Raw genomic sequence first — 47505 nt, 5'->3', positions numbered from 1 at the left:
CCCGTCGGCGCAGGTGGCCGCGGTGCAGGCTGGCGATGTCGATTTCTTCCCGCTGTTTTCCTCGCCCGAAAGCCTCGAGCAGTTCAAGTCCAACCCCGAGCTCGTCGTGATGGAAGGGGCGTCCGAGGCGGAGGTTCTGCTCGGCATCAACAACCGTCGCAAGCCGCTCGACAACGTGCTGGTTCGGCGGGCTCTGGCCAAGGCGATCGATCGCAAAGCCGTGGTGGATGGAGCCGAGTTCGGGTACGGCAAGCCGATTGGCTCGCATTTCTCGACCAACCACCCAGCCTACATCGATACCACTGAAGTGAACGCCTACGATCCCGAGGCTGCGAAGGCGCTGCTTGCCGAAGCAGGCTATCCGGAAGGTTTCGAGGTCACCATCAAGGTTCCGCCGCAGGGGCCATTTGTGCGCAGCGCCGAGATCGTCGCCGCCTATTTCGAGCAGGTCGGTGTCAAGCTGAACATTGAGAAGCTGCAATGGCCGCAATGGCTGGAGCAGGTGTTCCGCAACCATAGCTTCGACCTATCGATAGTGGATCATGATGCGCCGATGGACTTCGACGTCCATGCCAACAAGGACTATTTCTACGGCTACGACAGCCAGAACTATCGGGACGCCCTGACGGCGGTGAAGGCCGCGACGACGCCGGACGCCGAAACGCAGAGCCTTCAGGCGATCCAGAAACTCTTCGCGGAGGAGGTTCCGGTTATTCCGCTCTACCAGACCCGCAACATCTCGGTTGCTCGCAAGGGCCTGAATGGACTGTGGAAGAACATGCCGGTCTTCATGGCCAACATGACCGACGTGCACTGGGAGAATTGAGGCGCAACGCCTTCAACGTGATCACATAGGGCGGACATACCGCTGGAAAGGGCAAGCAGGGCGCCACCGGTGGCCCTGCTGCCCGAGCTTGTTAGCAGAGGAAAGTCGGGAATGAACAGTGAAGCAAAGGCGCTCGATACGTCGATGGCCGATCAGGACCTTTACGGCTACGGCCCCAATCCGCCGCATGCCAAATGGCCCAACGGGGCGCGTGTGGCGGTGTCGCTGGTTCTCAACATCGAGGAGGGGTCCGAATTCGCCATTTCTAAGGGCGATACGCATAACGAGCGCGTCTACGACATGACGCAGGAGCCGCTCGACATTCCCGATCCTGCCATGGAGTCCCACTTCGCCTACGGTGCCCGCGCTGGGTACTGGCGCGTTCTGCGCGTTCTCGACAAGTATGGCGTTACCTGCACGCTGAACCTGTGTGGGCAGGCGCTGGAAAAGACTCCCTGGGTCGGAGAGGACGGCCTCAAGCGCGGGTTCGAGATCGGCTGCCACGGCTATCGCTGGGACACGCCCGCCGGAAAGAATGAGGACGAGGAACGGAGTTGGATCCAGCAGTCGGTGGAAAGCATTCGCCGCGTTACCGGCGTGCGGCCTGTCGGCTGGCATTCGCGCGCTCCCTACACGCTGGCGACGCGCCGGCTGCTCATCGAGGAAGGTGGCTTCATCTATGACAGCGACCTTTACGACGACGACCTGCCGCGCATCCTGAATGTCGGCGACCGTCGCCATGTTGTAGTGCCTTACAGCCTCGACACCAACGACATGCGCTGTCAGCGCCCGGAATCGCCATTCGTGCGCGCCAAGGATTTCGCCGACTACGTCAATGACGGGTTCGACTGGTTGTGGGAGGAGGGCGAGACCTCGCCCAAGATGATGACAATCGGCCTGCACACCCGCATCATCGGCCGCCCGGCGCGCATAAATGGGCTTGAGGCCGTGCTGCGCCACATGACCGAAAAGGGCAAGGTATGGTTCGCGACGCGCGAGCAGATCGCGCGCCATTGGCTTCACCTGTCGAAGGCTTGATGCCCTTCGCCAGAACGACCGCATAACGACCTAAAGAGAGAATGCCGAACATGCGCCTGTTGGTTGTCCAGTCCAACACCTCGGAGTTCATGACCGACCTCATAGTCGAGGAAGCTCGGCGCGCCGCTTCCCCGGATACGGAAATCAAGGCCGTAACGGTTGGTTTCGGCGCGCGCGGCATCGAATGCCGAACAGAAGTTGCCATCGCTGCGCACGCAACGGTGGTGGCCTTCGCCGAAAATGCGGAGGGCATCGACGCTGGTCTGATCTCCTGCTTCTCCGACCCTGGCCTCGCAGCGGCTAGGGAACTGATGCCGTTTCCGGTCGTCGGCATCGCCGAGGCATCGATGCTTACCGCCTGCATGCTGGGCGGACGATTTTCAATCGTCACGCTTGGCGCTCGCATGGCCCAGCCGCTGCGCGAGCTTGCCATGCAATACGGTCTCGGTTCGCGGCTCGCAAGCGTGCGCACCATTGAGCGGCGTGTCGTTGACGCGGGTTCGGACCCCGGCAGCCTCGCCGACGAAGTGACCGCCCTTTCGAACGCCGCGATCGAGCAGGACGGCGCGGAAGTGATCATCCTTGGCGGTGGTGCCGTTGCCGGGCTCAGCCGTAAACTGGTCGACCGCATCAATGCACCGCTACTTGATGGGGTGACCTGTGCGGTACGCATGGCAGAAGCCCTGCATGGCATAGGCGCTTCGAAAGCGAGGGCGGGCAGCTACAGGGCGCCGGCTGCAAAGGAAATGGTTGGCGTGAGCCCCGTCCTGGCAGGGTTGTTCAGCGAAAAGCGATAAAGCCGGTCCACTATTCTCGATTGGATGCGCGGCCGATGAACTCGACCAGGTCGGGATCCAGGCCCTTCGGCCGCTCGATCGGTTGCGCAACGAAACTGCCGCTGCTGGGTTTTGGAAACGCCAGCCGCGCCAGCGTGATGGCGTGCAGCACGGCGCACGAAATGCCGTCGATCAGCGGAACCGGAATCTGCTCCTGAAGCTTGTGCGCGACGCCCGCCATGGTTCCGCCGGTGACAATGACGGAATCAGCACCATGCTCCGATGCCAGCGATTTCGCCGCTGCAACCGTCAGGACGGCAATACGGGCCGGATCAGCAAAATCGGCGACTGTCATGTCGATGACCTTGAGCGCCGCCATGCGATCGGTGAGGCCATGCGAAGCGACCACTTCGCGGAACACCGGTTCCGCACGCCGGTCGAAGACGATCATCCCGAACTTGCCGCCCATCATGCAGGCGGTCAGCAGCGCGGCCTCTGTCATGCCGACAACAGGGATCGGTGAAATCTCGCGCAACGCGCCAAGCCCCGTATCCGTCGAGACCGCGATAACGACGGCGTCGCAACCCTTGTGATGCTTTGCAAGAGCAACCATCATTGCGTGCGCTGCCAGAACGTTGTCGGCGCGTGTCAGGATCAGCCCGGCGCCGAAATCGGCGGTCACGGGAACGATCTCCACACCCGGTCCTGCAATCCGCCTTGCCTCGGCTGCCCCTTTCTCGGTCGTTGCCGGCGAGGTGTTTCCGTTGATAAGCAGAATGCGCATTCTGTTTCACCCATGCCGGCGGACGGATGCCCGGTTCATTTCAGACCGCAATCGCCGTTTTTGCTGCGGCCTGTCGGTCGCTTCTCGTTTCTTCAAAGAAATGGCAAGCGACCGAATGGCCGCTTTCCACAACGCGCAGGCTGGGCTGTTCGACGCGGCAGCGCTCCTTGGCGAAGCCGCAGCGCCCGGCAAATGTACAGCCGGTCTGCGCCGCCGTTTGGGTCTTGAGCGCAGTCGGCGCCTGCCGTGCAATATGTCGGTTTTTCACGCCAACATGAGGAACGGCATCGACCAGCGACTGCGTGTACGGGTGCAGGGGATCGCTGAACAATTGCGAAGTCGGCCCCTGTTCGACGATCCGTCCCAGATAGATCACGGCAGCGTCTTGGCAAGCGTAGTCCACTACAGCAAGGTTGTGGCTGATGAATACGAACGTGATGCCGAATTGATCCTCGAGATCGCGCAGCAGGTTGAGCACCTGAGCCTGCACCGAAACGTCAAGCGCCGACACGGGTTCATCTGCCACGATCAGCGAAGGACGGGTGATCAGTGCGCGCGCTATCGCCACGCGCTGGCGCTGCCCTCCGGAGAATTCATGAGGATATTTTTCCATGTCGGCGGGCCGCAATCCGACCGAGGTCAGAGTCTCCGCGACCTTTTCCTTGCGCTCCTGCTTGCTTGCCGAACTGCCGACGGCAAATAGCGGCTCGGCCACGATGCGCTCGACATGATGGCGCGGATTCAATGAGCCGAACGGATCCTGGAACACCATCTGGAAGTCGGATCTCATTTCCCGCAACTCAGCCGGCGAAATAGCGATGATGTCCTTTCCCTTGACCTTTACAGATCCGGCCGAAGGCTTGTCCAGCCCCATGATGATGCGGGCGAGCGTGGACTTACCGCACCCGGATTCGCCAACAATGCCGAAGCTGCGCTGCGGCTCGACCGTCAGGTTGATGCCATTCAGCGCATAGACCGTGCTCGCAGGGCGAAACAGGGATTCGCGTGGTAGCTGGAAACGCCGTTCCAGATTGCGTATTTCGATGATGGGCTGGGTCATTGAGTAGTCTCCATGACGCGCCCGGCTCTTATGCAGGCGGCAACATGCGCGTCATCGACCGATACGAAGGGTGGGGGAGCCTCAAGGCAGTCAGCGTAGACCAGATCGCATCGCCCGGCGAAGATGCAGGCCTTCATCTCGCTGCCCATTTCGGGCATCGTGCCGGGAATCGTCTTCAGCCGCTCGCTTCGCGGCATGCCAAAGCGCGGGATCGCTTCGATGAGCCGGCTGGTATAGGGGTGAGCGGGCTTGGCGAAGACCTGGTCGGCGTGGCCGCGTTCCACGACACTGCCGCCATACATGACCAGCATTTCGTCCACCATCTCGCCGATCACGCCGAGGTCGTGGGAGATGATGATCAGCGCCATGCGGGTTTCGCTGACGAGTTCGCGCAATAGGTCGAGAATCTGGCGCTGAACGGTAACGTCCAATGCTGTTGTCGGCTCGTCGGCAACCAGCACATTGGGCGAACAGGACAGGGCGATGGCGATCATGACCCGCTGGCGTTGCCCACCCGAAAGCTGGTGCGGATAGACGTCGAGGCGGCGCGCGGCATCGGGAATCCCGACGCGGTCGAGCAGCCTTATGGTTTCCTCACGGGCGGCAGTGCGCGTCATTGCCTTGTGCAGGACAAGCGGCTCGGCAACCTGTCGCCCTATGGTCTGGACCGGATTGAGCGACGTCATGGGCTCCTGGAAAATCATCGCAACCTTGTTGCCTCGGACCGAGCACATCTCCTGTTCGCTAAGCGCGAGCAGTTCCTGGCCGGCCAGATTGATCGAGCCGCTGGCGCGGATGGCGCCGGGCAAGAGACCCATCAGCGCCAGCGCAGTCATGGATTTGCCGGAGCCGGATTCGCCCACGACACCCAGCGAACGGCCGGCATCAAGTTCGAAACTGACATCCTTGACGATGGAAATGTCCCGCGTTGCGCCGGCAATGGTGATGTTGAGGTTTTTGACCTGAAGCATTGTGGCTCTCCCTTGCCGACTATCGTGCACGTGCAAGTTTCGGGTCGAGAACGTCGCGCAGCCCGTCGCCGATCAGATTGAGCCCCATCACCGACAGTGCGATGGCAAGGCCGGGGAAGATCGCCAGATGCGGCGCGAGGCCGACGAAGGTCTGGGCGTTGTTCAGCATCTTGCCCCAGCTTGGTTCGGGCGGCTGTGTGCCAAGGCCGAGAAAGGAGAGGGCGGCTTCGGCAAGAATGGCGACGGCAAACAGGATCGTCGCCTGGACGATCAGCGCCCCGCTGATGTTTGGCAAGACATGTTCGATGGTGATGCGCAGCCGGCCCTTGCCACAGGTCTGCGCGGCCATGACATATTCCCGCGCCCAGGCCGCATTGGCCGCGCCGCGCGTGATGCGGGCGAAGATCGGAATGTTGAACAGGCCGATCGCCAAAATCGAGTTGACCGTGCCGGGACCGAGGATCGCCGTCAACAGCACTGCGGTGATGATGATCGGAAAGGCGATGGAAAAGTCGCTCATGCGCATGATGAGCTCTTCCACCCAGCCGCGATAGGTGGAGGCGAGCGCGCCCAGCGCCACGCCGACGAGCAGGCCGACGCTGACGGCGAGGAAGCCGACAATGATGGAAATCTGCGACCCGCTCATCAGCATGGAAAGCACGTCGCGCCCGAGATGGTCGGTGCCGAGCCAGTGCTTGGCGGATGGGCCTTTTAGCTTGTTGGCGATGTCGATGGCCGTTGGCGACCAGGGTGTCCAGAACAGGCTGAGGACGGCAACCGACAGCAACAGCAAGGTGAGCACGCCGCCGATCATGAGGCTGCGGTGCATGCTGGCGTTCTTGAGAAACGTGCTCATTGTCAGTGCCCCTGATGCTTGAGACGCGGGTCGATGACCGCATAGAGAAGGTCGACCACCAGATTTATGAAGACCACCAGCGCCACCAGCAGCATGATGAGGTTTTTCACCACCATCAGGTCGAGCTGGGTGAGAGACTGGAAAACGAGACGGCCAAGGCCGGGAATGTTGAACACCTGCTCGATAACGATGGTGCCAACAAGCAGGCTGGAGAGTTCCAGTCCGCAGATCGTGATGATCGGGATCATCGCATTGCGCAACACGTGCTTGACCAGCGTCGATTTGCGGCTGAGACCCTTGGCGCGCGCCGTCCTGACGAAGTCTTCGCGCAGGACATCGAGCACGGCAGAGCGCGAGATGCGGGCGAAGATGGCGGCCTCGACGATTGCAAGCGAGAACGCCGGCAGGATCAGCGCCTTGATTGCCGGCCAGAAGCCGGCGTCCCAGCCGGGGAAGCCGCCTGCCGGGAACCAGCCAAGATAGATTGAAAAGACAAGAACCAGCAGGATGGCGAACCAGAAATTCGGTATGGCGATGCCAAGCTGGCCGAAGATCATCACGCCATAGTCGCGCGGGGTCTTGTGGTTGGCGGCTGCATAGAGGCCGACCGGCACGCCGATTAGCACGCTGATCAAGGCGGCAAGCAGCGCCAGCGGCAGCGTTACCCCCAATCGGGTCATGATCAGGTCGCTGACCGGCATGACATAGGTGAAACTCTCGCCCATGTCGCCGACGACGAGTCCGCCGATCCAGGTGAAGTAACGCTCTACAACCGGGCGATCGACGCCGAGCTTCTTTTGTAGCGCCTCCAGCGCATCAGGAGGCGCATCGATGCCCAGCATGATCTGGGCCGGGTCGCCCGGAAGCAGTTCGAGCGCGGCAAAGATGACCGCCGAGGCGATGGCCAGCGTTGCCAGGAAAGTCGCAATTCGGCGTAGCAGGAATGCGATCATCTCCGTTACCTCTCAGGTGCCCGTGGGCCTGCGCATCGCAGAGAGCGGGCGCAAGTCGTTATAGCGGTATGGTTCGGCAGCCGCGTTGCACTCGTAGTGGCTGTAGAAGGCCTTGACGTGGTCGAACACCTGGCGCGCCACGTCCTTGAATTCGAGTTCGCCGGCGGTGAGGGGCTGGCGCGCGTTTTGCGCCAACTCCTTGAGGATTTCCGTCCGGTCGAGCCGGGTGGATTGCCCATTTCGCCAGATCGCTTCGCCTGCGACCACGACCGTATCGACGGAGCGCGTCGTCGCGCGCTTCAAGATCGCATCGACCAGCGGCACCTCGTCATCGAGGTAAGGATAGGCGATGCTGTCCCAGTCGAGCAGCACACAGTCTGCCGCCTTGCCGGGCTCAAGCGTGCCGATCCGGTCACCGAAAGGCGTGGTTGCCGCACCGTGTTCGGTCGCCATGCGAAGGACTTCGCCCGAGGTTGGCGGCACATCGTCCATGCCCGGCGTGCGGTGGATGTTCAGCACCATGCGCATTTCCTGCAGCATGTCGCGGTCGTCGTTGATGCCAGCTTCGTCGATCCCGACGCAAACCGGAATACTGTGCCGAGCGAAGTGATTGACGGGGGCGATGCCGCTACGGATTCGCAGGTTCGAGCTGACATTGTTGCAGATCCGGCAGCCTGTGCCGGCAACGCGCTCGATGTCGGATTCACTCAGCCACACGGCGTGCCCGAGCGTGAGGCGTGGCCCGAGCAGCCCGAGCGCCTCGATATGCTCTACGGCAGACCTGCCCGTGCGCTTTAGCGCATATTCGCGTTGGTACTTGGTCTCCAGCAGATGCAGGTGCATCGGCACGCCGTAGGCTTCGGAGACCTCGTTGGTCCTCGCCAGCACTTCGTCGCTCATCCAATGCAGGTTCGCAGGTGAAAGCTGGATCTTCAGCCTGTCGTCCGATGCGTACTTCTCGTGGAGCGCCTTGAAGAGCGTAAAGTTGTCTTCCAGCGAAATCGCGTTGCCTGCCGTGAACTGGACCAACTTCTCACCCAACGGCTTTGGCAGACTGGCGGCGAAAAGGGCATCGTCCTGATGGAGAAGCCGGTTCTGATCCATGATGACATACGAATAAGAAGCGCGCATGCCGATGTCGCGATAGGCGCGCAGCACCTCGTTGGCCACATTGTAGATATTCTCGACCGGGCCAGGCACGCCGTATTGGATATGCTGGACGGTGGTGATGCCCGAACCGATCATCTCGAAGGCCGAATAAAGCGTGTCGAGGTAGGGATCGATCGTGCGCTTGGCCATCAGTTTGGCTATCCACAGCTCGAGCGCGACATCGGGTGCTCCGTGCTGGGTCGGCGTGACACCCATATGATGGTGCCCGTTGACGAACCCCGGCACGATGACGTGCCGGTCGGAGCCGATAGTTTCGTCAGGCCGGTGACGGGCCAGGAGGTTGGCCTTCTTGCCGACTTCGACAATCTTGCCGTCGCGCTGGAAAATGGCGCCGTCCGCCACAACAACCGGCTCGTCGCGCCCTTCGACGCGACAGACGACGTATTTCCCTGAAATCAGGCTCGATGTCATAAGCTGCGGCACTCCATGCACGGTCTGAAAGACAGGCGACTGCAGGATACGCTTTCCTGCGGTCGCCGCCGGTGATCTTAGTCTGCCCAGTACACTTCAGTCATGTCAGCCTTGAAGGTTGGCATGCTCTTCCACAGGCCCGTGAGGCCCTTGCGTGCGATGGAAATGTTGCGCGCCTGGTAGAGGAAGAGGGCAGGGACATCCTTGGCGAGGAAGTCTTGCGTCTTGTGGAAGGCGGCCGTCTGCTGCTCTTCGGTAGGCGCCGCCTTGATCTCCTGCCAGATCGCCTGGAATTCCGGGCTGTCGTAGCCGAAGAAGAAGTTGGGGTTGGCGTAGACGTCGAAGTCCATAGGCGACACATGATCGACGATGGAGATGTCATAGCTGTGGTTCTGGAACACTTGCTCCAGCCATTGCGGCCACTGGACCTTCTCGATCTTCAGCGTGACCCCGACCTGTTCGAAATAGGCGGCGACGATCTCGGCGCTGCGCACGAACGGTCCCTGCGGCGGAACCTTGATGGTGGTTTCGAACCCGTCCGGGTAACCCGCTTCCGCAAGCAGGGCCTTCGCAGCCTCCGGGTCGTAGGCGTTTACCTCGGTGGTGTCTATGTAAGCCGGATGGTTGGTCGAAAAATGCGAGCCAATCGGCTTGCCATAGCCGAACTCGGCTCCGTCAACCACTGCCTTGCGATCAATAGCCTTGGCGAGCGCCCGCCGCACCAGTACGTTGTCGAATGGCTTGCGGCGGCTATTCAGCCCCATGATGACCTCGAATTCCGAGGCGCCATCCATCACGACGAGATCGGGGTTGGACTTGAACTGCTCGAGGCTTTCGGGCGAGGAAAACAGCGGGAAGAAATCGACATCGCCAGCCTGCACCGCGGCCACCTGCGCCGACGGNTCGGGGTTGGACTTGAACTGCTCGAGGCTTTCGGGCGAGGAAAACAGCGGGAAGAAATCGACATCGCCAGCCTGCACCGCGGCCACCTGCGCCGACGGGTCTTCCACCAGCTTGAACACGACCGTATTGAGCTTCACCCGAGCAGGCTCGCGATAAAGTTCGTTGCGCGTCAGCGTGACGGCAGCGCCACGGTCCCAGGTTTTGAGCTTGAACGGACCGGTGCCGACCGGATTGGCAGCATTGCCCGCCGCCGTCTCTTGCGCGACGATGGCCGACACGCCCCAGGCGAGTTTCTGCAAGAGCAGCGAATTCGGCTCCGACAAATACAGCACCACCGTGTGCGCATCGGGCGTCTCGATCTTTTCCATCAAGGCGAAATACGCCTTTTCTGGATTGGTGCTGTCAGCACCGCCATTGCGCTCGAAGGTCCATTTGACGTCGGCGGCGTCGAAGTCGCTGCCGTCGGAGAACTTTGCGCCCTCGACCAGCTTGAACGTGTAGGTCTTACCGTCNATTGCGCTCGAAGGTCCATTTGACGTCGGCGGCGTCGAAGTCGCTGCCGTCGGAGAACTTTGCGCCCTCGACCAGCTTGAACGTGTAGGTCTTACCGTCGGGCGAGATTTCCCAACTCTTCGCAAGGCCGGGTGACAGCGAGCCGTCCTCGTTGAAGCGCGTCAGCCCTTCGAAAACGTTCCCGAGTGTAACGAGGCTGATGATAGTGCCTTGGCGGATCGTCGGGTCCAGGCCCGGAATGTCCTCGCGCACGCCGATGGTGACGCTGTCGCGGGCTCCAGCCAGCGCAGGCGCTGGCGCAGCCAGCATGGTTGCGGTCAGGAGCGCGCCGGCTGCCGAAAGAAGCAGTCTGCGCGAGACAAGCGGGATCGCCCCGAACTTCAATTTCATGAGAATTCCTCCATTGTGCGGGCCCCTCTGGGCGCGCGAGCTTCCGACTGCTCGGGAGGTGCATTCTTGGATTATTTGAACTTATTGCACCTCTACAACTGCATGGTATTTGCAGTTATCTTAGTGTCAACGAATACATTGACACCAAAGCAATTTCGTACTGGTGCCGAGCTTGGCCGTTGCTGGAGAGGTAGGCTGGACGCAGATACTATGCGCCAAAATACCTATTTTCCAGTTACATATAGCCGATGGACTGCAGGTCCATATGCGGCCTGGGCCGTGATCCCAGGAGCCCGACCAGCCTGTCCAGCCCTACCGCGATGTCGGGCAATGAATGTGCAGCACCAAGGCAGAGCCTAACCGCATGTGGCGCGTGGTCCCGCTTCACGGAGAACGCATCCGCCGTGATCACCCGCACGCCTTCGCGCAAAGCCAAAGCCGAAAATGAATCCATGCGCCACGGTTCAGGCAGTTGCAGCCATAGATGGTAGCAGGGGATAGAGGATCGATGGAAATGCGGACCGAGGATTTGGGACGCTAGGTCCTGGCGCTCGCGCGCCTGCTGGCGATGCCAGGCGATCATCTTGTCCGCATGGTCGTTGACGATCCAACTGGTTGCGACCGCGGCCATGAACGGAGCCGACATCCAGTTGCTCATTGTCACGATTTCCTGGATGGATCGGCTCAATTTTGGCGGCACCGCCAGGAAGCCGATGCGCAGGCCGGGCGCCATGCTTTTCGAGGCGCTTGTGAGATAAATCGTCCGCTCGGGGATGATCGCAGCGAAGGGCAGGGGTCTGTGCTCTGCCAGGAACCCGTACACATCGTCTTCGATGATGTAGAGCCCATAGTGCTCGACGATCTCCGCGATCTCGTGCATCCGCCCTTCGGTCATGGTGATCGTCGTTGGGTTTTGCAGCACCGGCATGCAGTAAAGCGCTTTGGGTCTTCTTGTTTCACAAAGTTCGCGCAGGGTCGTCGGATCGATGCCCTCCTTGTCCATCGGCAGGGCGCTAAGATTGATGCCGAACTGGTGCGCGATCGCCCTTGCGCCCGGATAGGTGAGCGCTTCGGTGGCAATCGACTCGCCGTGACCGGCAAGCGCCATTATGGCGAGCATCAATCCGTGCTGGCCGCCATTGCAGATGATGACATTGTCGGGGTGCGCGCGCACCCCGATGCGGCCGAGCCACTGCGCGGCGATTGCCCGGTGCGACAGTATGCCGGCGCTCGGCTGGTAAGTCAGCAGCGAATCCAGCGAACCTGAACGGGTCATTTCCTTCAGCGTCGCCCGCAGTATCTCCTCGGCCTCGCCAATCGCCGACAGGTTGAGTCCAAGGTCGATCACTTCCGGCTGCGGCTTGTCGGGAACCGTCAGTCGGGTGATGTTGTCGCGATCGTTGCCGAAATCGTTGATGAAGGTGCCACGCCCGACCTCTCCGACGACAAGGCCGCGCTCGGCTGCTTCCGCATAGGCCCTGGCCACCGTGCCGACAGTGACGTTGATCCTGTAGGCAAGGTCACGTTGCGCCGGCAGGCGGTCGCTTGGCTTCAGTCGACCTTCAGCGATGTCCCGCTCAAGGGCCTCGCAAATCGCTAGGTATATGGGGCCGTTGCCCCTCTTGATCTCTGGAAACCACATGTTCCCCACCACTTTGACACCGTGTCAATGAATTAATTGACACCATTGTTGTGAAAACTCTACGCTCAAGAGCACCGAAGCACAAGAGAGGTTGTTTGGTTTGAATGTATTTAATTGAACCAGATCGTGCGAATCAATATTGATCTAATACTGCAGATCTTAAGGGGGCGTAGTGGTATTCATAGCGCTCTGGCGAGTGAACCACTCTCCGCATAGCTGTATTTAGGTCTATAAGGCCGGGCTTTGATCGATGTGTGAAAGGGGGGCTTTGCTTGCTGTGGGCGATCTCGCCTATCCATTGCCGAAGAAGCTGAGCGGTTCCGTACGCCATTTGGAAATTGGCGAGAGTGGCCCGGCATCGGCCATTCGGAAAAACTGAGAAGGAACTGAGGGATGACTTATCCGCGTGACATGGTTGGGTATGGCCGCACGCCTCCGCAGGCAAACTGGCCGAACGGGGCGAAGCTGGCGCTTCAATTCATCGTGGCCTTCGAGGAAGGCTCGGAGAATTGCGTTCTTCACGGCGATGCCCATTCGGAAAACTTCATCTCCGACATCATGGGCGCGCCGCAACTGTTCGGTGTGCGCAACATGAACATGGAGTCACTCTATGAATACGGCACGCGCGTCGCCTTCTGGCGTATCTTCGACGAGTTCAAGGCGCGCGGCATCAACACCACCGTGCTCGCTAATGGCCTGGCGCTGGAACACTATCCGGAAGCCGGCAAGATCATGCACTCGCTGGGCCACGAGATCGCCAGCCATGGCTGGAAGTGGGTCGACCACCAGTGGATGGGCGAGGACACCGAGCGGGCACACATGAAGCTCGCTATAGATACCATCGAGCGCGTCACCGGCGAGCGGCCGGTTGGTTGGTACACGGGCCGTTGCAGCCCGAATACGCTGAAGTTGGTGGTGGAGGAGGGCGGCTTCCTCTACGACGCCGACACCTATGCCGATGATGTTCCCTACTGGGAAAAGGTGGGCGGCAAGAACCACCTGCGCATCCCTTATACGCTCGAAGCCAACGACATGCGTTTCGTCGCCACTGCCGGCTTCAACTCGGGCGACCAGTATTTCGCCTATCTGAAGGACACCTTCGACGTGCTCTATCGCGAGAGCGACCGCACACCGCGCATGATGTCGGCAGGGTTGCACCTGCGCATCGTCGGGCGCCCCGGTCGCTGGGCCTCCTTCCTGCGCTTCCTCGACTACGTGCAGAAGCACGAGGGCGTCTGGATCTGCCGTCGCGACGAAATCGCTCGCCACTGGCACAAGCACCACGCTCCTCAAGACTGAGAAGCAGGCATCCGGGAGACGGTTGATGGTATCCTACATGGATGAGGCTGATGCGGGTAAACGCATCCTCGCGCGCTGCGACGAGCTTGGCCGCATCAGCGAGCCGGGCGAGGGCGTTACGCGCCTCTATCTCACGCCCCAGCATCGCGCCGCGGCGGAAACGCTCGTGCGCTGGATGTGCGAGGCGGGCATGGATGCCCACATCGACGAAGTCGGCAACGTAGTCGGCCGCTATCATGCGCAAGCAGGCGGCGGGCCATACCTGATCACCGGTTCGCATATGGACAGCGTGATCAACGCCGGCCGCTACGATGGACCGCTCGGCGTGATTACCTCGCTCGATTGCGTCGCAGCGCTCAATGCGCGCGGCAAGCGTCTGCCGTTCGGCATTGAGGTCGTCGCATTCGGCGATGAGGAGGGCACCCGTTTCCGAACGACGCTGGCCGGCAGCCGGGCCATCACCGGCCAGTATGGCGATGACCTGCTCAATGCAAAGGACGACGCCGGCCTCACCTTGCGCGATGCGCTTTCGGCGTTCGGCCTCGATCCAGCACGCATCTCCGAAGCGGCTCGCAAACCGGGTGACGTCATCGGCTATGTCGAACTGCACATCGAGCAAGGCCCCGTGCTTCAGGCGAAGGACCTGCCCGTCGGGGTGGTAACGGCGATCAGCGGCCAGACCCGCGCCATGGTCCAAGTCAAGGGTGCGGCCAATCACGCCGGTACAGTGCCTATGGGTATGCGACAGGACCCGTTGCTTGCGGCAAGTGAAATCGCGTTGGCAGTCGAACGTATCGCATCCTCCCACGACAACACCGTCGGTACGGTCGGCTTCATCAAGGCAGAGCCTGGATTGATCAACGTCATTCCAGGCGCTGTCTCCTTCTCCATCGACCTTCGCTCCCAAGAGGACGAGGTGCGCAAGGCAGCCTTTGCCGAGGTGGAAAAGGCAGCGCGAGAGATCGCGGCAAAGCGCGGCGTGACCGCCACCGTCGAGGTCATTCTCGATCTGAAGTCCTGTCCTTGCGCGCCGGATTTCATCAGCACGTTGCAGGCGGCGGTGGAAAGCGCGGGCAGCGAACCAATTCTCCTGCCAAGTGGCGCCGGCCATGACGGCATGGCGATGAGTCAGTTGACCGGTATCGGCATGATCTTCGTGCGTTGCAAGGACGGCATCAGCCATTCGCCGGAAGAATCCGTGACCCCCGGCGACGTTGCCGCCGGCGCCTCGACACTCCTCCACTTCATCGAAAATTTTCAAGGGAACTGATAATGACTTCCAGCCCAGTTGCTTCACCTTCGGTCAACGAAGCTGAGAGCCGTCTCATCGAATTCATTGCCGCGCATCGCGACGACCAGGTCCGAATGCTGGCCGAACTGGTGAAGGTCGCATCCGACAACCCGCCGGGCGACTGCCAGCCGCACGCCGATCGCGCCGCCGAACTCTACGAAGCGCTTGGCTTCGAGGTCGAGCGCCACAAGGTGCCGCAGGACCTGGTGGAAAAGGTCGGCATGATCAGTGCCAGCAATCTGATCGTGCGTCACCGCTTCGGCCCGGGTCCGACGATTGCGCTGAACGCGCATGGCGACGTGGTTGCGCCCGGCGAGGGTTGGACGGTCGATCCGTATGGCGCGGTCATCAAGGATGGCTGGATGTATGGTCGCGGCGTGGCCACCTCTAAGTCCGACTTCGTCAGCTATGCCTATGCCCTGCTTGCCTTGATGTCGCTCGGCGAGAGGCTCAACGGAACCGTCGAAATCCACCTGACCTATGACGAGGAGGTCGGCGGTGATATCGGCCCGCTCCTTCTGTTGCAGCAAGATTTAACCAAGCCGGACTATGTCATCTGCGCCGGCCTGTCCTACGGCGTGGTGACGGCCCACAACGGCTGCCTGCATCTCGATGTCGAGGTGCGAGGCAGGTCTGCGCACGCGGCTCGCCCGGAAACGGGCGTGGACGCGCTGGAAGCCACGACCCATATCCTGAACCGGCTCTATTCGCTGCGCGCCGGCTTCGCCAGCCAGAAATCCTCGGTCAGTGGCATCACCATTCCTTCCATGGTCGTCGGGTTAATTTCCGGCGGCATCAACACCAACGTCGTACCGGACAAGATAACCATGCGCGTCGACCGCCGCATGATCCCCGAAGAGAACGGGCCGGAAGTTGCGCGCGACCTGATCGCCTTCATCGAGCAATCAGCGCGTGAGATGCCGGGCATCGACTGCAATGTGCGCCAGCTCATGCTGGCGAATCCGCTGAAGCCGATCGAAGGCGGAGACGTGCTGGCAAGTGCGCTGCAGCGCCACGCCTCGGCATTGACTGGTGAAGATATCCAGGCTCACGGCGTGCCGATCTATACGGACGCGCGCCACTACTGCAACGCGGGCATTCCGACGGTGCTTTATGGCGCAGGCCCCCGCACGATGCTGGAGGCGAACGCCCACCGCGCCGACGAAAAGCTCAAGCTCGACGATCTTGCCCTTGCGACCAAAGTCGTCGCGCTGGCATTGCATGACTTGTTGACTGAAAAGTAAGAAGCACCAGTTCCGGTCAAAGCGGTGGCAGACAGCTTTTACCGGTGCTGATCGAATACGATCAGTATAGGCAGGGTCGTGCTGTGGACGACCTCGGCGGTCTGGCTGCCCAAAAGTAGCCGACCATCCGTATCGACGGCAATGTGGCGCTTGCGCCCGACCTAATCCGGCATGACCCTTCTGATCATATTGATGATTTTGGTGTTGTGTTCGATGTCGGCGATGACCTGCTCCCTGTAGGGATAGTCCGGCTCGTCGAGCAGGAGTTGGTTCAGCTCTTCGACTTCCTTGATGTAGTCCAGCTTGCGCTCACGCATCCAGTCCCACCTGACCTTTTCTTCCGGCGTTGCCGGCCCTTTTATGGCGACCTCGCCGGTGCGGATGTCGACGATGACATGATCGGGATGGGGAAGGGGCTCGGGACCGGTGATGCCCAGGCGTTGCCGCCGTTCGAACTCGCGCTCCCAACCTACCTTGTAGGAGATTGCGGCGTCGAGGAACTCGTCATGAAGCCGCTTGTTCTCGCGCTCTGTAGTGAAGAGCAGTTCGGTGAACAGACGTTGCGCCCGCTGGTTGCCCTTGGCGGCGTTTACGGCCAGTGAACGGATAACGGCCTGTGCCATAGGAATGGTGACGTGGCCGTGGCCTTCGTTGAGCCTGATGGTGCGATAGGCTTCTTCCAGCAGGATGGATTTCATTCGCTCCTCGTTGATGGCGGGCAATTTTGATCTGTTGCGACTGCCTTTCGGGCGCCCACGCGGATTGCCGGATTGTCCTTTCTGGAAACGGTTCTCTGCCGGCGGCTTGCCATAGCCGACCGCGTAGTCGCCCGAATCCGGGCGAACGGTAAGTGCCTTGCGGTGGGGATCGTCCGAGACTGCCATCACTCGGCTGCCTCACGCAATTGATTGGGCGTTCCGATGCCACAGGCGACCTGTTCGGCGTCATCCCTGGCATAGGCCTCCCATCGCCTGATGATGCGATCGCAATAGACCGGATCAAGCTCACAAAGGTAAGCACGTCGACCGGTCTTGTGGGCGGCAATCAAGGTGGAGCCCGAACCTCCGAACAGGTCCAGCACGATATCGCCACGCCCGGATACATCCTTGATCGCATCGGCAATCATCTGCACCGGCTTGACTGTCGGATGTAGCGAAAGCTCATCCATGCGGCCCGCTTTCAGGGTGTTGACACCCTTGTACTGCCAGACATTGGTGCGGTAGCGCCCATGTTGCCCAAGCTCGAAAGTGTTGATGTGAGCAGCGTCGCCATGCTTGAAGGCAAAGATCAGTTCATGGCGCGAGCGGTAGAAGGTGCCCATGCCGCCATTGTCTTTTGCCCAAACGATCAGGTTCTTCAATTCCGAATAGATTCCTTCGCCAGCCGCAAGCATTTCCCCCATATGGCGCCAGTCCATGCAGATGAAGTGGATGGAGCCGTCGGCACTCGCCGAGGCGAGATTGATGAAGGCGGTCTTGAGAAAGACGGTGAACTGGTCTTTCGTCATCTCGCCGCTGGCCATCGCAAATTCGCGATGCTTGATCTTGCCGGATCCACCGACATGGCCATCGATGGGAACATTGTAGGGTGGGTCGGTAAACACCATGGTGGCGTGCTCGCCATCCATCAGGGCAGCAACCACGGCCGGATCAAGAGCAGATCCGCACACCAGCCGGTGACGGCCGAGCTGGAAGATGTCGCCAGGCTGGCAGCGCGAGGCGGCAGGATCGATGTCCGGCAGCACATCATCATCTGGATCGCCCGGCTCTTCCGGGATCAACCCTTCGACGAGGCTGTCAATCTCGGCATGCGAGAAGCCAGTGATTTCCAGGTCGAAGGCGAGGTCGATGTCGAGCAGGGCTTTCAACTCATCCGCCAGCAGTTCGTCATCCCAGCCCGCGTTCATCGCCAGCTTGTTGTCGGCAAGCACATAGGCCCGTTTCTGTTCAGGCGTCATATGCTCAAGGCGGACGCAGGGAACCTTGTCCATTCCAATCAACCTGGCGGCCTCAACCCGGCCGTGGCCGGCAAGGATGGTGTTGTCGGCATCGATCAACACCGGATTGGTAAACCCAAACGTCTTGATGCTGTCGGCGATCTGCCTGATTTGTCTCTTCGAATGCGTGCGGGCATTCTTCGCCCAAGGACGCAGCAGTGCGGGGGAGATCATGTCGATGGTTGGGTCGGTCATGTTCCTTGGCTTTCCGAATCGGTGGCCGATATCGTAAGATCATATTGACGACTTCTCGTTCGTCAAGATGCCCAATTACGTAAGGCTGTGTTGACGGTTGTGCGACCGTGTGCTTTGCTCTCGGCAATCCCAAAATGGAGGTTTGCATGGCTTTCGGAGCCCGCATTGCCGAACTCAGACGCCAGGCCAAGGAATCGCTGCAGGATGTCGCCAATGCCGTCGGTGTGACCAAGACCCACATCTGGGATCTTGAGCGGGGGCGTTCAGCCAATCCCTCGCTAACCGTGATTGAGGGTCTGGCCAACCACTTCAAGGTCTCGGTCGCCTTCCTGGTTGGCGAGGACTTCGAGGCCAGGGATGCGGATCCGGAACTGGCCCGAATGTTTCGGCTGGCAGGTCAACTGGAAGACCATGAGCGCGTTGCGGTCGACGACATGATCCAGTCCTACATCAGGCGGCGCAAAGAACGTGAACAGCAGCGTCGCGCTTGAACGCATAGACATAGATGATGTTGCCACCGATCCGGTGAGGATTGCCGCGGAGATTCACCGCCAGCTGGGTGACATTCCAGGCCCTGTTCCGATCTATGATATCGCACGGGCGCTGGACATCGATGAGATCAAAACCAAGCCGCTTCAAAACTTCGAAGGCATGCTGCTAACCAGGCCGGAGCGGGATTTCGGGACCGTCCTGCTCAATTCGCTGGCTTCACCGCAGCGAAGGAACTACTCACTCGCTCACGAGCTTGGTCATTTTTTATGCGGGTGGCACCTTACGACAGACGATACCGGATTTCGCTGCAGCCAGCGCGACATGGCATCGCCATCTGGCAATGCACGTCATGTAAAGCAAGAGCGCGAAGCCAATCAGTTCGCAATTGAACTCCTGGCGCCGTCGCGCCTGTTCAAACCTTATCTGCGCCGACTTCCGGATCTGGAACATGTGCTTTCCATGCATGTGGCGCTCGACATCAGCAAAGCCGCCGCAGCGCGCCGCTATGTCGAACTGCACAAAGAGCGCCTGGCGGTGATCTTCGCGAGGGACAGTAGCTTTATTTATGCCGTTCGTGGCAGCGAGTTTCCTTGGATAGGACTTCAGGAAGGCGATCCGTTGCCGATCCTTCCATGCGTGCCTCAAGATGCACGTACGTCCGAGATGATCGAGACGGACCCGCAAGACTGGAACATCCGCGCCCTTTCAGGCGAACTCGCCGTGCAGGTGCTCAGCCAGGAAGACGAACACGCGATCGTTCTCCTGCATGCCGCAGATGCGGATCTGGATGACGGAGATTGACCCCCCCCGGGCGGGATGACCAAGCTCGTCGCTCATAACGGGCAGAGTTGCCTGTAACCAACACCAACTTTCCTGTTAGCGAATCTCGCGTTCCCTGATCCGCGAATCTGAATTCCCTGTTCTTCCTAGCAGGGAATTCCCCAGCAACCCATTGGTATTGCCGCGCAATTGGACGCCAGAATGCGCCTCCTGCATCCAAAATCGTTCAAATTCCCTGTATTTTCCCTGTAAACCAGCCAAACCAAACCAGAGGCTAGTTCGCCAAAGACTGCAAACACCACCAGTTTCCATCAGGTCCGAGAAAGCCTTGGCCGCCGCTAAAGGCGCGTTCAGAGATACTGGGCGATCTTCTTGCCCACGGCCAAAAACCCTAGGGGATCGACCGCTTGGCCGTTGTGCCTCACTTCATAATGCAGGTGCGGGCCGGTCGAGCGACCACTGCTGCCGGTCCTGCCAACGAGATCGCCGGTCTCCAGCTTTTCACCGACGTTGACCAGGATCTGGCTGAGATGTGCGTATCGAGTGGTGAAGCCCTGGCCGTGATCGACCTCGACCATACGCCCGTAGCCTCCATTCCAACCTGCCTTCACGACTACCCCGGGTGCGGTGACCTTGGCGTCCATGCCGGTGGGAGCGCGGAAATCCATGCCGGAATGGAGAGCGGCTGAGCCGATGAGAGGATCGGTGCGAACCCCGAATGGGCTGGTTACCACGTGTCCGGGCGCCGGATTTGCAAGAGGCAGGCGGCGTGCCTCCTTCTTGACTTGGTCGAGCGCATCGAGCGCTTCGTCGAGTTCCTCGACCTTCGTGTCGAAAATCGTTGCGCCGTCGACCGGGATCAACGGGCCGCCGACGTCGCTTTTGCCGAAATCGTCCTTGTCGAAGTGGCTATCGACCGGCAAGCCAGCGGCTTCCAGTGCATTGGAAATGACATCGGCGCTTTGGGAGGCGGAGTTGGCCAGAGTGGATATCTGGGCGATCTGGTCGCCCTCAATGGCCTTGAGCGACTGATTGATGGAGACAAAGAGTTTGTCGGCGCGGTCAGCCGGTGAATCCTGTGGTTCAGTATCAGAACGGGTCGCCCAGAAGGCGAATGGCCTGGTACCTGTCGGACTGAACCCGGCCAGAGCGACATTCTGGGGTCCGACAAGACTACCGGTCACTGCTGCGCGCGTATCTTCGCGGGCTGCTGGCACAGGCGCAGTCTGTGGCAAAAGATTGCCGATACCGCCTTCCGCCCGCTCAAGCAGAGGGCCAAGCCGCCCATGCCGTTCACTGAGTTGTGTCTGGCGCTCGATCAGTTCGCTGACCTTAGTTTCCATCAGTTGCTGGTCGAGCAACTGTCTGCTGGTGATCCTGTCGACCTGGGAGCGGAGCGCCGAAATGCGATCTTCATAGGCTTGCTGGATGCGTGCCTGGCGGGCCGTTGCGGCGCCGATGAGGTTGTCGCGCAAGACGAGATAGGATGTGGCAGCCAGATAGCCGATGACGACCGCCGCCAGCGCCGATCCGGCAAAAGCGGCAAGCCACGGGCGAACGGTGAAATGTCGAATCTCATCGCCACGTGCAATGATGACGGTGTGGGGTTCCTTGCGTTTGCCGAAAACCGCTGACTGACCGGATACTGCCACGAGACACGCCTTTGTTAACGATGTCGACGGGCCGATTTAAACATTATTAGGGTTAACAAAGCTTTGTTCGGCGGACCATCGTGAGTCCGCGCGATCAAAGCATGTTGCCGGAAACTGGGGACCGGTTGCAGTTTTGGGCGTGGCGCGCTTCAGAGTTCGCGAACGGCCTGCAATACAGCCTGGGCATGGCCCTTGACGCGCACCTTGCGCCATATGGCGGCGATCCGGGCGTCGCGGCCGATCAGGAAGGTTGCGCGCTCGACGCCCATATAACTGCGCCCGTACATCTGCTTTTCCACCCACAGATTATACGTTTCGATGACCTTTCGATCCTCGTCGGCGGCGAGGTCGACGGTCAACCCGTGTTTGGCCTTGAATTTGTCGTGCTTCTTCGCGCTGTCAGGCGAGACACCGATCACGACCGCACCGGCCTTCTCGAATTCGGGCTTTAACTGGGAAAAGTCGATCGCTTCGGCGGTGCAACCTGTTGTGTCGTCCTTCGGGTAGAAATAGAGGACGACCGGTTTTCCGACGAAATCTGCCAGCCTGACTGTGCCGCCGCCACCGCGGGCAAGTTCAAACTGGGGTGCCCTATCGCCGATGTTCAGGTCGGTTGCCGTGATGTCGGCCATATCGATGCCCTTGTTTAAGGTTACACGTGAAGGTTCACCGATATAATGTCGAGGCTGGATTCGTCCACGAGAGTGTTCTTGCAATGGAATAATGTGTGGACCAGGAACTGCCGCAGCACGAAAAGGTCAGGTTCAGGCGCGACGAGATCGCCGATCTGAGCGCCTTGCCGTCCGCACGCGACGTCCCGCCTCTGGGACGATCTGCCATTGGCCGCCGGTTTCGCATATTCAGGCTGGCCGCGCTGGGATTGGCAGGGCTTCTGGCCCTGCTCGCTGTTTCTGTTTATGCGATCGGGGCGTTCGGAATAGGGGCCGGACGCTTGCAGCAGGAAGCTGAGAGCGCCATCGAGAAACTGGCGGGGGTCGATGTCGCTGTTGCGCTTGGGTCTGCCGACATCACGCTCGATGGATCGAGTTTTCTGGCGTTGCGGGTTAGAGATGTAAAACTCGATGCGGTGGGTGGACGCCGGATGTTGGACGCGGGAGCCGTGCGTTTCGGCATGCGGCTTTTTCCGCTCTTATCGGGTGAGGTGCGCCTGACGAGCGCCAGAATATCCAATGCGCGCATCGACATCGGTGCAATGCCCTCGGGCGGCAATGACTGGACCGCTTCATTGCGCAACGGAGAAGGCCTGCTTGACCCCGACAAGGTGATCGCGGCGACGTTCGAAGCTGCCCGCCAGGCACTGGACGCCGTGAAGATGGATTCGCTGCGCGAGATCAGGCTGGAGAATGTCGAATTCGCGCTGCCACAGGCAGGCGAGATGCAGTCGATCAAGGTTGCCAGTGCCACTGTGTCCCAAGCCGGGGCCGAGCAAGTGGAACTGGCATCCAGGATGGATGTCGACGGAAGGCCGCTTGCGTTGACGGCGGTTGTCATCGGCGACCCGCAAACGAAGCTGATCAGGACGTTGACCGCGACTGCCGACCTTGGCGAACGGGAAGGCGGGGTCGCCGCCGCCTCAGGCAGCACGCCGGGTACCGTTTCGCTCCACCTTTCCGGCAGTGAGGGCAGTGGCGACACATCTTCGCGGCTGGAGGCTGCGCTGTCGTTCGCTGGATCGGTGCTTGACCTCGGCCCGCGCGGCAGGTTGCCCGCCGATGTGGAAATGCAGGCCAAGTTGGAAACCGGCGCCAATAAGGTCGATATCGAGCGGCTTCTGGTGAAGACCGGCAGATCGACCTTTGCGTTCGAAGGGTCAGTGGGTCCAAAGCCGGCTTCCGGGACTCCGAACGAAGATCCGGCCTATCGCTACGATCTTGTCAGCGACGGCTCGACCTTGGCGCCGATAGAGTCTCCGGAGCCCGGCCTGAAGTTCATCGCGCGGGTTGCGGGCGTATACCTGACCGAAAGCCGCAAGCTGGTGGCGGATACGATCGCTCTCAAGTCTGGCCCAGTGGGGGAGGCCGTTGGAACCGCGGCGATCGAGTTTGTCGATGGCAAGGTACCGGGGCTGCTTATCGCCTTCACCGTCCACGACATGCCGGTTTCGCACGTCAAGCAACTGTGGCCATGGTTTTCGGCAGGCAACGCGCGAGCCTGGGTGTTGAAGAACCTTTTTGGCGGCCGGGTGGTGGACGCCTCGCTGCAATATCATGTCGCGCCGGGCCGGGCCGGCAATGGCGTGCCGCTTTCAGGCAAGGAGGTTTTTGGCCGTTTCCAGGTCGAAGGTTCGCGCTTCGATGTGGCAGGTCGCATCCCGCCTGTGCGGGACGCCGTCGGTGTGGTCGAGTTTGCCGGTAACGACGTGCAGATATCGCTGTCCTCCGGCACCGTCTACATGCCGAGCGGGCGCATTGTTGCCGCCAGCAACGGTAAGATGAAGGTCCATCGCGCCAATCGCCCGCCCGTCATTGGCAAGCTCGACATAGACGTGGCAGGGGATGCACAGGCCATCGTGGAGCTTGCCTCCTACGAACCGATCAATGCCATGCGCCATATCGGTTTGAAGCCTGAAGAAATTTCGGGGACCGTGACCGGAAACGTGAAAGCGGACATTCCGCTGCAGAGGGGCCAGGATACGAGCAAGCTCGGCTGGCTTGTATCGCTCGACTACAAGGGCCTTGCGCTGGCGAAACCCTTCGACGGGCAGATGGTGGCTGGAGCGAACGGTTCCATCGTCGTCGATCCCGAAAAGGCTGTGATTGCAGCAAGCGCGACCTTGAACGGCATTCCAGCCGAGGTCGATCTCGTTGAGCCTTTGGAGGATGCCGGACCGCCGCGGAGACGCAAGGTGGCGCTCATCATCAACGACAAGACGCGTGAAACCTTCATGCCCGGGCTTTCCACACTGCTTTCCGGCACGGTGAAGGTGGCACTGGAAAAGAACGACGACGGCAGCCGCGATGTCACGGCGGACCTGACTGGAGCTACGCTCAGCATACCTTGGGCGGGCTGGAGCAAGGGCACCGGGATTCCTGCCGATGTCAGCTTCGTGATGACCAACGACGGTGCCGTAACCAGACTCGCAAAATTCGATCTCGACGGCAAGTCGTTCTCTATTGATGGCAACGTCGACCTTTCAGGTGGAAGCCTTGTGTCGGCAAAATTCGACAAGGTGCAACTGAACCGGGGCGACGACGTTTCCGTGTCGGTCAAGCGATCCGGCAAAGGCTATGCGGTGAGCGTATCGGGGCAGTCGCTTGACGCACGCTCACTGATCAAGCAATTCACCTCGGACGTGGATACCGCCACCAAGGATACAGGCACGAATGCCATTTCGGTCAGCGCCGATATCAAGTCGCTGTCGGGCTTCCACGGTGAGGTGCTCTCAGGCCTGAAACTGGACTACAGCGCTGCCGGCTCGAAGGTCAATGGCCTGCAAGTCAGCGCCACTGCAAATTCGGGCGCGGCCATAACGATAGACAATGTCGCCGGCAATGAGCAGCGAACCATGACCATCAGGTCTGCCGATGCTGGTGCCATTCTGCGGTTCCTCAACATCTATGAACATATGCAAGGCGGCGGTATCCTGCTTTCGCTGCAGGGCAGCAGCGATGGCCCGTTGCGCGGCAAGATCGATGCGCGAGATTTTCTTGTCGTCAATGAACCGAAGCTTGCCTCTATCGTCTCCACGACGCCGGCTGGCGACAGCCGCAGCCTCAACCAGGCTGTGAAGGGCGATATCGACGCTTCGAGGGTCCAGTTCGAACGCGGCTTCACCGAGATCGAGAAAGGCCGAGGCTACGTCAAGCTGGCCAACGGCGTGCTGCGCGGGCCTCTGATCGGCACCACGTTCCAGGGCACGCTTTACGACCAGGACAACAATATCGACATGACCGGAACCTTCATGCCCGCCTACGGTCTCAATCGCATCTTTGGCGAGATTCCGCTTTTGGGGGCGATCCTCGGCAATGGCCGCGACCGTGGCCTGATCGGCGTGACCTATCGGTTGAAAGGCAACGCCAACAAGCCCGACCTGGAAATCAATCCATTGTCGGTGATCGCGCCTGGAATCTTCCGCTCGATCTTCGAGTTCCGGTAATCGGCCTTGATGTGCCTGAAGGTGGGTGGCTCAGGCTGGGCGCACCAGGATGTGTTTTTTCTTGCCGAGCGAGAGCTTTACGACATTTTCCGGACTCAAGTCCTGAAGCGTCACTGTACGCCGGTCGTCGGAGATGGACTGGTCGTTGAGACGCACCGCACCACCCTGGACGTGGCGTCGTGCCTCACCGTTCGATGACGCAAGCCCTGCCGTGACGAGCAGCGACAGGATGCCGACGCCGGCCTCAAGTGCGGTTCTGGCGACCTCGACCGATGGCAGCGTTTCGGCCAGCGCGCCTTCCTCGAACGTCTTGCGTGCCGTTTCGGCGGCTTGCTCGGCAGCAGCGCGGCCGTGCAGAAGTGCGGTGATTTCGGTGGCGAGCACCTTCTTGGCTTCGTTGATCTCGGATCCGCCGAGCGCAGCCAGCCGCGAGACCTCGTCAAGCGGTAGCGTCGTGTACAGTTTGAGGAAGCGGCCGACATCGGCGTCCTCGGTATTGCGCCAATATTGCCAGAAATCATACGGGCTCAGCATATCCGGGTTGAGCCAGATTGCTCCACCCAGCGACTTGCCCATCTTGGCGCCCGACGCGGTCGTCAGCAGCGGCGTAGTCAGCGCATAGAGTTGCGGTGTGCCCAGCCTATGGCCGAGGTCGATGCCGTTGACGATGTTGCCCCACTGGTCGGAACCGCCCATCTGCAGCCGCACGCCGTAACGCTTGTTCAACTCCACGAAATCGTAGGCTTGCAGAATCATGTAGTTGAACTCGAGGAAGGACAGCGATTGCTCGCGGTCAAGCCGCTGCTTTACGGAATCGAAGGCGAGCATGCGGTTGACCGAGAAATGCTGGCCGACATCGCGCAGGAATTCGAGATAGTTGAGCGGAAGAAGCCATTCGGCATTGTTGACCATCAGCGCGTCGCGCGGACCCCCGCCGAAGTTGAGGTAGTTGGAAAACACCCTTTTGATGCCGTCGATATTGGACTGGATGGTCTCGGGCGTCATAAGTTTGCGCGCCTCGTCCTTGAAGGATGGATCGCCTACCATGCCAGTGCCGCCGCCCATAAGCGCCACGGGCCTGTGACCTGTCTGCTGCATCCAGTGGAGCATCATGATCTGGATCAGCCCGCCCGCGTGCAGGCTGGGCGCGGTCGGGTCGAAGCCGATATAGGCCGTCACCGTTTCCTTGGCGAAGAGTTGGTCAAGGCCGCTTTCATCCGAAACCTGGTGGATGAAGCCGCGCTCGCTCATGATGCGCAGGAAGTCGGACTTGAAGGCGGACATTTTTCTTTTCCCGAAAGCGCCGGCCCAAAATGGTTGCGGCGTGGCAAGTGTGATCGCGCGCGTTTAGCATCAGCAGGCAAGGAATCACAAGAACGGCGGGCCAAATGAGGACCCAAATGGGAACGATGTGCGCGATCGGGTTGATGAGCGGTACGTCTATGGACGGCATCGACCTGGCTGTGCTGAGGACGGACGGCGAAAATGTCGTCGAGCGTGGGCCGAATTTCTTCGTGCCTTATGAAGCAACCTTCCGTGACCGCATTGCGCGAGCGCTGGAGACGGCAAAGCAGATCACGGTGCGCAGCGACCGGCCTGGTGATCTGGCTTCGCTGGAGGAGGAAATCACACGGCGCCATGCCGAAGCCGTGGCAATCTTTGTCAGGCAGCGCATGGCTGAGTGGGGAAAGCCTGACATCGTCGGCTTCCACGGCCAGACTGTCCTGCACCGGCCGCAAGCCGGCCTCACTGTCCAACTTGGTGACGGCAAGCTTCTGTCGGCGCTGACCGGCCTGCCGGTGGCTTACGACATGCGCGCCAAAGACATGGTGCATAAAGGGCAGGGCGCACCGCTGGTGCCCGTCTATCACGCCGCCTTGGCGCGGGCGCTGTCAGCGCCCTATGCCGGAGAGTTCCCGATCGTGTTCGTCAATATCGGCGGTATCTCCAACATCACCTATGTGCCTGAAACCGGGAATCCAATTGCCTTCGACACCGGTCCCGGCAATGCGTTGATCGATCAGTGGGTTTCGCGGGAAGGCGGCATCCCGTTCGATGCAGATGGAGCAGTCGCCAGCGAAGGCGCTGTAGTGGCCGCTGTTGTGCAAGACTATCTGGGCAAGCCGTTTTTCAACCGGCCGGGACCGAAGTCGCTCGACCGCAATGATTTCACCCTTGCCGAAGCAGAAGGATTGGAACTGGCCGATGGGGCGCGAACGCTTGCTGCCGTTTCAGCGCAAGCAATCCTGAAATCGGTCGATCACCTGCCAAGTGCGCCCAAGCTGTGGATCGCTTGCGGGGGAGGCCGCAAGAACCCGCATATCATGCACGACCTTGGCAAGGCCGCACAGCAGACAGGCGCGCAAGCGGTGCTTGCTGAAGATGTCGGACTGGAAGGCGACGCCACCGAAGCGGAGGCGTGGGCTTATCTGGCGGTACGCGTTGTGAAAGGTTTGCCGCTGACGTTTCCGACGACGACCGGCTGCTTGCAGCCGCTCACGGGCGGTGTGCTGGCGCGTCCGCTACCTTAGCCGCTTGGGACGAGGGTCGGCCAATTCGCCTGCCAGCCGGCGGTCAAGGTAGTCCGCGCATTCCTGGAGCAGAAGTTCCGAATCGTTGGCGAAGAAGTGATTTGCGCCGGGAATCGTCTTTTGCGTGATGGTGATGCCCTTTTGGGTGTGCAACTTGTCGACCAGTCCCTGAACGTCCTTGGTCGGCGCTACCTTGTCGGCGTCACCGTGGATGATGAGGCCTGACGACGGGCAGGGGGCCAGGAACGAGAAATCGTAGATATTGGGCTGCGGCGAAATCGAAATGAAACCTTCGATTTCGGGCCGGCGCATCAAAAGCTGCATGCCGATCCACGAGCCGAACGAGTAGCCGGCCACCCAGCAGCTTTTGGAATCGGGGTGCAGCGACTGAACCCAGTCGAGCGCCGCCGCGGCGTCAGATAGTTCTCCGGTGCCGTGGTCGAACTCGCCCTGGCTGCGGCCGATACCCCGGAAATTGAAGCGCAACGTGGTGAAATTGCGCTTCTGGAACATATAAAAAAGATCGTACACGATCTTGTTGTTCATCGTTCCGCCGAATTGCGGATGCGGGTGCAGGACGATGGCAATCGGTGCGCTCTTTTCCTTGGAAGGTTGATAGCGGCCTTCCAAGCGACCGGCCGGACCTGTAAATATGACCTCAGGCATCGATAACTCCGAACTGCAAACGATGAAGCGGTGTCGAACCAATTCCTGACCTGGTTGCACAAGATTCGACCTTGACGCGCGTCGAAGCTGTTTCTAGAACCAGATTAGAACTATTCAAAACTGAGTGGGTTAGCCACCCGTGCCGCAAAGGCGCTAGATAGGACGGCTGGCCCTTTGATTTCAAGGAAATAACGCTTCTGCGTTTAAAGCGGCTTCAGGCACGGAGACATTGAGAGCAAAATGGCTGCCGAACGCGCCTATCTCGACTACAACGCAAGCGCACCGCTTCTCGATGCGGCGCGTGCGGCTATGGTCGTGGCGCTCGATGTGGCTGCCAACCCTTCGTCCGTCCATTCGGAAGGCCGCATGGCCCGTCGCATGATCGAAGATGCGCGTCGCTATGTTGCAGCATTGGTCAATGCCAGGCCCGAACACGTCGTCTTCACCTCCGGCGCGACGGAGGCCGCATCGACCTTGCTTGCGCCCGACTGGAAAATGGGGCGCAGCGCCGTGCGCCTGGGCCATCTCTATGTCTGCACTGCCGATCATCCGTGTCTGCTGAATGGTGGCCGTTTTGCGCCGGAGCATGTCAGCCGCATTGGCGTTGGTGCCGATGGCGTAATCGATCTGGATGCGCTTGCGGCTGCATTGACCGCGCATGACAAGGCTTCCGGGTTGCCCTTGGTCGCCGTTCATGCGGCCAATAACGAGACCGGGGTCATTCAGCCGATCGAAAAGATCGCGCAAGCCGTGAAGGTAGCGGGTGGCATCCTCGTACTGGATGCCGTTCAAGCGGCGGGCCGAATTCCTCTCGATATGTCAAAGTTTTGTGCCGATTATTTGATTCTGTCGTCACACAAGATCGGTGGCCCCAAGGGTATTGGCGCGCTTGTTGCCGCTGGCGACCTGATGATGCCGAGCCCGCTGGTCAGCGGCGGCGGCCAGGAAAAGGGCCATCGCGGCGGTACTGAGAATCTGGTCGGCATTGCCGGCTTCGGTGCAGCCGCCAGCCAGGCGCTTGCTGGACTGTCGGACATTGGTGCCGTTGCCGAAAAGCGCTCGCAGATAGAGACGGTAGTGGCGCAATTGGTACCCGATGCCGAATTCTTCGGCGGTGCTGCACCGCGCCTGGCCAATACGACATTTTTCGCCATTCCCGGCGTCAAGGCCGAAACCGCGCAAATAGCCTTCGATCTTGCCGGTGTGGCCTTGTCGGCGGGTTCGGCATGTTCTTCCGGCAAGGTCGGGCCCAGCCATGTGTTGAAGGCAATGGGCTATGACGAAAGCCATGGTGCGCTGCGCGTCTCCATCGGGCAGGCGACAAGCGCGCGCGACCTGGAATTGTTTCGCGACGCGCTGGCGGGCATTGCCGCCCGCCGTGCCAACCGAGACAAGGCCGCCTGACGGCAGCGCGAATTGGACCTTCGGGTCTGGTAGAGCCGTGCGACCCTATAGGCCGGTGCATTTCCGGCCCGGACGCACTATATGGAACTTACGCCGTTCCCACCCGAACGGTGCCATAGTTTGAAAACTGTCGGGCCTTGACCCCGGCGTGGATGGAGAACGCTTATGCCTGCCGTGCAGGAGACGATTGATCGAGTCCGCAAGATCGACGTCGACCAATATAAATATGGCTTCGAGACCGAAATCGCGATGGACAAGGCCCCCAAGGGCCTGAGCGAAGAGATCATTCGCTTCATCTCGGCCAAGAAGGATGAGCCAGACTGGATGCTTGAATGGCGTCTGGAGGCTTATCGTCGCTGGCTGACGCTGGAGGAGCCGACCTGGGCGCGTGTCGAGTACCCGAAGATCGATTTTCAGGACATCCACTACTACGCTGCGCCGAAGTCGACGCCAGGGCCGACGTCGCTCGAAGACGTCGATCCCGAACTGCTCAAGACCTACGCAAAGCTTGGAATCCCGCTGAAAGAGCAGGAAATCCTGGCCGGTGTGCAGAAGTCGGCGGCCAATGATGATGACGCGCCGGATGGCGAGGGCGACAACGTCTACAAATCGGGCCGCGTCGCGGTAGATGCCGTCTTCGACTCCGTGTCGGTCGTCACCACTTTCAAGAAGGAACTGGCTGCGGCCGGCGTCATCTTCTGCTCGATCTCCGAAGCGATCCGCGAGCACCCGGAACTGGTGAGGAAGTACCTCGCTTCCGTGGTCCCGATCTCCGATAACTTCTACGCCACGCTGAACTCCGCCGTGTTCACCGACGGATCGTTCGTCTACGTGCCCAAGGGCGTTCGCTGCCCGATGGAGCTTTCGACCTATTTCCGCATCAACGAGAAGGGCACCGGTCAGTTCGAGCGTACGCTCATCATCGCCGAAGAGGGCGCTTACGTGTCCTATCTAGAAGGCTGCACGGCTCCGCAGCGCGACGAGAATCAGCTTCACGCCGCCGTGGTGGAACTGATCGCGCTGGATGATGCCGAGATCAAATACTCGACGGTGCAGAACTGGTATCCGGGCGATTCCGACGGCAAGGGCGGCATCTATAACTTCGTCACCAAGCGCGGCGATTGCCGGGGCGACCGTTCGAAGATTTCGTGGACGCAGGTCGAGACAGGATCGGCCATTACCTGGAAGTACCCGTCTTGCATCCTGCGCGGCGACGACAGCCAGGGCGAGTTCTATTCGATCGCCGTGTCTAACGGCTATCAGCAGATCGACAGCGGCACCAAGATGATCCACCTCGGCAAGAACACCCGCAGCCGTATCATTTCCAAGGGTATCGCCGCCGGCTTCTCGCAGAACACCTATCGCGGCCAGGTTTCGGCGCACCGCAAGGCAACGAATGCGCGCAACTTCACCAATTGCGACTCGCTTCTGATCGGCGACCAGTGCGGCGCACACACCGTGCCTTACATGGAAGCGAAGAACTCGACGGCCAAGTTCGAACACGAGGCAACCACTTCGAAGATTTCGGACGACCAGAAGTTCTACGTCATGCAGCGTGGCATTCCGGAAGAGGAAGCGATTGCGTTGATCGTCAACGGCTTCGTCAAGGACGTCATCCAGGAACTGCCGATGGAGTTCGCCGTGGAGGCGCAGAAGCTCATCGGTATTTCCCTTGAAGGCTCGGTCGGCTGACCACCGCCAGACGCTGACCGCACAAAGACAAACGATTCAGGAAGAAACAATGCTTGAGATCAAGAACCTCCACGCCCGCATCGCCTCGACCGGCACCGAAATCATCCGCGGCCTCGACCTGACGGTCAAGGCCGGCGAGGTTGCCGCCATCATGGGGCCGAACGGCTCGGGAAAATCGACGCTGTCCTATGTGCTGGCCGGCCGCGAGGACTATGAAGTCACCGAGGGCGACATCCTCTACAACGGTGAATCGATCCTTGAAATGGACCCGGCCGAGCGCGCCACCGCCGGCATCTTCCTCGCCTTCCAGTACCCGATGGAGATACCGGGCGTGGCGACGATGGAATTTCTGAAGGTGGCGATGAACGAGCAGCGTAAGGCGCGTGGCGAGGAGCCGCTGAAGATCCCGGAATTCATCAAACGGGTAAGGGAGGCTTCCGGGACGCTAGAAATGGACATGGCGATGCTGAAGCGGCCGCTCAATGTCGGCTTCTCCGGTGGCGAGAAGAAGCGCGCTGAAATTCTGCAGATGAAGCTGCTCGAACCCAAATTGTGCGTTTTGGACGAGACCGATTCCGGCCTCGACATCGACGCGCTGAAGATCGTTTCCGAAGGCGTCAATGCGCTGCGTTCGCCCGACCGCGCCATTGTCGTTATCACCCACTACCAGCGCCTGCTGGAGCTTATCGTGCCCGACAGCGTCCACGTGCTCTACAAGGGCCAGGTGATCAAGTCCGGCGACAAATCGCTGGCAGTCGAACTGGAAGCCAATGGCTACGCCGGCATCATTGGCGAAGCGGCGTGAGGTGGCAAACATGAACATGCGTGTGCAACCTCAACGAACATTGGCCGAAACGGCGCTGATCGACGCTTATGGCGAGCGGCAGTCGCATCTGCCAGGCGACGGTGCCGTCATGCTGAAGCGCGACGGGGCCATCGAGGCGATCAAGCACGGCCTGCCGACGCGGCGCGTCGAATCATGGCACTATACCGATCTGCGCCGCCTGCTGACCTCGATCCCGGCCTTCGCGCCGGCCGGCGCCGCCAAGGCGGTGGAGCCGATCGTCGATGGCTCGCTGGTGCTTTCGGTGCTGAATGGCGTGTCGAGCGCGACGGCGTCGAAGGTCGATGGCGTCACTGTCGAGCGTCTGTCGGATAAATTGACGGACGGAAGCTTTGCGCCTGCGCTTGACCTCTACGGCACCGATGACGCGATCGGCGCGCTGAATGCCGCCTTTGTCGCCGATGGTTACTTGGTCGACATCGCCGCTGGTGTGACTATCGAGAAGCCGGTCGAATTGCAGAACATGCTGACCGGTGGCCAGAGCCATGTGCGTCTGCCGGTGCGGGTTGGCGCCGGCGCAAAGGCGACCATCGTCGAACGCCAGGTTGGTGCTGGTGACGGGCTGGCAAGTTCGGTCAGCCAGCTGACCATCGGCGACGATGCCGAGGTAACCTGGGTGATCGTGCAGGAGCAGCCGGACACCGCCACGCACCTTGCTCAGTTCAAGGCGCATCTCGGTGCGAATTCGAAGCTATCGCTGTTCTTCATGAACATCGGGGGTAGGCTGGTACGCCAGGAAATCAACGTCCTGACCAAGGGAGAAGGCTGCGACTTCCAGTTGCGCGGCATCAACCTTCTGGCTGGAGACACCCATACCGACGTGACCATGGTGCTCGACCATGCGGTGCCCAACACCACATCGACCGAAATCGTTCGCAACGTGGTGACCGGCAAGGCGCATGGCGTCTTCCAGGGCCGCATCAACGTGCATCAGCACGCGCAGAAGACAGATGCCAACATGGCCTGCAACACGCTGCTTCTGTCGGACGACGGCGAGTTCTCGACCAAGCCGGAACTGGAAATCTTCGCCGATGACGTTGTCTGCGGCCATGGCGCGACGGTTACCGAGATCGACCACAATCATCTGTTTTATCTGATGGCGCGCGGTATCGACGAGAAGACGGCGCGTGGCTTGCTGGTCAAGGCATTCGTCGCTGCGGTCATCGAGGAACTGGAGGACGAGCAGATCGTCAACGCGCTCGAACTGAAGCTCGACGACTGGTTTGTTGCACACGGGTGAGGAACGCTCGGCCCAACGACGATAGGCGATAGCCCTTCATCCGGAGGCCGAGTGGGGTGCGTTAGGCACGCGGAAAGCGAGAGACGTGGACCAGAAACTCGAAACCATTCCCTATGACGTCGAGGCGATCCGCCGCGACTTCCCCATTCTGTCGCGCGAAGTCTACGGCAAACCGCTCGTTTATCTCGACAACGGTGCGTCGGCACAAAAGCCGCAAGTCGTGCTCGATGCCATCCAGCATGCTTATTCGCTCGAATACGCCAACGTCCATCGCGGCCTGCATTTCCTGTCGAACGCCGCCACCGATGCCTATGAAAAGGCTCGCGAATCGGTGCGCCGCTTCCTGAATGCACCCAGCACCGACAATATCGTTTTCACCTCCAACTCGACCGCCGCCATCAACACGGCCGCCTATGGTTTCGGCATGCCGAACATCGGCGCGGGCGACGAGATCGTGCTGTCGATCCTTGAGCATCACTCCAACATCGTGCCGTGGCATTTCATCCGCGAGCGGCAGGGCGCAAAGTTGGTCTGGGTGCCAGTGGATGACCTCGGCGCCTTCCACATCGAGGATTTCGAAAAGAGCCTGACCGATAAAACCAAGCTGGTCGCCATCACCCATATGTCGAACGCGCTTGGCACGGTGACGCCGATCAAGGAAATCTGCCGCATCGCCCATCAGCGCGGCATTCCGGTGCTGGTCGATGGTAGCCAGAGCGCCGTCCATATGCCCATCGATGTGCAGGATCTGGATTGCGATTTCTTCGTCTTCACCGGCCACAAGGTTTACGGGCCGTCCGGCATCGGCGTGCTCTACGGCAAGAAGGAAGTGCTCGAGCGCATGCGCCCCTTCATGGGCGGCGGCGAGATGATCGAGGAAGTGACGGAAGACAACGTCACTTATAATGACCCGCCGCACCGCTTCGAGGCCGGCACGCCGCCGATCGTGCAGGCAATCGGGCTGGGTGCTGCGCTCGATTACATGGACAGCGTGGGTCGCGAGCGGATCGCCGCCCATGAGGCCGACCTGAAAGACTATGCGCATGAGCGGCTTCGCGCCATCAATTCGCTGCACATTCTGGGCGACGCGCCGGGCAAGGGTGCCATCGTCTCGTTCGAACTTCAGGGCATTCACGCCCATGATGTGTCGATGGTGATTGATCGGCAAGGCGTTGCCGTGCGCGCCGGCACACACTGCGCCCAGCCGCTGTTGAAGCGCTTCGGCGTGACATCCACATGCAGGGCATCGTTCGGCATGTACAATACGAGGGCGGAGGTCGATGCTCTCGCTGAGGCGCTGGAAAAAGCGCGCAAGTTTTTCGGGTGACCAATATGGACGACGTGACGACAACAACCGAAGCCGCATCGCAAGAAGCCACGACCGACAGCGTCTTTTCGGCGTCTGCCATTCCCGCGGACCAATTGGCGCGGCTCACCGATGACATCGTCTCGGCGCTGAAGACGGTGTACGATCCAGAAATTCCGGCCGACATCTATGAACTCGGACTGATATACAAGATCGACATCGAGGACGACCGCTCGGTCAAGATCGATATGACGCTAACCGCACCCGGTTGCCCGGTGGCTGGCGAAATGCCGGGCTGGGTCGAAAACGCCGTCGGCGCCGTGGAGGGTGTTTCCGGCGTCGAAGTCACCATGACCTTCGATCCGCCGTGGTCGCCGGACCGCATGTCGGAAGAGGCGCAAATCGCCTGTGGTTGGTACTGAACCGGCTCGAACCCCGTTTGAAAGCTGGAAATATCGCCCTACATCCAAAATCACGCGATGGAGTGAGGCAGGCGGTATTGGCAGGCATCGCGATCGAGGTTGCCATGAGCATCGCCTTCAAGGCCTCTGGCTAGAGAAAGTGAGCGCCCATCCTTCGAAGGGGCACGTTGCATGCCTTGCGCGCGTGGCAAATATTCACCATCTTAGGCGCAGTTGCGTTCCGCCGGCCTTGAACCGGCGTGGAAGCGGAGAATGAGATGAGAAGTTTTTCCGTCATCAGCATGACCGAAAGGGCCGCCGAGCGCGTGCGCGAGATCGTGGCCACGCGCGATAACGCGCATGGCATCCGCCTCGGCATCAAGAAGGGCGGCTGCGCCGGCATGGAGTATACGGTCGATCTGGTGACCGAGCCGAACACCAAGGACGACCACATCGAGCGTGACGGCGCCCATGTCTATGTCGCGCCGGAAGCAGCCTTGTTCCTGTTTGGCACGCAGATGGATTTCGAGCAGACGAAGCTGCGCACCGGTTTCACCTTCTCCAACCCGAACCAGAGTTCGGCCTGCGGATGTGGCGAATCGGTGGAACTGAAGCCGGCCGACCTCAAGGCATTGGCCGAGGCGCGTGCGGCAGATGCTGCCTGAAACCTTCCAATATTCCCGCACATGGACGATGAGCGCATAGGCGAACTGTTCGATGGTCTCGGACCGGTCGCCATTCGGCGCATGTTCGGCGGCAAGGGAATCTATTATCAGGGCGTTATTATCGCGTTGGTGCTGCGTGACGAATTGCTGCTCAAGGCCGATGCCGAAAGCGCCCCCGACTTCGCCGCCGCCGGTAGCCAGCAGTGGACTTACACGGGTTCGCGGCACGGCAAGGAGGTCGCGATGCCATATTGGAGCGTTCCTGACGGCGCTTTCGATGATCCCGACGAAATGGTCATCTGGGCGCGCAAGGCCTATGAAGCAGGGCTGCGTGCCGGCAAGTAGAGCCCTACAGCGCCTTGGCGATCTGTGCGGCCAGCCTGGCATTGTTCTCGACCAGCGCGATGTTGGTCCTGAGGCTGCGGCCTCCGGTGAGTTCCAGGATATTCGACAATAGGAACGGCGTCACCGCCTTGCCGGTGATGTTCTGGGCTCGTGCGGCCTTCTGCGCTGCCTCGATGTACCCGGCCATTTCATCGGCGGGAATTTCGGCATCCTGGGGCACTGGATTGGCCACCAGCATGCCGCCGTCGAGACCCAGAGCTTGCCTTGTTTGAAACAGCTGTGCGATCTTGGTGGCACTGTCGAGCGTAAGCGGTGCACGGCACGGCGACTGACGAGACCAGAAGGCCGGCATGATTTCCGCGCGATGGGCAACTACCGGTACACCGCGCGTTTCCAGCACTTCCAGCGTCTTTTCGATGTCGAGAATGGCTTTCGGGCCGGCTGACACGACGATGACCGGCGTGCGCGCCAGTTCGTCGAGGTCGGCGGAAATGTCGAAGCTGGTTTCCGCACCCTTGTGGACGCCACCGATGCCGCCAGTCGCGAAAACCCGAATGCCGGCCATATGCGCCGCGATCATCGTCGCGGCAACGGTGGTGCCGCCTGTACGACCTTCCGCCACCGCGAATGCGAGGTCGGCGCGCGACAGTTTCATGGCATCGCCCGTCAAGGCCAGCGATTCGCGCTCGCCATCGGAAAGGCCGATCTTGATGCGGCCGCCGACGACCGCGATCGTGGCCGGAAGCGCGCCTTCGTCTGCCACGATCTTTTCGACATTGGCAGCCATCGCTCCATTGTCGGGATAAGGCATGCCGTGGGTGATGATCGTGCTTTCCAGTGCCACCACCGGGCGACCGGCGGTCAGGGCCTTCGCCACCGGTGCATGGATATCGATAAACGGACGGGCGCTTTCTGGCGTCATGGTCGTCTCCCGGTTACGCGGCTTGCAAGCCTTCAAGCCGCTCTTGCCATCGGTGCAAGGATTTCATGCCACTTCCTCGGCCCGCGGCACAAGGGCTAGCGCTTCGGCGAAGGAAGCGGCATCGAATTTCGGCACGGCATCCGGGCTTTCGACGGCAAGCAGCGCGGCCGCCACTCCTTCGCGCAATGCTTGGCGCAAATCGAGACCCCGCAGCAGAGCCGCGACCGTGGCGCCGGCAAGCGCATCGCCCGCCCCTGTAACGTCGGCGACGTGCCGAGCAGCAGGGGGACGGATCGCAAACGAACCTTTGCCGTCGAACCCGAGAATCGCATCATCGCCGGATGTGACTACACCGCTCTCCAATCCGGCCTTTTGCAGGCCGGCAACCACGTCGCGCATTGCTGCTTCGCGCGCTACTTCGGCAAGCGCTGCCGCCTCGCGGTGGTTCATGAACAACAGTGTGAGACGACCCAGAATTGAACTGAGGCGTACGACCTTAGCCGGGGAAATGGCGACGGCGAACAGTGGCTTGCCATCAGCCAAAATGGCCAGCCGCTCCAAAGCAGGCACTGGCAGATTGGCATCGCACAGTACCGCATCAGCAGCACTCACAGCCTCGCGCGCCTTGGCCCGGCGTATCTGCTTTGGAAAGGCTATGTCGTACAGCGCCATGTCGGCAAAGCCGACGATCAATTCGCCTTCGCGGTCCAGAAGCGCCGTGTAACTTGGCGTAGTTCGGTCGAGAAAGGTCACCGAGAGATCTGCAGCACCGCACTCGGCGATGGCCCGCGCAACGGCCTCGGCAGCCGCGTCGCCACCTCGTACCGAAAGCAGCGAAGCCGAAGCGCCTCTGCGCATGGCTGTGCGGAGTGCGTTGAAGACGCCGCCGCCGACGTCTTCGCGCATTGTGCCGGGATTGGAGGCCGCCGGGACATATGCACCGGAGACCTGGCCGCGCCGATCGATGTGCGCCCCGCCCACGGCGAGGATATTGGGTGACTGCGTCATGACGGCACTGAGATCTCTATGGCTGGAAAACACTAGTTCGGTGAATCACGAGGGGCAATCGGTTGCGTCGATTCGCCTGAAAATCAGGAGGTGGCCGCCAACCTCCACATCGTGCGCTTGGCTCGAAATGATGGCACAAAAAAAGAACAAATAAGGTTTATCTTTTAAAATCAAAAATTTAACGTCTCTTGCCAAATGAGAACAAAAAAGGTACAAAATAGCAGAGATCAACGGATTGTCCGACATTCATTGACGACAAAAGGGTAGTGTATCATGGCTCAGAATTCTTTGCGGCTTGTAGAGGACAGTTCGGTGGATAAAACAAAGGCTCTGGATGCGGCTTTGTCGCAAATCGAGCGGGCTTTCGGCAAAGGCTCGATCATGCGTCTCGGCGCAAATGAGCAGGTGGTCGAGATCGAAACGGTCTCGACGGGGTCGCTTGGCCTCGATATTGCCCTTGGCGTCGGCGGATTGCCGCGCGGCCGCATCATTGAAGTTTACGGACCGGAAAGCTCGGGCAAGACCACGCTTGCGCTGCATACTGTCGCGGAGGCCCAAAAGAAGGGCGGTATCTGCGCCTTCGTGGATGCCGAGCATGCGCTCGACCCCGTCTACGCCCGCAAGCTTGGCGTCGATCTGGAGAACCTGTTGATCTCGCAGCCGGATACCGGTGAGCAGGCGCTGGAGATTTGTGATACTCTGGTGCGCTCCGGTGCCATTGACGTGCTGGTTATCGACTCGGTTGCGGCACTGACGCCGCGTGCCGAAATCGAAGGCGAGATGGGCGACTCGCTGCCTGGCCTTCAGGCTCGCCTGATGAGCCAGGCGCTGCGCAAGCTCACCGCATCGATTTCGCGCTCCAACACCATGGTCATCTTCATCAACCAGATCCGCATGAAGATCGGCGTCATGTTTGGTTCGCCCGAAACGACGACGGGTGGCAACGCGCTCAAGTTCTACGCATCGGTGCGTCTCGACATCCGCCGCATCGGCTCGGTCAAGGATCGTGACGAGGTCGTCGGTAACCAGACACGCGTCAAGGTGGTCAAGAACAAACTGGCCCCGCCGTTCAAGGTGGTCGAGTTCGACATCATGTATGGCGAAGGTGTTTCGAAGACCGGGGAACTGATCGACCTCGGCGTCAAGGCCGGCGTGGTCGAGAAGTCGGGCGCCTGGTTTTCCTACAATTCGCAACGTCTCGGCCAGGGGCGCGAAAACGCCAAGCTGTTCCTGCGCGACAATCCCGATACGGCGCGCGAGATCGAATTGGTGTTGAGGCAGAATGCCGGACTGATCGCCGAGAAGTTCCTGGAGAATGGTGGCGAGGGCGGTTTGGAGGACGAAGCCGGCGAAATGTAGCGACGCCGGTCTGGCAGCGTATCACCCGCTCGATACGTATGAATATCCGAGCCGCTGGCCTGTTTGGCCGGCGGTTTTCGTTTTCGACCTCCCCCGGTAGGAAAAAGTGGCTGGAAGTGAGGTATGGCCGGTTGTTTTTCCGGACTGACGCCTGTTGTTTCGTCTTTCTGGACAGTGTGAAGGCTGCTCGTTAAAAGGCCTTGTTCTGTGCGTCGGCGCTGCTGGCGTTTCCCGCGAAAAAGGCATCATCCATGAGTGGCGTGAACGAGATCCGGTCGGCATTTCTCGACTATTTCCGCAAGGAGGGTCACGAGGTGGTGGCCTCTAGCCCGCTAGTGCCGCGCAACGATCCCACACTGATGTTCACCAATGCCGGCATGGTGCAGTTCAAGAACGTTTTCACGGGTCTTGAAAGCCGTCCTTATTCGCGCGCCACGACATCGCAGAAATGCGTGCGTGCCGGCGGCAAGCACAACGATCTCGACAATGTCGGCTACACCGCACGCCATCACACGTTTTTCGAGATGCTCGGCAATTTCTCGTTTGGCGACTATTTCAAGGAACGCGCCATCGAACTGGCTTGGAACCTGATCACGCGCGAGTTCGGCCTGGCCAAGGATAGGCTGCTGGTCACGGTGTATCACACCGATGACGCCGCCGCCGATTTCTGGAAGAAGATCGCGGGGTTGCCGGACGAGAAGATCATCCGCATCCCGACCAGCGACAATTTCTGGGCGATGGGCGATACCGGCCCATGCGGACCGTGTTCGGAGATTTTCTACGATCACGGCGACCATATTCCCGGTGGCCCTCCCGGCAGCCCGGATGAGGACGGCGATCGCTTCATCGAGATATGGAATCTCGTCTTCATGCAATTCGAGCAATTGTCCAGAGAAGACCGTGTCGAACTTCCTCGCCCGTCGATCGATACCGGCATGGGCCTGGAGCGCGTCGCTGCTGTTCTGCAGGGGCAGCATGACAACTACGACATCGACCTGTTCAAAGCCCTGATCCGCGCCTCCGAGGAGGCGACTGGTGTCAAGGCGGAAGGCAAGAACAAGGCAAGCCATCGCGTCATTGCCGATCATCTGCGGGCGTCAAGCTTCCTGATTGCCGACGGCGTGCTGCCCTCCAACGAGGGGCGCGGCTATGTGCTGCGTCGCATCATGCGCCGCGCCATGCGCCATGCCCAGTTGCTGGGTGCGGGCGATCCGTTGATGTGGCGCCTCGTGCCGGCGCTGGTGCGTGAAATGGGCCAGGCCTATCCCGAACTGGTGCGCGGAGAACCGCTCATCACCGAGACGTTGAAGCTCGAAGAGACCCGGTTTCGCAAGACGCTGGCACGCGGCCTTGGCCTGCTTGCCGACGCAACAGAAACATTGTCCAGCGGCGATCGTCTCGATGGTGAAACGGCGTTCAAACTCTACGACACTTACGGCTTTCCACTCGACTTGACGCAAGACGCCTTGCGCCAGCGCAATATTGCTGTCGATCTCCACGGTTTTGAAAGCGCCATGGCGCGCCAGAAGGCGGAAGCGCGGGCAAGCTGGGCCGGTTCGGGGGAAGCGGCGACCGAAACCGTGTGGTTCGGCGTTCGCGAAAAGGTCGGTGCAACCGAATTCCTTGGCTATGATACCGAGCAGGCGGAAGGCATTGTGCAAGCACTGATAAAGGATGGTGCCGAAGTTCCCGCTGCCGTGGCGGGGGAAGCTATCGCTATCGTTGTCAACCAGACGCCTTTTTATGCCGAATCTGGTGGCCAGATGGGCGACACCGGAACTATTTCTGGGGAAGGCCTCGTCGTTGAGATCACGGATACCCACAAGAAGGGTGACGGCCTGTTCGTGCATTTCGGAAAGGTTGCCAAGGGTACGGTGAAGACCGGCGCTGCGGTCGAACTGAAGGTCGATCATGCACGCCGCTCGCGGCTGCGGGCCAACCATTCGGCCACCCACCTGATTCATGAGGCCTTGCGTGAAGTTCTGGGCACCCATGTCGCGCAGAAGGGGTCGCTGGTAGCGCCCGAGCGCCTGCGCTTCGACATTTCGCACAACAAGGCGATTTTGCCAGCGGAACTCGAGCAGGTCGAGCGGATGGCGAACGAGATCGTCGTCCAGAATGGTCCGGTGACAACGCGCCTGATGTCGGTTGACGACGCGCGCGCCGAGGGCGCCATGGCCCTGTTCGGCGAAAAATACGGCGATGAAGTACGCGTCGTCTCGATGGGCACCACGCTGCACGGCGAGAAGGCCAACCGACCTTATTCGATCGAACTGTGCGGCGGTACCCATGTTGGCGCCACCGGCGATATCGGCCTTGTTCGTATCGTGTCCGACAGTCCGGTCGCTGCCGGTGTTCGCCGCATAGAGGCCCTGACGGGTGAGGCGGCACGCCGCCACCTCGACGATCAGGACCGGCGTTTGAAGGCTGTGGCGGCGACGTTGAAGATTTCACCGGCCGATGTTCCGGCCCGCGTCGAAGTCTTGCTCGACGAGCGCAAGAAACTGGAGCGCGAACTCACCGAAGTGCGCAAACAACTCGCGTTGGGTGGAGGGTCCGCGGCCGGTGCTGCATCGGACAACGAAACGGTTGCCGGTGTCGGGTTTCTTGGAAAGGCGGTGTCCGGCGTTTCACCCAAGGATTTGAAGCCGCTGGCCGATGCCGGCAAGAAGTCGCTTGGCTCGGGCGTCGTCGTGTTCGTCGGCGCAGGCGACGACAACAAGGCAAGCGTCGTGGTGGCCGTCACGGATGACCTGACCGACCGCTTCAGCGCGGTGGAGTTGGTGCGTGTCGCTTCAGCAGCTTTGGGCGGCCAGGGTGGCGGCGGCCGTGTGGACATGGCCCAGGCTGGTGGCCCCGACGCCTCGAAGGCGAGTGATGCAATTGCCGCGGTCAAGGCTGCACTGCAGGCAGCCTGAGGTTCATAGACTCAACAAAAAGACCAGCGTCGTCAGGCACCGGTCTTTTTGTAGGATTCGAGCATTGGACCAGAAACCGGCTTTCGAGCTGTTCCGGAGCTGAATCAAGCCGTCAAAGCGCTTCTGTGCGCCAATTCGGCGCACGGCACGCTATTGCAACGGTCAGCCCATCGCCTTTTGCAGGTTCTCATCGACCTTGTCGAGGAAGCCGGTGGTGGACAGCCAGGGCTGGTCCGGACCGATCAGCAAGGACAAGTCCTTGGTCATGAAGCCGCTCTCGACGGTGTTGATGCAGACTTTCTCCAGCGTTTCTGAAAAACGTCTCAGATCGGCGTTGTCATCCAGCTTGGCGCGATGCGCCAATCCGCGCGTCCAGGCGAAGATTGAGGCGATGGAGTTGGTCGAGGTTTCCTGACCCTTCTGGTGTTGGCGGAAGTGGCGGGTAACTGTGCCGTGCGCGGCCTCGGCTTCCACCGTCTTGCCGTCCGGCGTCATCAGCACCGAGGTCATCAGGCCGAGCGAGCCGAAGCCCTGCGCCACTGTGTCGGACTGGACGTCGCCGTCATAGTTCTTGCACGCCCAGACATAGCCGCCGGACCATTTGAGCGAGGACGCCACCATGTCGTCGATCAAGCGGTGCTCGTAGGTGATCTTCTTTTCCTTGAAGGCGTCGGCGAATTCCTGGTCGTACACGTCCTGGAAGATGTCCTTGAAGCGACCGTCATAGACTTTGAGGATGGTGTTCTTGGTCGAGAGATAGACCGGATAGTTGCGCAGCAGGCCATAGTTCAGCGAGGCGCGGGCGAACTCGCGGATCGACTCGTCAAGGTTGTACATGGCCATGGCGACGCCGGCATCGGGCGCGTCGAACACTTCGTGCTCGATCACCTTGCCGTCTTCGCCGACGAACTTGATCGACAGCTTGCCCTTGCCGGGGAAGCGGAAATCGGTGGCCTTGTACTGGTCGCCAAAGGCATGACGGCCGACGATGATCGGCTTCGTCCAGCCCGGCACCAGGCGCGGCACGTTCTTCATGATGATCGGTTCGCGGAAGATGGTGCCGCCGAGAATATTGCGGATCGTGCCGTTGGGCGACTTCCACATCTTCTTGAGCTTGAATTCCTCGACGCGGCCCTCGTCAGGCGTGATGGTGGCGCACTTCACGCCGGCACCGTACTTCTGGATCGCATGGGCTGCGTCGATGGTCACCTGATCATTGGTGGCATCGCGATGTTCCACCCCGAGATCGTAATAATCGAGGGTGAGATCAAGATACGGGTGGATCAGCTTGTCTTTGATGAACTGCCAGATGATGCGCGTCATCTCATCGCCGTCGAGTTCGACGACCGGGTTCGCCACCTTAATCTTCGCCATGAAAAATGCCTCGTTTCTGGAAATCTGAACGACCGTGCCGGAGGGGCTCGGCCGAGGATGAAGCCCCTATATCAAAGCCATCGTAAGCGCGCAAACAGCACCGCAGGCCCTGTTCTCTGCCTTTTGGAGAATAGCCGCGAGGCACAAGACCTTGCCTTGGCGCCAGCGAAGCCGGGACGGATACCATGGGGTCTTGGAAAAGCCTTCATTTTGGAGGCCGGATGTGGCAGGGACGGCAGCAAAGCCGTATGAATACCGTTCATTGATCAACATGCCTTCCAGCCAAGACCAGCAGAAAACCGCAGTCGCAGGACCAGCCATCATCCTTGTCGAGCCACAGCTTGGCGAGAATATCGGCATGGTTGCGCGCGCCATGGCCAATTTCGGCTTGTCGGAACTGCGGCTGGTCAATCCGCGTGACGGCTGGCCGAGCGAAAAGGCCCGTGCCGCGGCAAGCCACGCCGACCACGTCATTGACGCCACGCGCGTGTTCGGCGATCTCGCTTCGGCGATTGCCGATCTCAATTTCGTCTTCGCGACGACGGCGCGCGAGCGCGACGGCTTCAAGAGGGTAGCAGGGCCGGTCGAGGCGGGCAGGACGCTGCGATCCCGCTCGATCGCCGGGCAGAAGACCGGCATCCTGTTCGGCCGTGAGCGCTTCGGCCTCAACAATGAAGAGGTGGGGCTGGCGGACGAGATCGTGACCTTTCCGGTCGATCCCGGGTTTGCCTCGCTCAACATTGCCCAGGCCGTGCTGCTGATGTCCTATGAGTGGATGAAGTCCGGCCTCGAGGACGAGACGGCGACCAATTTCTCCACACCGGAAATGCCACCTGCCACCAAGGAAAAGTTGCATGGCCTGTTCGCCCATCTGGAGGCCGCACTCGATGCGCGCGGATATTTCCGCCCTGCCGCCAAGAAGCCGAAGATGGTCGACAATTTGCGCGCCGTGCTGACGCGCGCAGGCTTTGCCGATCCGGAACTGAAGGTGCTGCGCGGGGTCGTCGCCTCGCTTGACTATTTCTCGCCGAAGCAACCGCGCGGTGCAGGCTATCCCGATCGAAAGGCCGAGGTCGACCGCGCGCTCCATGCTGAAGGCGACGACAAGGCGGAGAGCGGTCACCGCCGGGACCAGGGCGCCGGCAATGACTGAGCAGCCGGTCCTGCTGTTCGATTCCGGCGTCGGCGGCCTTACCGTGCTGCGCGAAGCCCGGGTGCTGATGCCGGACCGCCGGTTCGTCTATGTCGCGGACGATGCCGCCTTTCCCTATGGCGCTTGGGAGGAACCGGCCTTGCGCGCGCATGTGCTGGACCTGTTCAACGTCCTTCTCGATCGTTTCCGCCCGGAAATCTCGGTCATCGCCTGCAACACCGCCTCTACGCTGGTCATCGATGCTTTGCGCCAGAATTTTCCCGGCCATCCGTTTGTCGGTACCGTGCCGGCGATCAAGCCGGCGGCGGAACGCACCCGTTCGGGGCTGGTGTCGGTGCTGGCAACGCCCGGAACCGTGAAGCGGCAATATACGCGCGACCTCATTCACCAGTGGGCGTCGAAATGCCATGTCCGGCTGGTCGGCAGCGACCGGTTGGCCGCACTGGCGGAAATCTACATGCGCGACGGCTTTGTCGACGAGGAAGTGGTGCGCAGCGAAATCTCGCCCTGCTTCGTCGAACAGGACGGCGAGCGTACCGACATCGTCGTGCTTGCCTGCACCCACTATCCTTTCCTGGTCAACCGCATGCGCAAGACCGCCCCCTGGCCGGTCGACTGGCTGGACCCCGCCGAGGCCATTGCCCGGCGAGCCCTGTCGCTCGTTGCCAAGAGCAGTGCCGACGATTTCCGCGATGCCAACGGCGCGGAACCGGACCTTGCGGTTTTCACGTCGGGCAAAGCCGGGTTCCCGATGCGACGGCTGATGCAGGGATTTGGCCTCGCCCTGGCGCGATAGCGGAACATCGAAGCCAAGCGGGCGTTTTCCTTGCCTGAAAGGAGAGCGGCCATGCCTGCTACCTCGAAAGCCCAGCAGAAAGCCGCCGGCGCGGCCCTTTCGGCCAAGCGCGGCGAAACCAAGAAAAGCGAACTCTGGGGCGCATCGAAGGAAATGTATGAATCGATGAGCGAGAAAGAGCTTGAAGAATTCGCGCAAACCAAGCGCAAGGGCCTGCCGGACAAGAAGGCGGACGATTGACACGTCCGCATTCGGCGGCGATGGCGATGCGAGTTGAACCCGGTCTCCTGCCGCCCCAGTGGGGGCGAGGATTGCTTGACAACGGGCGCCCCCTCCTTTAGAGCCACGCCAACACCGGGCGGCGACGTTCGGTGCTTTTCTTTGTGACTGCCGCGAGACCGGCCGGAAAACCGCTTCACGCTTTCCCTGGTTTCGCTTCATGACGTGTCCCGTGGATATTCCGTCGCTTAGCGCGGAAAATCCTGTCAGGTCTCGAAAACGGAGGCCAGAGGAGGGCGCGTTTCCTTCACCCGGAACATGAGGTTGCGGGTGTAATTTTTGAAAGGGAATGCGATGAGCAAGCGCGAATCCGCGAAATATAAAATCGATCGCCGTCTTGGCGAGAACATCTGGGGCCGCCCGAAGTCCCCGGTCAACAAGCGTGAATACGGCCCCGGCCAGCACGGCCAGCGCCGCAAGGGCAAGCTTTCCGACTTCGGCCTGCAACTGCGCGCCAAGCAGAAGCTGAAGGGTCACTACGGCGACATTTCGGAAAAGCAGTTCCGCAAGGCCTACGAAGAAGCCAACCGCCGCAAGGGCGATACGCCGGAAAACCTGATCGGCCTGCTCGAATCGCGCCTCGACGCCGTCGTGTACCGCGCCAAGTTCGTGCCGACCATTTTCGCGGCGCGCCAGTTCGTCAACCACGGCCACGTGAACGTCAACGGCAAGCGCACGAACATCGGTTCGTATCGCTGCAAGCCGGGCGACGTCATCGAGGTTCGCGAGAAGTCGAAGCAGTTGGTGATCGTGCTGGAATCGGTAGCCCTGGCCGAGCGCGACGTGCCGGACTACATCGAAGTCGATCACAACAAGATGGTCGCCACCTATGCCCGCGTTCCGGGCTTGTCGGACGTGCCGTTCGCCGTCCAGATGGAACCGAACCTGGTCGTCGAATACTACTCCCGCTGATTGGAGCTTTCGCTTCATTTGCAAAGGCCGCCTTCGGGCGGCCTTTTTCGTTTGGATGCACTTATTCATCGCCACGCCCGGCATCGCCGTCTGAGTGTCTTTGCCCCGCTGATTCTTTTCGTCATCCCAGGGTCCGCGCGACGGCCATCGGCCTGCTCCGCCCTAGGATGACGAAGTTACGTCTATTCATTGCCACGCTGCCTTTTCGGCCCTGGGAATCTTCTGCCCCGCCCTTAAGCTCGCTCGCTGCGCTCGTCGCTGGCGGGGACCCCGGATGGCCAGACGGCTATCGGAGTTCGTGCTGTATGGTTGCCACGCCCGGCTTCGCCGT

At 60.6% G+C, this 47505-nt stretch carries 42 protein-coding genes and 2 pseudogenes; 24 read left to right on the top strand and 20 right to left on the bottom strand.

Annotated elements, in window-relative coordinates:
* From ASD64_RS20285 to ASD64_RS20275, 3 genes are all read left to right on the top strand, one after another.
* Window positions 1-826: ABC transporter substrate-binding protein (locus tag ASD64_RS20285; protein WP_244480874.1), on the top strand; the 826-nt coding region annotated here is incomplete at its 5' end.
* Window positions 827-937: 111 nt separating this feature from the next.
* Window positions 938-1864: a polysaccharide deacetylase family protein gene (locus ASD64_RS20280; RefSeq protein ID WP_244480873.1), complete on the top strand. Its 927-nt coding sequence runs from the start codon at window positions 938-940 to the stop codon at window positions 1862-1864.
* Window positions 1865-1914: 50 nt separating this feature from the next.
* Window positions 1915-2661, top strand: coding sequence for an aspartate/glutamate racemase family protein (locus tag ASD64_RS20275; protein ID WP_056109239.1), 747 nt, complete (start codon window positions 1915-1917; stop codon window positions 2659-2661).
* Between the two features lie 10 nt (window positions 2662-2671).
* Here the strand turns inward: ASD64_RS20275 and ASD64_RS20270 are convergent, their stop codons facing one another.
* The 10 genes and pseudogenes from ASD64_RS20270 to ASD64_RS20230 form a co-directional block, all read right to left on the bottom strand.
* On the bottom strand, window positions 2672-3424 hold the full coding sequence (locus ASD64_RS20270) for an aspartate/glutamate racemase family protein (protein WP_056109143.1): 753 nt from the start codon (window positions 3422-3424) through the stop codon (window positions 2672-2674).
* 40 nt (window positions 3425-3464) lie between these two features.
* A complete protein-coding gene (locus ASD64_RS20265) occupies window positions 3465-4484 on the bottom strand; it encodes an ABC transporter ATP-binding protein (RefSeq protein WP_056109139.1) in 1020 nt (339 codons plus the stop codon).
* Complete coding sequence (locus ASD64_RS20260) at window positions 4481-5455, bottom strand: ABC transporter ATP-binding protein (RefSeq protein WP_056109135.1); 975 nt, start codon at window positions 5453-5455, stop codon at window positions 4481-4483. Before ASD64_RS20260 ends, ASD64_RS20265 begins: the two co-directional genes overlap by 4 nt.
* Window positions 5456-5474: 19 nt before the next feature.
* Window positions 5475-6311: an ABC transporter permease gene (locus ASD64_RS20255; RefSeq protein WP_056109132.1), complete on the bottom strand. Its 837-nt coding sequence runs from the start codon at window positions 6309-6311 to the stop codon at window positions 5475-5477.
* A 2-nt stretch (window positions 6312-6313) separates the two neighbouring features.
* Complete coding sequence (locus ASD64_RS20250; protein ID WP_056109128.1) at window positions 6314-7264, bottom strand: ABC transporter permease; 951 nt, start codon at window positions 7262-7264, stop codon at window positions 6314-6316.
* A gap of 12 nt (window positions 7265-7276) precedes the next feature.
* Window positions 7277-8845, bottom strand: coding sequence for an amidohydrolase family protein (locus ASD64_RS20245; protein WP_056109125.1), 1569 nt, complete (start codon window positions 8843-8845; stop codon window positions 7277-7279).
* A gap of 77 nt (window positions 8846-8922) precedes the next feature.
* Window positions 8923-9747 (bottom strand): annotated as a pseudogene (locus tag ASD64_RS22090) (ABC transporter substrate-binding protein); the annotation flags it as partial.
* A 1-nt stretch (window position 9748) separates the two neighbouring features.
* Window positions 9749-10236: ABC transporter substrate-binding protein (locus ASD64_RS22085; protein WP_413813624.1), on the bottom strand; the 488-nt coding region annotated here is incomplete at its 3' end.
* A 25-nt stretch (window positions 10237-10261) separates the two neighbouring features.
* Window positions 10262-10651, bottom strand: a 390-nt coding sequence (locus tag ASD64_RS20235) for an ABC transporter substrate-binding protein (RefSeq protein WP_244480872.1), incomplete at its 3' end; no start/stop codon positions are given.
* Between the two features lie 235 nt (window positions 10652-10886).
* Window positions 10887-12293 (bottom strand): PLP-dependent aminotransferase family protein, encoded by a 1407-nt coding sequence (locus ASD64_RS20230; protein ID WP_056109117.1) that lies wholly within the window; start codon window positions 12291-12293, stop codon window positions 10887-10889.
* Between the two features lie 393 nt (window positions 12294-12686).
* Between ASD64_RS20230 and puuE the strand changes: the two genes are divergently transcribed.
* Genes puuE through ASD64_RS20215 form a run of 3 tightly spaced genes read left to right on the top strand, consistent with a single transcriptional unit; the run spans window position 12687 to window position 16127 of the window.
* Window positions 12687-13592, top strand: a complete 906-nt coding sequence (gene puuE / locus ASD64_RS20225; RefSeq protein WP_056109114.1) for an allantoinase PuuE — start codon at window positions 12687-12689, stop codon at window positions 13590-13592.
* Between the two features lie 25 nt (window positions 13593-13617).
* Window positions 13618-14862: an allantoate amidohydrolase gene (locus ASD64_RS20220; protein WP_056109111.1), complete on the top strand. Its 1245-nt coding sequence runs from the start codon at window positions 13618-13620 to the stop codon at window positions 14860-14862.
* A gap of 2 nt (window positions 14863-14864) precedes the next feature.
* Window positions 14865-16127, top strand: a complete 1263-nt coding sequence (locus ASD64_RS20215) for an ArgE/DapE family deacylase (RefSeq protein WP_056109108.1) — start codon at window positions 14865-14867, stop codon at window positions 16125-16127.
* Between the two features lie 77 nt (window positions 16128-16204).
* Here ASD64_RS20215 and ASD64_RS22080 read toward each other — a convergent pair.
* The 3 genes and pseudogenes from ASD64_RS22080 to ASD64_RS20205 form a co-directional block, all read right to left on the bottom strand.
* Window positions 16205-16288, bottom strand: a pseudogene (locus tag ASD64_RS22080) (IS5/IS1182 family transposase); the annotation flags it as partial.
* A complete protein-coding gene (locus tag ASD64_RS20210) occupies window positions 16289-17011 on the bottom strand; it encodes a DUF5681 domain-containing protein (RefSeq protein ID WP_056109105.1) in 723 nt (240 codons plus the stop codon). It lies immediately after the preceding pseudogene.
* The gene (locus ASD64_RS20205; protein WP_056109102.1) at window positions 17011-18318 is read right to left on the bottom strand and encodes a site-specific DNA-methyltransferase; all 1308 of its coding nucleotides are present in this window, start codon (window positions 18316-18318) and stop codon (window positions 17011-17013) included. Before ASD64_RS20205 ends, ASD64_RS20210 begins: the two co-directional genes overlap by 1 nt.
* A gap of 146 nt (window positions 18319-18464) precedes the next feature.
* Between ASD64_RS20205 and ASD64_RS20200 the strand changes: the two genes are divergently transcribed.
* Entirely contained in the window at window positions 18465-18809 is a 345-nt protein-coding gene (locus tag ASD64_RS20200) for a helix-turn-helix domain-containing protein (RefSeq protein WP_082550072.1), read from the top strand.
* Window positions 18787-19611, top strand: coding sequence for an ImmA/IrrE family metallo-endopeptidase (locus tag ASD64_RS20195; RefSeq protein WP_056109099.1), 825 nt, complete (start codon window positions 18787-18789; stop codon window positions 19609-19611). The genes ASD64_RS20200 and ASD64_RS20195 overlap by 23 nt, the downstream gene beginning before the upstream one ends.
* 329 nt (window positions 19612-19940) lie before the next feature.
* Here the strand turns inward: ASD64_RS20195 and ASD64_RS20190 are convergent, their stop codons facing one another.
* The gene (locus tag ASD64_RS20190; RefSeq protein ID WP_056109096.1) at window positions 19941-21242 is read right to left on the bottom strand and encodes a M23 family metallopeptidase; all 1302 of its coding nucleotides are present in this window, start codon (window positions 21240-21242) and stop codon (window positions 19941-19943) included.
* 149 nt (window positions 21243-21391) lie between these two features.
* A complete protein-coding gene (locus ASD64_RS20185) occupies window positions 21392-21874 on the bottom strand; it encodes a peroxiredoxin (protein WP_056109092.1) in 483 nt (160 codons plus the stop codon).
* A gap of 95 nt (window positions 21875-21969) precedes the next feature.
* Between ASD64_RS20185 and ASD64_RS20180 the strand changes: the two genes are divergently transcribed.
* Complete coding sequence (locus tag ASD64_RS20180) at window positions 21970-25359, top strand: DUF3971 domain-containing protein (RefSeq protein ID WP_056109086.1); 3390 nt, start codon at window positions 21970-21972, stop codon at window positions 25357-25359.
* A 30-nt stretch (window positions 25360-25389) separates the two neighbouring features.
* On the opposite strand, the gene tyrS is transcribed toward ASD64_RS20180, so the two are convergent.
* Window positions 25390-26643: a tyrosine--tRNA ligase gene (gene tyrS / locus ASD64_RS20175; protein WP_056109083.1), complete on the bottom strand. Its 1254-nt coding sequence runs from the start codon at window positions 26641-26643 to the stop codon at window positions 25390-25392.
* Window positions 26644-26759: 116 nt separating this feature from the next.
* Between tyrS and ASD64_RS20170 the strand changes: the two genes are divergently transcribed.
* Window positions 26760-27890, top strand: coding sequence for an anhydro-N-acetylmuramic acid kinase (locus ASD64_RS20170; protein ID WP_056109081.1), 1131 nt, complete (start codon window positions 26760-26762; stop codon window positions 27888-27890).
* Here ASD64_RS20170 and ASD64_RS20165 read toward each other — a convergent pair.
* Window positions 27882-28556: an alpha/beta hydrolase gene (locus ASD64_RS20165; protein WP_056109078.1), complete on the bottom strand. Its 675-nt coding sequence runs from the start codon at window positions 28554-28556 to the stop codon at window positions 27882-27884. The two genes, ASD64_RS20170 and ASD64_RS20165, sit on opposite strands and share 9 nt — an antisense overlap.
* 240 nt (window positions 28557-28796) lie before the next feature.
* Here ASD64_RS20165 and ASD64_RS20160 point away from each other — a divergent pair, with 240 nt between their 5' ends.
* The 8 genes from ASD64_RS20160 to ASD64_RS20125 all read left to right on the top strand — a co-directional run bounded on the left by ASD64_RS20160 (window position 28797) and on the right by ASD64_RS20125 (window position 36453).
* Entirely contained in the window at window positions 28797-29960 is a 1164-nt protein-coding gene (locus tag ASD64_RS20160; protein ID WP_056109076.1) for a cysteine desulfurase family protein, read from the top strand.
* Between the two features lie 165 nt (window positions 29961-30125).
* A complete protein-coding gene (gene sufB / locus ASD64_RS20155; protein ID WP_056109072.1) occupies window positions 30126-31652 on the top strand; it encodes a Fe-S cluster assembly protein SufB in 1527 nt (508 codons plus the stop codon).
* 49 nt (window positions 31653-31701) lie between these two features.
* A complete protein-coding gene (gene sufC, locus ASD64_RS20150; protein ID WP_056109234.1) occupies window positions 31702-32457 on the top strand; it encodes a Fe-S cluster assembly ATPase SufC in 756 nt (251 codons plus the stop codon).
* Between the two features lie 10 nt (window positions 32458-32467).
* A complete protein-coding gene (sufD, locus tag ASD64_RS20145; protein WP_056109231.1) occupies window positions 32468-33736 on the top strand; it encodes a Fe-S cluster assembly protein SufD in 1269 nt (422 codons plus the stop codon).
* Window positions 33737-33821: 85 nt separating this feature from the next.
* Window positions 33822-35063, top strand: coding sequence for a cysteine desulfurase (locus tag ASD64_RS20140; RefSeq protein WP_056109069.1), 1242 nt, complete (start codon window positions 33822-33824; stop codon window positions 35061-35063).
* Between the two features lie 5 nt (window positions 35064-35068).
* On the top strand, window positions 35069-35464 hold the full coding sequence (locus tag ASD64_RS20135; RefSeq protein WP_056109066.1) for an SUF system Fe-S cluster assembly protein: 396 nt from the start codon (window positions 35069-35071) through the stop codon (window positions 35462-35464).
* Window positions 35465-35721: 257 nt separating this feature from the next.
* Complete coding sequence (sufA, locus tag ASD64_RS20130; protein WP_056109063.1) at window positions 35722-36108, top strand: Fe-S cluster assembly scaffold SufA; 387 nt, start codon at window positions 35722-35724, stop codon at window positions 36106-36108.
* 21 nt (window positions 36109-36129) lie between these two features.
* Complete coding sequence (locus ASD64_RS20125; RefSeq protein ID WP_056109060.1) at window positions 36130-36453, top strand: TfoX/Sxy family protein; 324 nt, start codon at window positions 36130-36132, stop codon at window positions 36451-36453.
* A gap of 4 nt (window positions 36454-36457) precedes the next feature.
* Here ASD64_RS20125 and ASD64_RS20120 read toward each other — a convergent pair whose 3' ends face one another.
* Both ASD64_RS20120 and ASD64_RS20115 read right to left on the bottom strand, forming a co-directional pair.
* Window positions 36458-37375: a pseudouridine-5'-phosphate glycosidase gene (locus ASD64_RS20120; RefSeq protein WP_056109057.1), complete on the bottom strand. Its 918-nt coding sequence runs from the start codon at window positions 37373-37375 to the stop codon at window positions 36458-36460.
* Between the two features lie 63 nt (window positions 37376-37438).
* The gene (locus ASD64_RS20115) at window positions 37439-38383 is read right to left on the bottom strand and encodes a carbohydrate kinase family protein (protein WP_056109053.1); all 945 of its coding nucleotides are present in this window, start codon (window positions 38381-38383) and stop codon (window positions 37439-37441) included.
* A 273-nt stretch (window positions 38384-38656) separates the two neighbouring features.
* Between ASD64_RS20115 and recA the strand changes: the two genes are divergently transcribed.
* Together recA and alaS are read left to right on the top strand one after the other, a co-directional pair.
* The gene (gene recA / locus ASD64_RS20110; protein ID WP_056109050.1) at window positions 38657-39742 is read left to right on the top strand and encodes a recombinase RecA; all 1086 of its coding nucleotides are present in this window, start codon (window positions 38657-38659) and stop codon (window positions 39740-39742) included.
* A gap of 251 nt (window positions 39743-39993) precedes the next feature.
* Complete coding sequence (gene alaS / locus ASD64_RS20105) at window positions 39994-42660, top strand: alanine--tRNA ligase (protein WP_056109047.1); 2667 nt, start codon at window positions 39994-39996, stop codon at window positions 42658-42660.
* Between the two features lie 162 nt (window positions 42661-42822).
* On the opposite strand, the gene ASD64_RS20100 is transcribed toward alaS, so the two are convergent.
* On the bottom strand, window positions 42823-44034 hold the full coding sequence (locus ASD64_RS20100) for an NADP-dependent isocitrate dehydrogenase (protein ID WP_056109045.1): 1212 nt from the start codon (window positions 44032-44034) through the stop codon (window positions 42823-42825).
* A 271-nt stretch (window positions 44035-44305) separates the two neighbouring features.
* On the opposite strand from ASD64_RS20100, the gene ASD64_RS20095 reads away from it, so the two are divergent.
* From ASD64_RS20095 to rpsD, 4 genes are all read left to right on the top strand, one after another.
* Window positions 44306-45187 (top strand): RNA methyltransferase, encoded by an 882-nt coding sequence (locus tag ASD64_RS20095; RefSeq protein WP_056109228.1) that lies wholly within the window; start codon window positions 44306-44308, stop codon window positions 45185-45187.
* Entirely contained in the window at window positions 45180-45983 is an 804-nt protein-coding gene (gene murI, locus ASD64_RS20090) for a glutamate racemase (protein ID WP_056109042.1), read from the top strand. The genes ASD64_RS20095 and murI overlap by 8 nt, the downstream gene beginning before the upstream one ends.
* A 51-nt stretch (window positions 45984-46034) precedes the next feature.
* Complete coding sequence (locus ASD64_RS20085; protein ID WP_056109040.1) at window positions 46035-46223, top strand: DUF3008 family protein; 189 nt, start codon at window positions 46035-46037, stop codon at window positions 46221-46223.
* Window positions 46224-46556: 333 nt separating this feature from the next.
* A complete protein-coding gene (gene rpsD / locus ASD64_RS20080) occupies window positions 46557-47174 on the top strand; it encodes a 30S ribosomal protein S4 (protein WP_056109029.1) in 618 nt (205 codons plus the stop codon).
* Window positions 47175-47505 lie beyond the last annotated feature (331 nt).

This window comes from Mesorhizobium sp. Root157, from assembly GCF_001427385.1.
In the GTDB taxonomy this organism is placed as follows: Bacteria; Pseudomonadota; Alphaproteobacteria; order Rhizobiales; family Rhizobiaceae; genus Mesorhizobium.
The sequence above is the reverse complement of the archived record's forward strand: the minus strand, read 5'-3'. Positions and strand labels throughout refer to the sequence as shown.

Coding starts and splice junctions, on each gene's coding strand:
- ASD64_RS20280 (WP_244480873.1), top strand. CDS start 938: ATGAACAGTGAAGCAAAGGCGCTCGATACGTCGATGGCCGATCAGGAC.
- ASD64_RS20275 (WP_056109239.1), top strand. CDS start 1,915: ATGCGCCTGTTGGTTGTCCAGTCCAACACCTCGGAGTTCATGACCGAC.
- ASD64_RS20270 (WP_056109143.1), bottom strand. CDS start 3,424: ATGCGCATTCTGCTTATCAACGGAAACACCTCGCCGGCAACGACCGAG.
- ASD64_RS20265 (WP_056109139.1), bottom strand. CDS start 4,484: ATGACCCAGCCCATCATCGAAATACGCAATCTGGAACGGCGTTTCCAG.
- ASD64_RS20260 (WP_056109135.1), bottom strand. CDS start 5,455: ATGCTTCAGGTCAAAAACCTCAACATCACCATTGCCGGCGCAACGCGG.
- ASD64_RS20255 (WP_056109132.1), bottom strand. CDS start 6,311: ATGAGCACGTTTCTCAAGAACGCCAGCATGCACCGCAGCCTCATGATC.
- ASD64_RS20250 (WP_056109128.1), bottom strand. CDS start 7,264: ATGATCGCATTCCTGCTACGCCGAATTGCGACTTTCCTGGCAACGCTG.
- ASD64_RS20245 (WP_056109125.1), bottom strand. CDS start 8,845: ATGACATCGAGCCTGATTTCAGGGAAATACGTCGTCTGTCGCGTCGAA.
- ASD64_RS20230 (WP_056109117.1), bottom strand. CDS start 12,293: ATGTGGTTTCCAGAGATCAAGAGGGGCAACGGCCCCATATACCTAGCG.
- puuE (WP_056109114.1), top strand. CDS start 12,687: ATGACTTATCCGCGTGACATGGTTGGGTATGGCCGCACGCCTCCGCAG.
- ASD64_RS20220 (WP_056109111.1), top strand. CDS start 13,618: ATGGTATCCTACATGGATGAGGCTGATGCGGGTAAACGCATCCTCGCG.
- ASD64_RS20215 (WP_056109108.1), top strand. CDS start 14,865: ATGACTTCCAGCCCAGTTGCTTCACCTTCGGTCAACGAAGCTGAGAGC.
- ASD64_RS20210 (WP_056109105.1), bottom strand. CDS start 17,011: ATGGCAGTCTCGGACGATCCCCACCGCAAGGCACTTACCGTTCGCCCG.
- ASD64_RS20205 (WP_056109102.1), bottom strand. CDS start 18,318: ATGACCGACCCAACCATCGACATGATCTCCCCCGCACTGCTGCGTCCT.
- ASD64_RS20200 (WP_082550072.1), top strand. CDS start 18,465: ATGGCTTTCGGAGCCCGCATTGCCGAACTCAGACGCCAGGCCAAGGAA.
- ASD64_RS20185 (WP_056109092.1), bottom strand. CDS start 21,874: ATGGCCGACATCACGGCAACCGACCTGAACATCGGCGATAGGGCACCC.
- tyrS (WP_056109083.1), bottom strand. CDS start 26,643: ATGTCCGCCTTCAAGTCCGACTTCCTGCGCATCATGAGCGAGCGCGGC.
- ASD64_RS20170 (WP_056109081.1), top strand. CDS start 26,760: ATGGGAACGATGTGCGCGATCGGGTTGATGAGCGGTACGTCTATGGAC.
- ASD64_RS20165 (WP_056109078.1), bottom strand. CDS start 28,556: ATGCCTGAGGTCATATTTACAGGTCCGGCCGGTCGCTTGGAAGGCCGC.
- ASD64_RS20160 (WP_056109076.1), top strand. CDS start 28,797: ATGGCTGCCGAACGCGCCTATCTCGACTACAACGCAAGCGCACCGCTT.
- sufB (WP_056109072.1), top strand. CDS start 30,126: ATGCCTGCCGTGCAGGAGACGATTGATCGAGTCCGCAAGATCGACGTC.
- sufC (WP_056109234.1), top strand. CDS start 31,702: ATGCTTGAGATCAAGAACCTCCACGCCCGCATCGCCTCGACCGGCACC.
- sufD (WP_056109231.1), top strand. CDS start 32,468: ATGAACATGCGTGTGCAACCTCAACGAACATTGGCCGAAACGGCGCTG.
- ASD64_RS20135 (WP_056109066.1), top strand. CDS start 35,069: ATGGACGACGTGACGACAACAACCGAAGCCGCATCGCAAGAAGCCACG.
- sufA (WP_056109063.1), top strand. CDS start 35,722: ATGAGAAGTTTTTCCGTCATCAGCATGACCGAAAGGGCCGCCGAGCGC.
- ASD64_RS20125 (WP_056109060.1), top strand. CDS start 36,130: ATGGACGATGAGCGCATAGGCGAACTGTTCGATGGTCTCGGACCGGTC.
- ASD64_RS20120 (WP_056109057.1), bottom strand. CDS start 37,375: ATGACGCCAGAAAGCGCCCGTCCGTTTATCGATATCCATGCACCGGTG.
- ASD64_RS20115 (WP_056109053.1), bottom strand. CDS start 38,383: ATGACGCAGTCACCCAATATCCTCGCCGTGGGCGGGGCGCACATCGAT.
- recA (WP_056109050.1), top strand. CDS start 38,657: ATGGCTCAGAATTCTTTGCGGCTTGTAGAGGACAGTTCGGTGGATAAA.
- alaS (WP_056109047.1), top strand. CDS start 39,994: ATGAGTGGCGTGAACGAGATCCGGTCGGCATTTCTCGACTATTTCCGC.
- ASD64_RS20100 (WP_056109045.1), bottom strand. CDS start 44,034: ATGGCGAAGATTAAGGTGGCGAACCCGGTCGTCGAACTCGACGGCGAT.
- ASD64_RS20095 (WP_056109228.1), top strand. CDS start 44,306: ATGCCTTCCAGCCAAGACCAGCAGAAAACCGCAGTCGCAGGACCAGCC.
- murI (WP_056109042.1), top strand. CDS start 45,180: ATGACTGAGCAGCCGGTCCTGCTGTTCGATTCCGGCGTCGGCGGCCTT.
- ASD64_RS20085 (WP_056109040.1), top strand. CDS start 46,035: ATGCCTGCTACCTCGAAAGCCCAGCAGAAAGCCGCCGGCGCGGCCCTT.
- rpsD (WP_056109029.1), top strand. CDS start 46,557: ATGAGCAAGCGCGAATCCGCGAAATATAAAATCGATCGCCGTCTTGGC.